Below are 55,191 nucleotides of genomic sequence, written 5' to 3'. Positions count from 1 at the left end.
CGGCCATCGGCACCGGTGAGGGAAGTGGTGCAGAGGGTGTCACTGGGGCGCTCCTCCTTCGGCACTTCGTGGGGTTCCGGTTGAGGCCGGGGCTGGCTGGCCAGATCAGCCAACAGTTCCTCTGCGGCCGGATCGCCTAGCGCAGCACAGTGCCGTAGCAGCCGCTCGGCAAGGGCGACGTCACCTCGTTCGAGTGCGTCGATCGCCTCGTCATACAAGGCATCTTCGGCGTCCAAGAGGTCACCGAGATCGGCGATGCGCCGCTGCTCGGTTGTGTCCTGCAGTTCTTCGCGCAGCACGGCGACACGAGCCTCGGCGTTGCGGCGCTCGTCCTCGGTTGGCTTGGCGAGATCGCGCAGCGCCGAGGTGAGCATGTTCTCGATGGTCATTTGGTCAACCCCCAACCGGTCTCGTGGAGTGCTCCGCTGGCGAGCACAATGCCCTTGAACGCATGGACTGCCGCGGCCAACCGGGTCTTCACCGTCCCTGGAGGGATACGCAGAATGGTGGCGGTCTCCTTGGTATCAAACTCCTCTGCGTGGCGCAGCCACAGCACCTGTCGTTTAGGTATGTCGAGAAACTTCAGAGTTCGGTGGACCACGTCGTGTGCGGCCTGCCGGTCGGCGAATACCTCGCTCAGGTCAAGTGAGGCAACCACGCTGCCGCTCGCGGCCTCCGCTGCGGGATCGTACGGGTCGACCAACCCGGATGCCCAGACGGTTTCGCGCGGGCCCCGCCGATGCCATAGGCGGGTTGCAGTCTTGAAGAGGTACGCACGGGGTGGGCCGGGCTGTGTGATGTCGTCGCCGCGCAGCCGATCCCACCGTTCCAACACGATCTTACTCGTGTCATTGGCGATCTCATCGGCCATCTCCCACGAGCAACCAGACTTTGCCAAGTAGCGACGGACCCGCGGATACTGGAGGGCCACGAATTGGTCTGCGTCCAAACCTTCCGCTTCGGCAGGCGACGAGCTGGGCGACGACGTTCTCATCGGGGCAGCTCCCCCGGCTGGCACTTGCGCCCCTCACATGGCAGGTGGATGTGCACAACCACCATGATGCTGGCCCCGTTGCCCTCGATAGGACCTTTTGGGAGCGAAGCGGGGGCAGGAGTCCGGGAACGGCCGAGGAGTATCTGTCTGCCCAGCATGGCCACGCTCCCGATCACTGTCAGGACCGGGCCGAGCGCCTGCACGGCATCGCCGAACCCCATGGGCATCTCCTCATCTGTCGGTGAACAACGAGCTGTCAGAACGACATAGGCATCAGCAGTCCCACACGGTTCATGATCGTCCAAGGGTTTGGTGTTCGCACCGCCGCTCAAGGCAGACCGTGCTGCCGACGCTGGAGGTCTCCAGGTTGATCGCTCTCAGTTACGCACGGTCGCCAGCAGTGGCGCGGCTGCTGCGACAGCGTTGCCCGCCTTCCCCATGACGATCCAGGCGCGTATGCTCACGCCGCACCATATGCCGGAGAAAGGAGCAGCTCGGGCCGTGAGCTCGTCAACCGTATGTAAGGTAAGGACGGTCAAGGAATGCCATCCGCCGCACGATTGCTCGCTGGATGCTCGTCGGCACCTGATACGGCATAGCACCGGGCGGCATTCCCGGACATTTTGAGCGCGGGCAACCAATGACATCGCGATACAAGAGGGCACGATTCGATAGTGGGCGGCATTGAGAACTGCGACTTTTAATCCGTAGGTTCCGGGTTCGAGCCCCGGGCGCCCTACCACTCTCCACCTCGGATCCCGCTTCGCGACCTCCCGTTGACCGTCGATGCACTTGGCGTAGACGCGCAGGAGGACATCCACGCCGTGCCCTGCGCGCTCGCCCGCCTCAGGGGCGTGAACACCGGCGTTGAGCCACAGCGACACGGCCGCGTGACGCAGGTCGTGGGGACGGGCCGCCAGCGGCGAGGCGACTTGGTCGGGCGTGAGCGCGTAGGCACGAGCCTCGCGCCAGACCTTCGAGACCGTCGAGCCGGGGAACGGCCTGCCCGTGTTAGTCCGGAACAGCCGGCCGTCCTGTACTTCTGACCGCATCCCCACGCCCGTAACCTGTCATCGGCCGGGAACACGATCATCCCCCTCATCGACAGGAGTGCCCGCATGAGCGCCATGTGTGACTATTACCGCGCTCCCGATCGCGCCACAGCCACCTTGCGGGCCGACCACTGTACGGGACCGCAGCAACCCCTTCGCGGCGCTCCGGTGTTCGATGTTGTGGGAAATCACCTGGGTTGACCCCAGCGGCTCTCTGGGCAGCCTCGTGGCCGCCATCAAGGACGTTCCTTCTCAGATGACCTCGTCGAGGCGGTCACCTTGGACCCTCCGCCCGAAGGGGAACCGCAAACCGAAGAAGAATGGCTGGCCCTTCCAGAGAACTCGCATTACCTCGATGGACCACAAATCGATGGATTATCAGCGAGTGCACGTGATGCGCTCGCCGAGGTCGATGACTCCAGCCTGCACGAAGTGGCCCGGCGTTGGACGATGGACCCGCCCTGCCCCTTCCGCGACAGTGACGACGTGGTGGACCTGGTCCAAAAGCTTGTCGCCCTTGCGCGGCGGGCCAAGGAGAGCGATGAACTGCTCTACTGCTGGTAGATCCCGGGTTAGCCATCCACTACTGTTCCACGGCCTCCTCATCAAGAGGCGGAAGGACGCCGCAGGCGTCGTCGATTTCTCCAGTCGCGATCATGTCCTGCACTGCGGCGATCATCGAGTCGAAGCCGGGTTCACGGATGATGACCAGATCGGAGCACCAGAAGTACCGGCCGCTGAGGCACTCGCCTGTGTCCCGCCAACGATCCATGATCTTGCTGACGACGCCGAGCGTCATGAACGTCGCGGACCGGCGAGTGCCGTCGGACAGTGTGATGGTCGCGTCGGCTTGGTCGGCGGTTTCGGGAGCGTCCCCTTCCCAGCGCGGAATCAGCATCTCGAAGCCGGGCTTGCCGATGCGATAGAAAGCGCCGTCGATCTCGATCACGAGCCCCAGCCTGTCGAGCATCACGGGACATCGCAACGGGAGTGCATCGACTCGCTCTGTCCGGGCAGGTCACGCGTTGGCCGGTCGGGCCATTAGCGGGCCATTAAGAGGGGTGACGAGCGGTCAATCACGGTCACTCACGACCCGGTTTTTTCGCAGTTCAGCGCCTCATGAGCCCGTAATCGATGCAGTTCCGAACCTGACAGCGTGGGTTCGGCTGCCAGCGCACAGGGGACTGGCCGGCACCGTTGGCTCATGGCAGGTTGACTGCGCTGAGGACTTCGCCGATAGCCACTCGGCGCCGGCCCTCAAAGAACTCCAAGTGCTCACCGACTTGTAGCACGGCGGGGGGAAGACTGAGCAGGAACATCAGGGCTTTGCCTATCTCTCCCGGCTTGATGCCTCGATCGCTGCGAGGGTAGAGCCGACTGTCCCAATGGATCATGTCACCGGAAGCTAGACGTTGCCCGATCCACAGTTGGGGACGGTAGCCGTGCACGATTCGTCCCTGGCGTCCTCCCTCCTCTGTCTTCACGAGGGTCAACCGCACTTCGAAGTGCGGTTCGCCGCTTGCGAGCATCTCCCGCAGGAGACGTTTCTGATCACCCTGGAAGTCATCCATCTTGCTCATATCGTGGATGTAGGCACTCGGGACACTGTGCAATATGCGTGCAATGATCATGCTACTGGGAGCGGCGCAACAGGTGAGCAATGCAGGTCAGACGCTATGCGGACCTGGAAGCGGTCACGAGCTGCAAAACCGCTGACTGTTGGTACCTGCTGAAGCGCTCCCGGAAGCGAGTTCTGCCGGCTGGCTCCCATCCTTGGCCACAGGACTCCCGATTGATCATCATGCTCTTGCGTCGCACGTCCGGATGTGTCCATGACTGATCCGATAGACGACCTGACGGTCGAGGTTATTGAGCGCTATGTGGTCGCCGCGCCGGAGCATGGAACCGCCCGTTACCTTGATCTTCTTCATGGCAACTTCGTCAACCTGGCCGACTGGGAACGAATCAAATTTCTCCGCTCGTTAGGTCAGGACGCTCAACAGGTCACCGACGCCGACCTTGAACGCATGCTTCAACGGGGAGAGTTCACCGGCTGGCGGGAAAGGCTCGCTGCGGCGTGGCTCATCGGCCTTGACGGCGTACTCAGTTCCGCGAAGTTCTGACCGACCTCCTCCTGGAAAGCGACCTCGTCTACGCCGGTCAGGGATACAGCTTCGCCATCACCCGATTCGGGCAGCCTGAAGACGCCGGCATTCTCACCGCCTACCTGGAGCGGTACCTGCCGCAGCGCGACTGCCATTACGACCAGGACTGGGTCCTCGGCAGACTCCTCCACCTCGACGAGATGCTGGGTACGGACCACGCCCTTGAATTCCTTACTCCCGACGGTCTCTGGAGGGGCTCCTCGTTCTCACGCCAAGATCCGGCCGACTGCCACCTCCGGATCGCCGGACTTCTCCGTTTCGCCGACCAGGCGATGGAAGCCGGCGCCTGAGGCCGCCCTTACGATCGCCTGGCGATGGCTGATCTTGGTGCGTGGTTGGGGGCGATCGACGGGTTGGGGCTTCGTACAGCCTCGGCCCACCGGATAATGTGGCTGGTCACGGTTCATCCTGGTATGCGCGGAATGGCCGGTCCCGGAAGGGACTCGGCAGCCCACGAAGCGCCAGGTCGGAGCGTCGCGAAGGATAAGAAGCGCCCTCCGCTTTTAATCCGTAGTTCCGGGTTCGAGCCCCGGGCGCCCTACCACTTTGCACTCCATCTGACCGGTTACGTGGGCTTTCCGCGTACGGTGCGTGGTGAGTTGCCGTGCCAGCGCTGCGTGGCGCGGCGCAGGGCGCGGGCGTCGCTGTAGCCGACCCGGCCGGCCACGGCGTCGACGGTGAGGTCGGTGTCCCGCAGCAGCCGCACCGCCCTGTCCTGCCGTACGGTCTCCAACTCGGCCCGCCAGGTGGTGCCCTGCTCGGCCAGGCAGCGCTGCAACGTGCGGGAGCTGAGGGCCAGGCGGGCGGCGACCGTCCGCAACGAGCAGTCGCCGTCGCGCAGTGCGTCGGCCACGGCCGCGCGGAACCTGTCGTGCCAGGTCGACGCCGGTCGTACGGCGCTCAGCAGGAGGTCGGCATGCTGCCGCAGTACCTGGGCCAGGCCGGGCCTGGCGTACGGCAGCGGCGTCGTGAGGTCGGCGGTGAGGAACGTCAGGCTGTCGGATTCGGCGCCGAAGGTGACGTTCCGGCTGCCGAACAGCTCGGCGACGCCGTCGTGACGCCGGGGCGCGGCATGGCTGAACCTCACGCGCACGGGCGTGACCGTCCTGCCGCCGGCGCGGCGCAACTGTTCGAGCACCACCCCGAGACCGAACTCGATCCGGGCGGCGGCCACCGCCGGGGCCAGGCGGGTGGTTGAGCTGTGGCGCACCGTGGTCAGCTCGCCGTCGTCGAGCACCTCGATCGACTCGGTCGCCGGATCGGCGAGGATCGGGAGGTATCTGGCGGCGTCGCGCAGGCCGTCCAGCAGGTTCTCGCCCCCGCCGAACATGTGGCTCCACAGCCCGACGCCCTGGTCGGGCAGGGCGCGTACGAGCTGCGAGGCTGTGACACCGGCCAGCTCCTCCCAGAGCGCGTCGGTGACCGACGCCGGCACCCGTACCAGGTCGTGGTGGAGCTCGTCGCCGAAGGCCGCCAGCGCGGCGTTCGGCCCCGCGGCGCCGGCCAGTAGCCGGGCCAGCTGGGTCGACACGGTCCCCTCGATCACATCCGCGAGCCTACGCGAATGGCACCTTTCGTCCGCTTTATGGCACGCTTCGGCCGCATCCTCCTAACAGGTGCTGAATAGCGTAGGTTGCGAAAGATTCGCGGCGAAGGAGATCGAGCGTGCGTGAGGTGAAGGCGGCCGACGGCCGCACCCTGGCCGTCGAGGAGTGGGGCGAGCCCGGCGGCAGCCCCGTCGTGTACACCCACGGCACACCCATGAGCCGCCTCGCCCGCTACCCGCACTCCGAGCTCTTCACCGAGCTGGGCATCCGGCTGATCACCTACGACCGGCCGGGGTATGGGAGATCCACGCCGCACGGCGGCCGCCGGGTCGTGGACGCCGCCGAGGATATCCGTACGATCGCCGACGCCCTCGGTCTCGACCGCTTCCCCGTGTTCGGCGTGTCAGGAGGCGGACCGCACGCGCTCGCCTTCGCCGCCCGCCACCCCGGCCGCGTCACGCGCGCCGCGGCGCTGGCGAGCCTGGCGCCGTGCGACGCGCCCGGGCTGGACTGGACGGCCGGCATGATGGAGAGCAACCGCCGCTCCTCCGAGGCGGCGCTGATCAGCAGGGACGCCCTGGTCAAGCTGTTCGCCGAGGACGAGGAGAGCGCGAGCCCCGCCACGCTGCTGCCGCCCGCCGAGCAGGCCGTCCTGGCCCAGCCCGAGGTCCAGGCCATGCTCCGGCCGGCCTTCGCGGAAGCCGTACGGCCCGGCAAGGACGGGTGGATCGACGACGAGTTCGCCCTGTACGGGCTGCCGTGGGGGTTCGACCCGGCGACGATCGACGTACCGGTGCGGATCTGGCACGGGTCCCTGGACACGGTCGTCCCGGTGACGCACGGGCGCTGGCTGGCCGCCCGCATCCCGTCCGCCACGCTCATCGAGGCGGACGACGCAGGTCACGCCGGTCATTTCGCCGTCACGCCCGCCATGCTGCGCTGGCTTCTGGGCAGCGGCGACGCCTGAGGCGTCAGGCGGTGGCCGGTCGCCGGGCGAGCCCCTCCTGCCCAGGCGATCGCTTCCGGTGAGGGGGCTTCGTCATCGGGAGTGGTGTTCGGGCGATCCGTAGGACTCGCGGAACACGTTGCGTTCCCGTGCCCGGCGGCCGGGGTGGCGACGCTCCTCCGCCGGATAGCCGAGGGACATCAGCAGGGCGATGGCCAGGTCGTCGCGGTCTTCGATGCCGATCGCCTTCTTCACCTTGGCCTCGTCCCAGCCGTTCATCGGCGAAGTGGCGAGCCCCATCTCCGTGGCGGCGAGCATCACGTAACTGGCCGCGATCATGGCATCCTTGACCGCGTACTCCCGCAGCAGGCCGCGCTCCTCGAGATCCGCCTGGAAGGCTTGCGACGCCGCGGAGAACATCGTGACGAACTCGTCGTTCCATGCTCCATTGCGACGAGCCTGCTCGTAGACGTCGCTGTGGTCCTCGCGCCAGGACAGCGGCTCGGCGACGAAGACCAGCATGAGCGGCGCCTCCTGCGGCTGGGGCTGACCACCGGTGGCCCAGGCCAGATCCGCACGACCTTCGTCACTGGTGACGGCGACGATGGACCGGTCCTGGAGGTTCCAGCTGGTGGGCGCCTCGATGGCGAGGGCGAGGAGTGCGTCGAGCATGTCCGCGGGGACCGCATCGGGGCGGTAGTGACGGACGGTGCGGCGGGTGCGAATGGCTTCGGCGGCAGACATGGTGTGAGGCGTCATGCCACTCACTATCGGAGAGCGGCTCTCCATACGGAAGAAGGCACTAATTAGTGCGTTACTCTCCCATCATGGAGACCATTGTGGAGTCCTCCGGGTTGCCGGCCGACGCCTTCTCGGCGAAGTGCCCGACCCGTCAGGTGCTGGATCACATCGCAGGCAAATGGACGATCCTCGTCGTGGATGCCCTCCTTGACGGCACCATGCGCTACACCGACCTGAGCCGCCGCATCGAGGGCGTATCGCAGAAGATGCTCACCCAGACCCTGCGCAGCCTCGAAGGCGACGGGTTCGTCACGCGCACCGTCCACCCCACCATCCCGCCCCGGGTGGACTATGAGCTCACCGCGCTCGGGCGCAGTCTTGCCGAGCCCATCACGGCGCTCCGCCGGTGGACGGAGGACAACATCAACGAGATCGAACGGGCCCGGAAGCGAGCACGTGACTGACTGACTGGGCATGGGAAAACCGCGGCGATAAGCATCACTGATAGTCCCAGCGGAAATCATCGTTGGTGGTGAAGCTGATCGGCGGATCATAATGCCCACATGTCCGATTCCACCGGCCCTCAGGCCGACACCGCCATTCATGCCCGCGAACATCTGACCGTGACGCCTTCTCCAGAAGCTTTCCGCAAGGCCAGGGCCGACGGGAATGAGCGTCTGCGCAGCAGCGGGTCGCTGTTTGAATCGTTCTTCGCCTTGGACGGCGCGGCGTACGCGCCCGGCACCCTGCCCGCCTCGGTCAAAGAACTGCTCGGCCTGGTGGTGTCCGTGATGAAGGACTGCGAGGAGTGCGTCTATTACCATCTCGAACGGTGTGATGAGGAGCGGGTCTCTCGTGAACAGGTGCTTGAGGCACTGCAGATCGCCCTTGTGGGAGGCGGGTCGGTCACCATTCCGCTCCTTCGCCGAGCGGTCTCGTTCATGGAGCAGCTTCCGACACTCGGTGAGTGAAGTGCAGGCGCAGATTTCCATAGTGGTGCACCGCCCGATCGTCCACGCCCCTTCAGGCGGTTGAATGTAGTCATGAGACTGTTACGCTGCCGTCCTTGGCCCGCCGTCTTGGCTCTGCTGATACCCCTTGCGGCCTGCGCCTCGGTGGACGGTGGCGTAGCGGTTACAGCGCCTCCTGCCAGCCAACCATCCGATGCCGTAAGAAACGGTATCGACCACGTACATGCGGTCGGTCACGACCCGAAGATCGTCGTACGCAGCTCAACTCTCAACTTCCTGGTCGCCGCAGAAGGTGAGCTGACCTACAACTCCGCGAACCGATGCTTGGAGCTGGTGACCGCCGGCTCATCGCCTATGGGGCTTGTCTGGCCGAAAGGCACGACCCCGACACAGATGAACGGGAAACGCGGCGTTACCGTCCCCGACGTCGGCGACATCCTGCAAGGATCTTCGGTAGCTCTGGTGGGCGGGTTCGAGAAATGGGGCAAGAGCAAGCCCTTTGGGTATAAGGCTTATGGGGACGTCGACTGTCTCACTCATGCTCCGAATGGCGACGTCTTTGTTATTGGGACTGTGGAATAGGTCGGCGTCTAGTTTTCCGGGCACAGGGTCCACCAGCGCGAGCACCCTCTTCCCCATGGGCCATTCTGGACTACGTTGGGCTCATGGGGGGAACAAGCCGACGTTCCTGGGTGACCAAGGCAGTGCACGTCCTCGGGCTGACGGTTGCATTGACCAGTTGCTCGCACGCCGTCGCCTGCAAACCGTGCCCCGGATACTACTTCTACGCTGACGTTCCTCTCACGCTCGCCAGCCGCGCTCACACGCTGGACGTTTGCTCGGAAGGACATCCGTGCGCCGTGGTCCCTTTGGACAACCCCGCCTACTCCACGCCGCAGTACGAGGGCGGGCTGGCCATGCTGGGGATCAATGCTGCCGTCTACGAGGGCGCAGTGGATCTGGCCCTCAAGGACGCATCAGGCGATGTCATAGGACGAGGCACGGGGATATACCGGAATCAACCGCGCTACTCATGTGTATGCCCGAGTATCCACATCAGGGTCGAGTAGCTGCTTCACTCCCTTCCGGCCGGGGGATCTTGGTCGGCCGAGCTTGATCCGTAGGTTCCGGGTTCGAGCCCTGGGATCCACCCCATCTGACCTGGGCCGACGCCGGTTGGGCAGCCCGCCCGGTTCCCTGCCCTCGGTGGAAGTGGCAGGCTGCCGTGAGTACGTCGCCACCCTGGGAGTCCATCGCGTGAGCCGATCCGGCAAGCTCCTCCACGTCATCGTCTGCGCCGCCGGGCCCGCCCCCGACGTCGGCCGGCTCGTCACCCTGGCCCAACAGGCCGGCTGGACCGTCCAGGTCGTGGCCACACCGCCCGCCCTGGACTTCATCGACGTCGCCGAGCTGGAGAAGCAGACCGGCCGGCCCGTACGCAGCCAGTACCGCAAGCCCGCAGAGCCCAAGTCCCCACGCGCGGACGCCATCATCGTCGCTCCCGCCACGTACAACACCATCAACAAGTTCGCCCAAGGCATCGCCGACACCTACGCCCTCGGCCTGCTCTCCGAAGCTCCCGGACTCGGCATCCCCGTCGTCGTCCTGCCCTTCGTCAACACCGCCCTCGCCTCCCGCGCCCCCTTCCGGCGCAGCGTGGAAGGGCTTCGCGCCGAAGGCATCCGCGTCCTGCTCGGCCCGGGACTGTTCGAGCCGCACCCGCCCAGCACCGGACCCGACCGCATCGACGACTATCCCTGGGCGCTCGCCTTGGCGAACCTGCCGGATTGAGCCCTCCCATGCCTGCAGGCAAGTCGTTCCTCGTTCTGGCGGGTACCGCATTGACCCTGGCCGGGTGTGCCCTGGGAAGAGCCTGTGTTCAAGAACCTGGTCGGCTACGCGCACCCGGTCAGCTTCACCCTGAAGCGGCCTCTCGGTGGACGGACCGTCATCGACAGCACCGACGGCCGGCGGGTGCGGATTTATCGGGAGGAGAAACGCGGCTACGACCTGGGTCGTACGGGGTGGTCGGGAAGATAGGACCTGGGGTGGGTGCGGTGGCCGGCGGTCGTCGGTAGCGTCGCTGGCGTGGTCGGACGACTCGTTGCCCGCGCCCGGGAGCACGGGTGGGTGCTGGACGCCGCCCTGGCCGGGGTGGTGGTGCTGGCCAACGTTCCTGGGTTGGACGGGGTGGCCGGGTGGGGCTGGCTGGGCGTGGTCTGTCTTCCGCTGGTGTGGCGGCGGGCGGCTCCGGTTCTGGTGCTGTATGTGACGGTCGGGCTCGGCCTGGCGTCCTATGTGGCGGGGGTGCAGGAGGTCTATCCGGTGGCCGTGGTGGGGGTGGCGGCGTACATGGTGGCCCGGCACCGCCCGTGGCCGCGGGTGCTTCCGCCGGTGGCGGCGCTCGGCGCGGCCTTTCTCTACGGCGTGCTGGTGGCGGGGCTGCGGTGGGGTGACGTGGTGGTGCTCGCCTCGGGCGTGGCGATGGCCGTACTGCTCGGGGTGACGCTCCAGACACGGGAGGCCCATCTCGCGGGGCTGCGGGAGCGGGCCGAGCGGCTGGAACGGGAGCGTGACCAGCAGGCTCGTCTCGCGGTGGCGGCCGAGCGGAGCCGGATCGCCCGGGAGGTGCACGACATCGTGACCCACAACCTGGCGGTGATGGTGGCGCTGTCCGACGGGGCGGCGTTCACCGCGACGACGGCTCCGGAGCGGGCCGCCGACACGATGGGGAAGGTGTCGGCGGTGGGCAGGGAGGCGCTCGCGGACATGCGCCGGCTGCTGGGGCTGCTCCGCGACGGCGGGCCCGACAGCGCCACCGGGCCGGGCAGTGGCACCGGGCCCGACAGCGCCACCGGGCCCGACAGTGCCACCCGGCCCGACAGCGGCACCCGGCCGGGCAGCGTCGGTGAGATGGGCAGTCTGGCCCCGCCTCCCGGCGTGAACGATCTCGATCTGCTCTTCGACCAGGTGCGGGAGGCAGGCGTACAGGTGACCCTGACCCGTGAAGGCGTGCCGGGCGGCTGGGGGCCGGGCCCGGGGCTGGCGATCTACCGGATCGTCCAGGAGGCGCTGACCAACACGATCAAGCATGCCGGCCCGGAGGCCGCCGCGAAGATCCGGCTGAGTTACACGGTCTCCGGGGCCGAGCTGGAGATCGTCGACGACGGGCGTGGCGCGTCCGCCCTGGCCGTGGCGGGGGCGCAGGCCGCCGGTCACGGGCTGGCCGGCATGGCGGAGCGGGCGGCGGCGTACGGCGGCCGGGTCGAGGCGGGGCCGTTGCCCGATGGCGGCTGGCGGGTGCGCACCCGCCTCAGGTTCGGTGACGGAAGCGCGTGAAGATCCGGCTGCTGCTGGTGGACGACCAGCCCATGTTGCGTCTCGGCTTCCGCATGGTGTTCGAGACCCAGCCCGATCTGGAGGTCGTCGGGGAGGCCGGCGACGGCGCGCGGGGCGTGGCGATGACCCGCGCCACGCGAGCGGACGTGGTGCTGATGGACGTCCGGATGCCGGTGATGGACGGCATCGAGGCCACCCGGCGGATCGTCGAGTCCGGATCTGCGGCGCGCGTCCTGCTGCTGACCACGTTCAACCTCGACGAGTACGTGTTCGCCGGGTTGCGTGCCGGCGCGAGCGGGTTCCTGCTCAAGGAGGTGCCGCCGGCCGATCTGCTCACCGGCATCCGGGCCGTGGCCTCCGGCGACGCCGTGGTCGCGCCGCAGGTGACCCGCCGGTTGATCGACGCCTTCGCCCAGCACCTGCCCGACCCGGCGACGGGCCGCTCCCCTGCCGACGGGCGGCTGGACCAGCTCACCGAGCGCGAACGCGAGGTGCTGGCGGAGGTGGTCCGCGGTCACTCCAACGGCGAGATCGCCGAGACGCTGACCGTCTCGGAGGCGACGGTGAAGACCCATGTCGGCCGGATCCTCACCAAGCTGCACCTGCGTGACCGGGTGCAGCTCGTCGTGTACGCGTACGAGACGGGCATCGTACGGCCAGGTCAGAAGGAGTGAGCGGCTGGGACGGCCCGCCGCCGGGCGACGAGGGCCGTGACGGTGAGGTAGACGGCGACGAAGACGGCTCCGGACAGGGCCCTGAAGGCGTCGCCGACCAGCAGGCCGATCAGCAGGACGACGACGGCCGCCTGTGTCGTTCCCGCGCCGAGGACGAACAGCGCGGCGGCGGCCCTGGTCGTCGCCCGTACCCGGGCCGTCGCCCACAGTCCCGCCGCCACCGCCGCCGAGGTGTAGAGCGCCACGACCGGCCACGGGGCCTTGACCACGGAGACCAGCAGCTCGGTTCCGACGAACCAGCTCGCGTACAGCCCCGCCCTCGCCGCGAACGGCAGCCACCGCGCCCCCGGCCGGTCCACGTCCGCCACCACCCGCGGCCCCCGCGGCAGCCGCGACGCGACCAGGCAGGCGACCAGGCAGGCGATCAGCGCGGCACCGAGCACGACCGCCAGGTGCAGAACGAAGGTCCCGCCGTCCTGCACCCCGCGGTTCTCGCCCCAGAACACGAACCGGGCGATCGCCAGCCCGCCGGTGACGATCCCCAGCACCCAGGTGGCCCACTTCGGCAGCCACGGCCGGTCCGCCTGCTCGGGGAACAGCAGGTGCGTCAGCAGCACCGGGGTGAGCAGGGAGAACAGGCCGTGCCAGGGCAGGATGTACAGCGCCCAGGGGATCCGCAGCCCGGCCACCACCCCCAACGTCCCGTACGCGTCGTTCGCCGGGTCGAGCGGGTGGAAGAGCGTCTCCGAGATCAGACCCTCGTTGTACAGGCCGTAGATCATGCCCAGGCACCACAGGCCGAGCAGTCCCGTCCTCGTCCGCGTGGCCACCTCACGCAGCACCAGGATCGGCAGGCCGTAGACGAAGACGGTGAAGGGGAGGAACATGCCCGGCTGGAAGAAGTCGGTGGCGGGCATGGAGCCGCTGAACACCTCGGCCAGCAGCGGCGAGAGCACCATGAGCACCGGGATCGGCCACCGGCTCCGACGTAACGCGTTCATCGTGAGGGTTTCCTTTCGTCGGGATCCGACGCTAGGGAAGCCGCTTCTCACGCACGACAGCCCGAAGTCTGACTCGGGCAGACCGGAAACCTCCACCTCAGGTCGCATCCCGTCCTCCGACGGTCGCACCCGCTTGCCGGATCGAGCGTTCAGGTAGCGAACGGCGACATAATCCAACCGTGATCGATCACTACCGAAATCTCTTCGACCGGCACCAGTGGTTGGAGGACACGCTCAACTGGACCGTTGTGCAGCCCCTGGACGAAGGGACCACGGTGGACGACCTCCTGTGGCGGCTGAACGGAGGCCGCGAGCCACAACAACGCACCATGGAGTACGCCACGGAAGAGGCCTATTTGGAGGATCAGCCGGTTTTCTTCGCCTTCAAGGGCGCAGGAACCTACGGCTTTCTGGAGTTCAGTTGTGGTTACGCCACGCCCGATCACATCCTCGTCGAACTCAGCAAGACGTCACGGGTGTGGATGGCGACCTGGCACATGAACGGTGGGTACACGCTCCTGTACGCAGCCGACGGCGAGATCAAGGCGCGAATGGGCTACTTCATTTTCGCCGAGCACCTCATCCAGTTGGGTGACCCGAGCATCCTGGCCGATTTCCTGCCCATGCTCGACAGCCTCGACCCGGAGGATTATCGAGGCAAGCGCAGCGCGGCATTCGCCTTCATTGAGGCGTCCACCGGCATGCGCCTTGAAAGCGAGTGGCTGGATGTGGAAGAAGCGCCCGTCATCATCTTCGACAACTGGAACCAGGAGTGAATCCAGCGGGCCGGACACGGCGGTGACGACCCTCAAGAAGGTGTCGCTGGGTGGTAGTCGCGGACCGGGAAGGAGTCGGACAGGCGAATTCCCTGGGAGTTGAGGGTGGCCAGCCAGCGGGTGAGGGCGCTGGGCGGAAGGTGCGGCTGCGCTGGACGAAGTCTTCAAGTTCGGCCTGGTAGACGGGGAACGCCCGGGTGTGGTCGCCGCCGGCTGCCGCCTGTTGGCCGGCGAGCACGTACGCGGAGATCATCGCGGGGCTGGTGCTGGCGCCGATCGCGGGGCCGGGGGACAGTCCGGCGTCGCCCGGCCGCGTGACCAGGTGTCCAGTCGGATCTGGGTGATGGAGTCGAAGTAGAAGGCCGGGGTGCGGTCGAGTTCGGCGAGCCAGCGCGGAACGTGGCCGTCGAGACCGGCGAAGTGTTCGCGGAGCAGGGTCTTCTGCCGGGCGACGTCGCGGTGGCTTCACCGGAGCCTGGGCTGGGCTGGGCGATGACCCGGAGAAACCTCCGGCTGTGCGCCCTCCTGCTGAAGATCCTCGGCCGGCTCGTCCGCCGCGCACAGGCCGACGGCAAGGCGCGCGACCTCTCCGACCTGAGGTAGACCGCGGGGTCGCCGGCGCTGGGCCGCGTCATGCGCCTGGGCTGACCGCTCTCTGATGTTTTCGCATGTCGCGGGGCCTCTGAGGGTAGATGGCGGCTGAGGGGGACCCGGTGATGGGAGCGACGGTCGACTACCAGGCGGCATTCGAGGCGCTGCCGTGTCCCTGCATGCTGCTCACCCGCGAGCTGGTCGTGCTCGCCGTGAACGACGCGTGCCTGCGGATGACCGGCCAGGAGCGGGACGAGGTCGTCGGCCGGTCCCTGCCGGTGGCCCCGAGGGGGCTGAGCGCGGCGGGGGCGGCGAAGGTGCGCGCGTCGCTGGAGCGCGTGGCCGATGCGGGCGTCGGCGAGGTCGTCCCGCTGCTGCGGCACGACTGGGCGCCGCCCGACCCGCGCCACTGGCGGATGACGAGCGCGCCGGTGCTCGATCCGTCGGGCGCCGCCAAGGGGATCATCGTCGTGTTCGGGCAGGCGGAGGCCGCCGGCGCCGCCGAGGAGCCGGACGCCGGGGCCGACGGGCTGCTCCACCAGGCGTACCGGCAGGAGCAGCAGAAGGTGTCGATGCTGCACGAGACGATCGAGCATCAGCAGCGGTTCGTGTTCGACGCCGCGCACGACCTGCGCAACCCGATCACGGGCCTGCTGACCGAGCTGGAGGACGCGCTGTCCGACCCGGGCGCGGACCTGCGCCGGACGCTGCGGAGCCTGCACCGCGACGCCGAACGGCTCAACGAGATCGTCGGCGACCTGCTCGCCCTGGCCCGCCTCTACACGGCCCCGCCGCCCGGCGTCGAGCTCGTCGACCTGGCCCGCCTGGTCGTGGAGGAGCTCGGCGCCCACCCGCCGAGCGCGGCCGTGGTCACCCGGCTGGAGGAGGGCGTGGTCGTACGGGCCTCGCGGGTGCGGCTGGCCCGGCTGCTGTCCAACCTGGTGGCCAACGCCGAACGCCACACCACCACCACCATCGAGTTCGTGGTCACCGCCACGCCGCCGTACGCCGTCCTGGAGATCATCGACGACGGGCCCGGCATCCCGCCCGAAGACCGGGAGCGCATCTTCCACCGGCTCTACCGGCACGACCAGGCGCGCACGCTCGACACCGGCGGCTCCGGGTTCGGCCTGCCGATCGCCCGCGAGATCGCCCACGCGTACGGGGGCGATCTGTTCGTGGCCGATCATCCGGACGGCGCCCGGTTCGTGCTGCGGCTGCCGCTGGCGGTGCGGCCGGAGCCCGGCGGCGAGGAGGCTCCGGACCGGCCGTTATCGAGGAGCGGGAGCTTCTAGCGGCTTCTAGCGCGGGAAGAAGGGGAGGTCCAGGTAGACGTCGTCGGCGGCGGCGAGGATCTTCGCGGCGTCGTCGACGGGCGGGTGGATCGCCTGGTTGATCTGCCGCTTGATCTCCTTGCCGTGGGCGCCCGTGGCCATCACCTTCCGGTCCCAGCCGCGGGTGAAGATCCCGCCGGCGCCGCCCAGGTCGAGGCAGGTGACGTACGGGCCGGGGGTGAAGTCGCGCGGAGGGACGCCGAGCAGGTCGGCCGCCGCGTTGTACCCGGCGACCTTGCCGAGCGGAACGGCGTGCTGGCAGGACTGCGTGACCGTGTGCCCGGCGTCGTAGGGCGCCGCGGCCGTGTCGCCGGCGGCGAACACCTCGGGCAGGGCGCGCAGGTGCCGGTCCACCGGTATCCGGCCGAGGTGGTCGAGTGAGCCGGTGATGTGCCGGGTGAGCCGGTTCGCCCGCATGCCCACCGACCAGACGACCGCGTCCGCCTCGACCTTGGTGCCGTCGGACAGGGCTGCGTAGCCGTCGCCGACCTCGGTCACGGTGGTGGCGAGGCGGCGTTCGACGCCGAGCTCGTCCAGGGCCGACTCGATCGCCTCGCGCGGCTCCGGGCCGAGCTGTTCGCCGACCACCGCCGCCTGGTCCACCAGCAGCACCCGGCCCCGGGCGGCCAGCTCGGTCGCCGCCTCCAGACCGGTGAACCCGGCGCCGACGACCACGACGGAACTGTCCGCCCGGCCGCGCAGCCGGTCGGCGAGCCGCTGGGCCCCGGCCAGGGTGTCGATGTCGAAGAGCCGTTCGGCGCCGGGCAGATCCCGTGGCCGGACGAGCTCGCTGCCCGCCGCCAGCACCAGGCGGTCGTACGGGATCTCCTGGCCGTCGGCCACCACCACGCGGCGGGCGGTGTCGATCTCGCTGACCGTGGCGCGCAGGTGCTCGACACCGATCGGGTCGAGGATCCTGCGCAGCTCCACCGTGGCCAGGCCCGGGTCGGGCTCGTACAGCCTCGGACGCAGGACCATCCGCTCGCCGGGCGCGATGAGCGTGATGCGCAGGTCCCGCTCCCCGCGCGCCAGCGCCGCGCCCGCCGCGCTCCACACGCCCGCGAAACCACCACCGATGATCACAACCTGTGCCACCGTCTCGTCCTCTCTCAGCCTGTCCCTCCACGGACGGGGAGGGTTCGGCAGGGAGACAAGACAGCCGGCTCAGATGTGACCGATGCGCGGAAGCTTGTCGGGATTGACGAGCCTCCTGAACTCCGTGATCCGCCCGCCGCTGACCTCCACGGTGTCGAGCCAGACCAGCGCGCCGCCGGAGTAGGTCGCCATGGCGGGCTCCCCGTTGACCTCGACGACGCGTACGGCGTCCGGACGCCTGAGCTCGACCTGCCTGATCGCCAGCCGGGCGATGATCGCGGCGCCCCGGACCGGCCTGCGCGCCGCCGTCGCCTTGCCGCCGCCGTCGGCGACGTAGACGGCCTCGGGGTCCAGCAGCGCGACGAGCCCGGCCAGGTCACCGGCCTCGGCCGCCGCCCTGAACGCCTCCAGCACCCGCCTGGTCTCGGCCTTGGAGGCGCGGGGCCGTTCCGTGACGGCGGCGACCCGCGTACGGGCCCGCGAGGCGAGCTTGCGGCTGGCCGCGGGCGTGGCGCCCAGCACCTCGGCGATGCGCGCGAACGGAAGGTCGAACACGTCGTGCAGCACCAGCGCCACGCGCTCGGCGGGGGTGAGCGTCCGTATGACCACCAGCATCGCGGTGCTCACCGACTCGTCCACGAGCACCCGGGTCGCGGCGTCGGGCCCGGTCAGCAGCGGTTCGGGCAGCCACGGCCCGACGTACGACTCGCGCCGCACGCGCGCCGACATCAGCACGTTGTAAGCCGTACGGGCGGACACGGTCACCAGCCAGGCACGCACGTCGCGCACCTCGGACAGGTCGGCGGCGGCGGCCCGCAACCACACCTCCTGCGCCACGTCCTCCGCCTCGGCCACGCTGCCGAGAATCCGGTACGCGGCCCCGAACACCGCCGGCCGGTGGGCCGCCCAGTCGGCCTCCGTCAGCGCCGTGCCCGTCGGTTCCACCTCGCACCCCGATCCCCTGCGACCGCTCTCCTCCGATGCCGAGGCTACGTGCGCCCCGACGCCACGAGCGCGCGGGGTCCGCCGGTTCCGGCCGCTGCCGGGCGCGCTCGGCCGTACTGGCCGTGGCCGGTGGAGTCGGCACGTTCGTACAAGTGCTGGGGGTGGGGGGCGGAGCATGCTGGGGGCGGACGAGGCGTTCCGACGAGAGGGGCCCCGATGCTCAACCTGTCGATCATTCTGGAAGACAGCGCCCGCGCGGTCCCGGACCGCACCGCCCTGGTGTACGGGGATCTGCGGCTGCCGTACGCCATGGTGGACTCCGTCGCGAACCAGGTGGCCAATCTGCTGGTGGAGCGCGGGATCGGCAGGGGCGACAAGGTGGCGCTGCTCTGCCCGAACGTGCCGTACTTCCCCTTCGTGTACTTCGGCATCCTGAAGGCCGGGGCGACCGTGGTGCCGCTCAACGTGCTGTTGCAGCCGAGGGAGATCGCGTACCACCTGGACGACAGCGGCGCGAAGGCGCTGTTCTGCTTCGAGGGCACGCCCGAGCTGCCGACGGGGGCGCGCGGGCGGGAGGCGGCGGACGCGACGGAGGGGTGTGAGCACTTCTTCGTCCTGCCCGCGACGCCGCTGGCGACCGAGTCGGAGCACGGGGAGTCGTTCTGGGCGGCGTTGGACGGCAAATCGGGCGAGTTCGAGACGGTGGGCACCGGGGCGGAGGACGTCGCGGCCATCCTCTACACGTCGGGCACCACGGGGCGGCCCAAGGGCGCGGAGCTCACGCACGCGAATCTGCTGCTCAACACGATGGTCAGCGATGAGATGTTCCCCCGCGATCCCGAGGGTGACGTGTCGCTGGCGGTGCTGCCGCTGTTCCACTCCTTCGGCCAGACCTCGGTGATGAACGTGAGTTTGCGCCGCCGCGCCACGCTGGTGCTCGTGCCGCGGTTCGAGCCCGGTCAGGCGCTGGAGCTGATGCGCGGGGAGCGGGTGACGATGTTCGCCGGGGTGCCGACCATGTACTGGGCGATGCTGGCGAAGATTCACGCGGGTGAGGCCGAGGTGCCGGCGTCGTTGCGGGTGGCGGTGTCGGGGGCGGCCGCCTGCCCGGTGGAGGTGCTCAAGGACTTCGAGGCCACGTTCGGCATCCCGATCCTGGAGGGGTACGGGCTGTCGGAGACGTCCCCTGCGGCCTGCTTCAACCAGCTCAGCCGGCCGACCAGGCCGGGCACGATCGGCTTCCCGGTGTGGGGGGTGGAGATGCGGCTGGTGGACGACGACTGGAACACGGTCGAGGGCGAGGGGCCCGGGGAGATCGCCGTGCGCGGGCACAACATCATGAAGGGCTATCACGGCAGGCCGGAGGAGACGGTGGAGGTGCTGCGGGACGGCTGGTTCCGCACCGGGGACATCGCCACCCGCGACGAGGACGGCTACTACTCCATCGTCGACCGCACCAAGGACATGATCATCCGGGGCGGGTTCAACATCTACCCGCGCGAGCTGGAGGAGGTGCTGATGACGCATCCGGCGGTCTCGCTGGTGGCGGTGGTCGGCGTGCCGCACGGCTCGCACGGCGAGGAGGTCAAGGCGTACGTGATCCGGTCGCCCGGGTCGGCGGTGACCGAGGCCGAGCTCGTGGAGTGGTGCAGGGAGAACATGGCGGCCTACAAGTATCCGCGGATCGTCGAGTTCTGCGAGAGCCTGCCGATGACCGCGACCGGCAAGATCCTCAAGCGGGAGCTGCGCCGGTCACGGGCCGACGTCGGGTAACCAGTCGATCGCGGCGGCGAGCTCGGAGGGCGTGTTGCCGAAGGTGCGCCGGAAGGCGCGGGTGAAGTGCGGGCCGTCGGTGAACCCGGCGCTGTGCGCGGCCGCCGTCAGCGTCTCCCCGGCGGCCACCCGGTCGATGGCCTGCCGCAGCCGCAGCCACCGCACGTACGGCCGCAGCGGGATGCCGACGTGCGCGCCGAACAGGTGCGCGAGCCGGCTCGGCGACAGATGGACGGCGTCGGCCACCGCGCGCAGCCGTACCGGTCCTGCCGGCAGGAGCGCGGGGATGACGGCGATCGCCGCGTCCACGGCCGGGTGGAGGGCGGCGTCGGCGGCGCCGCTGTGGCCGCTGCACGCCTCGACCGTGCGCAGCGCGCCCGCCGCCTCGGCCGAGCGCGGGTGCCCGGCCGTCGGCTCGGCGAACATGAGCGGCCTGGCTCCCTCGCGCCCGTCCTGAGCGCCGGAACCGGCGAGGACGGCGGGCGGCGACCAGGTCGAGGCCCGCGCCCCCGCGCCGGAGCGGGCGAGCAGGGCGCGGCCGGGCGCGCTGCGCGGGTCCAGGTGGGCGAGCAGCGCGTCATGGGCTCCGCTGACCAGCGTGTGGCCGGTGTCGGGCGGGACGACGGCGATCCGCGTGGTCAGCCGCTCCCCGTGGGCGTCGGCCAGCGTGAAGGGCTCGGCGGCGACGATGAGCTGGACCGCGTGGTGCGCGTGCGGCTCGTTGGTGCCGACGGTGCCGCCGTACAGCAGGAGGCCGGGCCGCAGGAGGCACCAGCCGCGCCAGGGGTGCGACATCACCGCACTTTATGCCTGTTTCGCCCCTGGGCGGACTATCGCCACCGGACAGGTCGCCTGTTGCAGCACCGTCCGGCTCACGGACCCGAGCACGGCGGAGGCGAAACCGCCCAGGCCGCGCGTGCCCACGACCACCAGATCGGCCGTCTCCCCGGCCTTGATCAGCGCCTCCGCCGGATGCCCGGCGATCTGCTCGCCGACGATCTCGATGTCCCGGTGCTTCTCCCGCCACACCCTCAGCCGTTCGGCCGCCGTACGGAGCTCCGCCTCGCAGGAGCGCTCCAGCAGCGCGCTGTAGCCCACCGCGAGCGACGGCGTGACGGGCACCTGCCAGGCGTACGTGACCAGCAGCGGCACGTCCCTGGCCCGGGCCTGCTCGGCGGCGTAGGCCAGGGCGGTCTCGGCGCACCGGGAGCCGTCGTCGCCGACGACGACGCGGCCGTGCGCAGGCTCGGCGGAGCCGCGTACGATCACCACCGGGCAGGCGGCGTGACCGGCGACGCCCACGCTCACCGAGCCGATCAGGAGCCCCTTGAACCCGCCGAGCCCCCGGCTGCCGAGCACCACGCTGTCGGCGGTGGCCGACTCGCCGACCATCGCGTCCACGACGTGCCCGGCCAGCAGTTCGGTGGTCACCTCGACGCCGCCGGCCGACCGGCTCACCCGGTCGCGGGCGGCCTCCAGGGTCCCGGCGCAGTAGTCCGTCGCCTCCCGGCCGAACCGGGAGTGCTCGCACACGTGGACGAGCCGCAGGCCCAGCCCCCGCCGCCGCGCGTCGGCGGCGGCCCATTCCAGCGCCGTGTCCGACGGCGCGGAGCCGTCCACGCCGACCACCACAGATTTGACCATCACGCACCTTCCCCCCGGATTCTTCCCTCCCATACCCGGCTGACCGTGGCCGGCATCACGCCTGCCGGCCCGATCGGAGTAACGCGGCGACCGTTAGACATTCGCCAAAGAATTTATTAATTCCCGGCCGCTGACCTGCGGAGAAGCGGCGTTATCCGCTCCTTCGCCGGGGGTACTCGGTGATGCAGTCCATTCCGACGAAAGAGTTCGGCGATGCTCGACACCGACCCGCCCTTCCGCCCGGTCCTCCGCGCGGACGGCTACCTGCCGCTGGAGGACCTGGGCCTGATCGGCGACGGCGACACGGCGGCGCTGGTCGGCCTGGACGGTTCGATCCCGTGGCTGTGCCTTCCCCGCTTCGACAGCGAACCGCTGGTGTGCGGGCTGCTGGACCGGGCCCGTGGCGGGCATTTCACGCTCACCGCGGACGGCCTGCTGGAGGCGCGCCAGTTCTACGAGCCCGACACCGCCGTGCTGGTGACCGAGCTGCGCGCGCCGTCCGGGCTGGTACGGATCACGGACGCGCTGGCCCTGCGCGCCGGGGCCGATCTCAGCGACGACGCGGGGGCGGGCCGGGCCGAGCTGGTCCGTTCGGCCGTGGTCGTGAGCGGGAGCGTGCGCCTGCGGGCGGAGCTGGAGCCGCGCGGCGGCGGGCAGGCCCGGGCGCTCGGCAGCGGCCTGGAGGTGCGGGCGCTGCGGCGGCCCGATCTGCGCCTGCACCTGCGGTCCAACCGGCCGCTGACCGGGCTGCGCACCGAGCACGACCTGGAGCAGGGCGACCGGCTCGACCTGGTGCTGTCGTGGGGGCGCATCCACCGGCACCACCGGTTCGCCCCCGAGACGATGCTGCGCGACACCGCCGGAGCGTGGCGCCGCTGGATGGCCAAGTGCGGTTACGACGGCCCGCAGGCGGCGCTGGTCCGGCGATCGGTGATCACGCTGAAGCTGTGCGACGACTGGATGAACGGGTCGCTGGTCGCGGCCCCGACCTCGTCGCTGCCCGCCCCGATCGGCGGGGTGCGCAACTGGGACTACCGCTACACCTGGATCCGGGATGCCGCCTATGCCGTGTTCGCGCTGCGCCGGGTGGGCTTCGGCGAGGAGGCCGACGCCTTTCTCGGCTGGGTGCTGGACGCCTTCGAGCAGAGCCGCAGTCCGCGGATCATGTACACGCTGCTCGGCGCCGCCGTGCCCGAGGAGGTCCAGGACGCCGAGCTCGAAGGCTACCGGCGCTCGGCCCCGGTGCGCTGGGGCAACGGCGCGGCCGACCAGCGCCAGCACGACGTGTACGGCGAGGTGCTGGACTGCGCCGACCAGTGGCTGCGCCCCGGCCGCGAGCTCCAGCCCGCGCTCTGGTCCGGCCTGGCGGAGCTGGCCGAGGCCGCCGCGAGCACGTGGCGGCAGCCGGACCAGGGCATCTGGGAGGTGCGCAGCGAAGGCCGGGTGTTCACGTACTCGGCCGGGATGTGCCAGGTCGCCCTCGACCGGGCCGCGGCGATCGGCGAGCGCCTCGGCATGCCCGGCCAGATCGCGGCCTGGCGCCGGGAGGCCGAGACGCTGCGCCGGATCATCCTGGAGGAGTCCTGGGACGAGAGGGCCCAGTGTCTGAGCGAGCATCTCGACGGCGGCGGCAGCCTCGACGCCAGCCTGCTCGCGCTTCCGCTGCGCAAGGTCGTCCCGGCCGGTCACCCGCGCATGGCGGCCACGACGGCGGCGATCGCGGCACGCCTGTCGGCCGGTGACGGCCTGCTCTACCGCTACCTGCACGAGAGCTCCCCCGACGGCCTGCCCGGCGACGAGGGCGGGTTCCTGCTGTGCAGCTTCTGGCTGGTCGACAACCTGATCCTGCTGGGCGAGCGGGACCGGGCCGGGGAGCTCTACGCGTCGCTGTGCGCCCGGGCCAGCCCGCTGGGGCTGCTGCCGGAGCAGATCGACCCGTCGACGGGCGCGTTCATGGGCAACTTCCCCCAGGCGTTCAGCCACATCGGCGTCATCGCCAGCGGCGTCAACCTCGCCCGATCGGAGGGATCCTGATGGCGGCCACAGGCGGCCTGCGCAGCCAGGCGTGGTGGGACAACGCGGGCAACCCGGAGATGACGGCTCTCTACCTCGAACGCTTCCTCAACTTCGGGCTGACCCCGGGCGAGCTCCAGTCCGGCCGGCCGATCATCGGCATCGCCCAGACGGGCAGCGACCTCGTCCCCTGCAACCGCCACCACCTGGCCCTGGCCGACCGGGTCAGGGACGGCATCCGCGACAACGGCGGCATACCGCTGGAGTTCCCCGTCCATCCCCTCCAGGAGACCGGCAAGCGTCCGACCGCCGCGCTGGACCGCAACCTCGCCTACCTGGGGCTGGTCGAGGTTCTGTACGGGTATCCGCTCGACGGGGTCGTGCTGACGACGGGCTGCGACAAGACCACGCCCGCGTGCCTGGCCGCGGCGGCGACGGTGAACATCCCGGCGATCGTCCTGTCCGGCGGGCCGATGCTCAACGGCTATCACCAGGGTCAGCGGGTGGCCGCGTCGGGCTCGGGGCTGGTGATCTGGCAGTCGAAGCGGCTGCTGGCCACCGGGGAGATCGACTACGCCGAGTTCTCGGCGCGCGTGGCGGCCTCCGCGCCCAGCATCGGGCACTGCAACACGATGGGCACCGCGCTGTCGATGAACTGCCTGGCCGAGGCCCTGGGCATGTCGCTGCCGTGCTGCGCGGCGATCCCGGCCCCGTACCGGCGACGGGCGCAGATGGCGTACGACACGGGCCGCCGGGCGGTGGATCTCGTCCGCGAGGACCTGACCCCGCGCAAGATCATGACCATGCCGGCCTTCGAGAACGCGATCGTGGTCGCCTCGGCCATCGCCGCATCCACCAACGTGCCCATCCACGTCAACGCCATCGCCCGGCACGTCGGGGTGCCGCTGACCATCCAGGACTGGCAGCGCGTCGGCGGCGACGTCCCGGTGCTGGCGAACGTCGCCCCCGCCGGGGAGTTCCTCGGCGAGGACTTCTACCGCGCCGGCGGCCTGCCCGCCCTCATGAGGTCGCTGCTGGCGGCCGGGCGCCTGCACGGCGACGCCGTGACCGTCACCGGCCGGACCGTGGCCGAGAACCTGGCCGACGCCCCGCCCGCCGACCCGGAGGTCATCCGCCCCTACGACCAGCCGCTCGCCCCGCGCGGCGGGCTGCTCATCATGACGGGCAACCTGTTCGGCTCCGCGGTCATGAAGACCTCCGTCCTGGCCGGCGACCTCCGCCCGGTGGCGGACTACCGCGCCGTCGTCTTCGACGGGCCGGAGGATTACCACGCCCGCATCGACGACCCCGCCCTGGAGCTGGACGAGAACTGCATCCTCGTCATCCGCTACACCGGCCCGATCGGCTATCCGGGCTCGGCCGAGGTGGTGAACATGGAGGTTCCGGCCACGCTGATCCGGCGGGGGATCACGACGCTGCCGACGCTGGGCGACGGCCGCCAGAGCGGCACCTCCGACGCGCCGTCCATCCTCAACGCCAGCCCCGAGGCCGCGGCGGGCGGCAACCTCGCCATCCTGCGCACCGGCGACCGCATCCGCGTCGACCTGGACAACGCCCGCGTCGACGTCCTGCTGACCGACGAGGAGATCGCCGGACGGTGGGCCGATCACACACCGCCGCCCCTCGACAACCAGACGCCGTGGCAGGAGATCTACCGCGCCACGGTCGGGCAGCTCGACGGCGGCGGCTGCCTGGAGCTCGCCCTGGACTACCAGGACATCGTCCACACCAAGGGGATTCCCCGTGACTCGCACTGACGCCAGAGGCACCATCATGATCGCCGACTCCGACTTCGGCGACGTGGACATCGAGCGCGCGATCGTGGAGGGCGCCGGGTTCGAGCTGGTCGCCGCCCAGTGCAAGAGCGAGGAGGAGGTGATCGAGAAGGGCCGGGACGCCGACGGCGTGCTGACCCAGTACGCCCGGATCGGGGCCCGCGCGATCGAGGCGTTCACCCGCTGCCGGGTGATCGCCCGCTACGGCACGGGCGTGGACATCGTCGACGTCGACGCCGCGACCCGGCACGGCATCCAGGTCACGAACGCGCCGAACGACTGGTGCGCCGAGGAGGTCGCCGACCACGCCGTCGCGCTCTGGCTCGCCGCCGCCCGCAAGATCTGCGCGTACGACCGGGCGACCCGGGAGGGCGTGTGGCGCTGGCAGAGCGGGGAGCCGGTCTGGCGGCTGCGGGGACGGGTGTTCGGGCTGCTGTCCTTCGGCTTCATCGCCCAGCTCATCGCCGAACGCGCCAAGGCGTTCGGCGTGGAGGTGTGGGCGCACGACCCGTTCGTCGACGAGGCCGAGATCCGGGCCCGCGGCGTGCGGCCGGTGTCGTTCGACGAGCTTGTGGAAGGCGCCGACTACCTGGTGATCCAGGCGCCGCTCACGCCAGGCACCCACCACGCCTTCGACCGTACGACGCTCCGCAGGATGAAGCCGACGGCCCTGCTCGTCAACACCGCCCGCGGCCCGATCGTCGAGGACGCGGCGCTCCACCAGGCGCTCACCGAGGGCTGGATCGCCGGCGCGGCCCTGGACGACCTGGAGGAGGAGCCCGCGAAGCAGCGCGGCTGGGAGCCCCGCAACCCCCTGTTCGCGCTGCCCGGCGTGATCGTCACGCCGCACGCCGCTTACTACTCCGAGCAGGCCGTCGCCACCGTGCGGCGCTTCGCCGCGGAGGAGGCCGTACGGGTCCTGACCGGGCAGGGCGCCCGCAGCCCGGTCAACGACCTGACGGCTTGAGGAATCACGCCATTGGAATATCATCGCCGTATGGCGATTGATAGTGAGGCCGGGCGCTGCGTGAGCGCGGACATCGCCGCGGGCGTCTCCCCGGCGGCGGCACTGTTCCACTCCCTGTCCGACGAGAACCGGCTGCGCATCGTGGCCCGCCTCGCGCGCGGCGAGGCGCGGGTGGTCGACCTGGTGGGCGAGCTGGGCCTGGCCCAGTCCACCGTCTCCAAGCACCTGGCCTGCCTGCGCGACTGCGACCTGGTCGACTACCGGGCCGAAGGACGCCAGTCCTTCTACTCCCTCACCCGGCCCGAGCTGATGGACCTGCTCGCCTCGGCCGAGCACCTGCTGGCCGCCACCGGCCACGCCGTGGCCCTGCGCCCCGCCCAGGCGTCATGACCACGCTGAACCCGCCCGCCCCGGACCGGCGGGCGGTCCTGCGGCGCCGCGTCCGGCTCCTGGTCGCGGCCACCATCGCGTACAACGTCGTCGAGGCGGCGGTGGCCATCACCGCCGGCACGGCCGCCTCCTCCGCCGCCCTGATCGGCTTCGGCCTGGACTCGGTCGTGGAGGTCGCCTCGGCCGCCGCCGTGGCCTGGCAGTTCACCGCCGCCGACCACGAGAAGCGGGAGCGGACGGCGCTGCGGGTCATCGCGATCTCGTTCTTCGCGCTCGCCGCCTACGTCGGCTTCGACGCCGTACGCGCCCTGCTGGGCGCCGGTGAGGCCGAGCACTCCACCCCCGGCCTGATCATCGCCGCGCTGTCGCTGGTCGTCATGCCGTTCCTGTCGTACGCGCAGCGGCGCGCCGGCCGCGAGCTCGGCTCCGCCTCCGCGGTGGCCGACTCGAAGCAGACCCTGCTGTGCACCTACCTGTCCGGCGTGCTGCTGGCCGGGCTGGCGCTCAACAGCCTGTTCGGCTGGTCCTGGGCCGACCCGATCGCCGCCCTGGTCATCGCCGCCGTCGCGGTCAAGGAGGGCCGCGAGGCGTGGCGCGGCGACGCCTGCTGCTGACGCGCGGACGATCAGAGCCGAACCGGGCGCGTCGCGCCGTGCCCTGTCGGTGACTCTCCGTTACTTTGCGTGGGGTGAAGGAGAGGATCCGCAGTGAATGATTCGCGTGGGGCCGTGTCCCGCAGGCTGTTCGTCAGCGGCGTGTTCGCCGCCCTGGGCGCCGCCCCCGTGGTCGGCCCGATGGTCACCCCCGCGGTGGCCGCCCCGGCTCCCCGGGGCAGCGTGCTGCGGGCCCGGCCCGGCACCGTCGTCCTCGACGGGCGCACCCTGTCCACCTGGATGTACGACGACCGGCTGCCCGGCCCGCTGATCCGGGGCACCGCCGGCCGGACCGTACGGGTCAGGCTCGTCAACGAGCTGCCCGCGCCGACCACCGTGCACTGGCACGGCATCCGCATCACCCCGAAGATGGACGGCGCCCCCGGCCTCTCGCAGCGGCCGACCCCGCCCGGCGGCACGTTCGACTACGTGTTCACCGTCCCGGACCCCGGCACGTACTTCTACCACTCGCACGTCGGCATGCAGAGCGACCGCGGCCTGTACGGCGCGCTCGTCGTGGCCGACCCGCGCGAGCCGCTCGGCTACGACCAGGAGTTCACGGTCGTGCTCGACGACTGGCAGGACGGCGTCAAGGGCACCCCCGAGGACGCCGAGCGGCGGATGAGCGCCACCTCGCACGACAAGGGCCTCAGCAGCCCTCTCCTCGGCGGCGTCGCGGGGCACATGCGTTACCCGTACTACCTGGTCAACGGGCACACCGCGAACGAGCCCAGGACGTTCCACAGCCGTCCTGGCGCCCGGGTCAGGTTCCGGGTGATCAACGCGGCGGCCGACACCGCGTTCCGGGTCGCGCTCGGCGGGCACCGCATGACCGTCACCCACACCGACGGGTTCCCGTGCAAACACGTGACCGTGGACGCGTTCGTGCTGGGCATGGGCGAGCGCTACGACTTCGTCACGACGCTGGGCGAGGGGGCGTTCCCGCTGATGGCGATGGCGGAGGGCAAGAGCGGGCGGGCGTTCGCGGTGGTGCGGACCTCGCGGGGGGCGCGCAGGCCGTCGCCGGACGGCACGGTGCCGGAGCTCAACCGCCGGATGCTGAAATATGAGGACCTGGAGGCTCGGCGGGCCGACCAGCTCCCCCAGCCCTCCCGGACCGTCAACGTCACGTTCGGCCTGCGTAAGCGCCCCGGCGGCGACGAGTGGACCCTCAACGGCCACGGCGCCGACGACCCGCTGCGCCTGCGCGTCGAGCGCGGCGAGACGATCAGGATCGTCATGCACAACGACACCCACATGTGGCACCCCATGCACCTGCACGGCCACACCTTCCAGGTCCGGACCACCGACCGGGGCGGCCCGAGGAAGGACACCGTCAACATCAAGCCGCGCGAACGCATGAAGATCGACGTGCACGCCGACAACCCGGGCGAGTGGATGTTCCACTGCCACAACCTCTTCCACCAGGAGCAGGGCATGATGGGCACGCTCGGCTACGGCAGGCCCCCGCGCCGCAAGCACGACATGGGGCACTGACGCTCACCGCCGGAGTCAGGCAGGGAACGGCGCGTCGCGGAGGAGCAGGGCGGCCTGCACGCGGTTGGCGCAGTTGAGCTTGGCGAGGATGCGGCTGACGTAGGTCTTGACGCTGGCCTCGGTCATGTGGGCGCGCCTGGCCACCTGGGCGTTGGACAGACCCTGCGCCACCAGGGCGAGGATGTCGGCCTCGCGCGCGGTGAGCGTGGCCAGCCTGCGGGCGGCGTCGCGTCCGCGCTCGTCGTCGCCGGGCGCGGCCATGTCGAGCACCTGGCGGGCCACGGCCGGCGACAGGTACGCGTGCCCGGCGTGCGCGGCGCGGACCGCGCGGATGAGCTCGTCCGGGGTGCACGTCTTCAGCACGAACCCGGACACGCCCTGCCGTACCGCTCGCCGTACGTTGTCCTGGTCGCCGAAGGCGGTGAGGAGCACCACCCGCGTGCCGGTCAGCTCGGCGGCGGCGGCCAGGCCGTCCATGACGGGCATCGCGAGGTCGAGGAGCGCGACGTCGACGCTGTGGCTTCGGGCGGCCCGCACGGCTTCGCGGCCGTCGCTGGCGGTGGCCACCACCTCGATGTCGCCCGCCGACTCCAGGACGGTACGGATGCCGGTGGTGATGAGGGGTTCGTCGTCGGCCACCAGGGTCCTGATCATGAGGCTGCCTCCGCGAGGACCGGCACCAGCGGGAGCATCGCGACGAGCCGGAACTCGCGCGGCCCGGGGTGGACGCGCAGCAGGCCGCCGGCCGAGGCGACGCGCTCGGTGAGCCCGCGCAGGCCGCTGCCGCCGCCGGTGGAGGCCGCGGGAGCGCGGGGCGCCGGGTTGGCCACCGAGATCAGCAGGGCGTCGGGCTGCCAGTCGAGCGACACGGTGATCGGCGTGCCGGGCGCGTGCTTGACCGCGTTGGTCAGCCCTTCCTGGACGACCCGGTAGGCGGCGTGGGAGGCCCTCGGGTCGGCGAGCGGGACGGCCTCGCCGGACGTGTCGACCGTCACCGTGGCCCCGGCGGCGCGGGAGCGGGCGACGAGGTCGCCGACGTCGTCCAGGCCGGGCACGTCGTGCTCGCGCAGCGCGTTGACCACCTCGTGCAGCTCGGCGGCGGCGGCTCGGGCGGTGTCGGCCAGGCCGCCCACGGCCTGCCGCTGGTCCGGCGGCAGCGGGCCGACCTGGAGCGCGGCGGCCTGCACGGAGACCAGGCTGAGCAGGTGGCCGAGCGAGTCGTGCATGTCCTGGGCGATGCGCAGCCGCTCGCGCAGGCGTTCCTGCTCGGCGATCAGGGCCCGCTCGCGGCGCATGTGCTCGCGCTGCTGGGCCACGTACCGGCCGGCGAGCAGCGGCAGGGCGGTCAGGATGACGACGCGGGCCAGGCTGATCCACGGCTCGTCGGAGCCCGGGGACCGCTGCACGGCCAGCAGCAGGACGCACACGTACGCGCTGAGGGCACAGGCCGTCACCACCACGTCCCTGCGCGCGGAGATGCGGTGCCCGGCCTGGAAGCCGGTGCAGGCCAGCAGCGCGAGTGAAGCGCCGGTGAGCACGGCCAGCGCCAGCGCCGCGAAGAAGGCGGCGAACGGCAGCCGGTTCGCCGCTGTCACGGTGAGCGCCACGGCCACCGCGTAGGCGGCGAGCATCCAGCCCTGGGTCCCGTCCAGCCACAACAGCGCCGTGTCCGCGACCACGACGGCGGCGACGACCGCATACCTGGACATGGGATTCACCCTACTCAGGGCGTATCGGGGTGCTCATAGTCCACTTTGGTGAACAATGTCCGCTGACCTTCGGGGGCAGACCCGGGTCGGGGGTGACTTCTAGCGTTTCGTCGCATGTTCAAGACACTTCTCGGGGTGGCCATCCTCACCGCCCCGGTCAGCGCTCCGGCGCCGCAGCCGGGGCTGTCGTGGAGCGCCTGCCCCGTCGCGGACGCGCCCGAGCTCCAGTGCGCGGACCTGCCCGTCGCCCTGTCCCCCGGCAGCGGCCGTAAGCTCGTCCTGAAGGTGGCCCGGCTGCCCGCCACCGGCGCCAGGGAGGGGTCCGTGCTGGTCAACTTCGGCGGCCCGCAGGGCTTCCAGATCGCCTCGCTCGGCTCGCGTACCCGGATCTTCGACCAGATCCGGCGGTCGATGGACGTGGTGACGTGGGACCCGCGCGGCTATCCCGGGCTCAGCGGCGCGGTGCTGAAGTGCGACTGGGGGTTCGTGCGCACCCCGGCGTTCCCCGCCGACCAGGCCGGCTTCGACCGGGTGGCCGCGGCCAACAGGGCCCGGGGCGAGGCGTGCCGTGACACCGATCCCGAGCTCTTCGACCACATGTCGGCCGCGGACGACGCCCGCGACGCCGACGCCGTCCGCCGGGCGCTCGGCGACGACAGGATGAACTTCCTGGGGCTCTCCTACGGCGGGACGATCGCCCAGTCCTACGCCCGCCTGTTCCCCGACCGCGTGCGCACGCTGTACGTCGACGGCACCCGCAACCACAGCGTCCGCGACTGGCAGCGCGAGCTCGACGCCGAGGCCCGTGAGACCGAGCGGTTCCTGGACCGCTTCTTCGCCTGGGCCCCCGCCGGGACGGAGAAGCGCTGGCGGGCCCTGACCGCGAAGGCCGACCGGGAGCCGATCCCCGCCCCTCGGGTCGACGCCCGCTACGACGGCACGCAGCTCCGGGCGCTGGCGTTCCTCAAGCTCCGGCCCGGCCCGGCGAGCTGGGGCGATGTCGTGGCGGCGATCACGGCCGCCGAGAAGGGCGACGCGTCGGGCTTCGCGCTGTCTCCCCGCCAGCCCTACCCCGGCGCCCCCGGCGGCGGCTACAAGGAGTGCCTGGACCTGCCCCGCCCGGCGGACCAGCGTGACCTCGCGCGGACGACCAGGCGGCTGCGCGCCCTCGCCCCCAGCGCCGGCGCCTCGTTCGCCCTCGCCTGGCACCTGCCGCTCACCTGCGCCGGCTGGCCGGCCCCGGTGACGAACCCGCCCGCCCCGATGCCCAAGACGCTGCCGCCCATGCTGGGCGCGGGCACCTGGCAGGACTACGACTCCACCCGCCGGGTCGTCAGCCGGATCCCCGGCAGCCGCACGATCAGGCACGACGGCCCCGGCCACAACCTGTTCGGCGCGATGGCGAACCCGTGCGTCGTCGAGCACGTCAGCAGGTACGTCACCGAGCGCCGGCTGCCGCCCCGGGGCGCCACGTGTCCGTGACCAGGAGGCTCCGGATCGCGGGCGGGGTGATCGCGCTCCTGCTGGCCGCCGCGGTGGCGGTGACGGCGATCGCCTTCCCGTCCGTCGCGGCCACCACGTGCCCCGGCTGCTACGGCCTGGAGCGCCTGCAGCCCGGCGTGTACGCCGAGCCCGGCCTGCCGCCGGACCGGCGCAGGCACGTGGCCGAGGTCGTCGCACAGGCCGACCAGCGGGTACGTGACTTCTTCGGCGGCCGGGAGAGCGCCCCGGACATCCTCGTGTGCCTGTCCGACGACTGCTACCGCAGGATCGGCGGCGGTCGCGAGCGCGGCATCGCCGTGCTCAACCGGTCGGTGATGCTGTCGCCGCGCGGCGTCGACCCGGTGATCGCCTCGCACGAGCTGGCCCACGTGGAGCTGCACGCCCGGCTCGGCGGGGAGGAGGTGCCGCAGTGGTTCGACGAGGGGCTGGCGGTCCTGGTGAGCGGCGACCCCCGTTACCTGGCGCCGGCCGGTGACCGCTGCCTGGCCGAGCCCCGCGCGTCCCTGCCGGTCACTTTGGACGAGTGGCTGCGCGCGGCCTCGAAAGACCCCCGCGTGTACGCCGAGGCCGCCTGTCAGGTCAGCCGGTCCGGCCGGGACGACTGGCCCGGCCTGCGCTGATCAGGCCTGGTTCACCGCCAGGCGGACGAGCTGGGACAGGTGGGTGGCGGCGCGGCGCAGTGGCAGGTCGTCCTGGCGGACGCGGCTGAGCAGCTCGGCGCCCTCCAGCGTGCTGATGACGGTGCTGGCCAGCTCGTCGGCCGTGTCGGCGGGGACGCCCGCCTTCTGGATCGCGGTGCTGACGAGCCGCTGCCAGTGCGCGAGGGCTTCGTCGGCCGCCTGCTGGATGCCGGGCACGCGGCCCACGGTCTCCAGCGCCGTGACGGCGACCGGGCAGCCGTCGACCCAGGCGGAGGTCTTCAGCGCGGACACCATCAGCCGGGCGCAGGCGGCGACGCCCTCCGCCGGGTCGGGGCTGGAGGCCAGGCCCTCGCGGAGCAGGTCGGCGTACTCGGCGGCGCCGTGGCGCACGGCCTCGACCGCGAGCTCCTGCTTGCCGCCGGGGAAGAAGTGGTACACGGAGCTGACCGAGGCGCCGGCGGCCAGGGCGATGGGCTTGACGGAGGCGCCCTCGTAGCCCTGCCGCTGCAGCAGCTCGGCGGCGGCCCGTACGATCCGGGCGCGCGTGTCCTGGGAGTCCATGACTTCAGCCTACCTGGTTGGAACGTTCGATCCAGTCAGGCTATGCTCTGGATCGAACGTTCCAACCAGAAGGGGTTGTCATGAGTGACCGAACAGGCCACGTCGGGTTCGACCGCATGTTCGCCAACGGCCGGCTGACGGTCGGGCTGTTCCTGCCGCTGTGGCCCTACACCGGCGACATGGCGGCGCTGCGCGGGCAGAGCGCGCTCGTCCAGGAGGCCGAGCGGGCCGGGTTCGCCGCCGCGTGGGTCAGGGACATCCCGCTGGCGGACGCGAGCTTCGGCGACGTCGGCCAGGTGTACGACCCCTGGTCGGCGCTGACCTGGCTGGCCGCGCACACCTCGACGATCACGCTGGCCTCGGGCAGCGTGATCTTCAGCTTGCGGCACCCCATCGACCTGGCCAAGCAGGCGGCCTCGATCGACCACCTCTCCGGCGGCCGGCTGGTGCTCGGCATCGCCTCCGGTGACCGGCCCAGCGAGTTCCCCGCCTACGGCGTCGACTTCGAGAGCCGGGGCCGGCGCTTCCGGGAGGCGGTGCACGCCTTCCGCGACCTTCTGCGGCCCTCCGCCTCCGGCGTCGACCTGCTGCCCAAGCCGGTGCACGGGCACATCCCGCTGCTGGTCACGGGCTCCTCCCAGCAGGCCCCCGACTGGATCGCCGAGCACGCCGACGGCTGGCTCGTCTACCCCGGCTCCACCACGACCGCCGAGGGCCCGATCGCGCTGGGCAAGAAGGCGGCGACCTGGCGCGGCCGGATCCCCGGGGCCGCGTTCAAGCCCGTGGCCACCAACGAGTGGATCGACCTGATGGAGGACCCGCTGCACCCGCCCACCCCGCTGCGCGGCGGCTTCGTCCTGCGCACCGGGACCCAGGGCCTGCTGGAGCTGCTCGGCCGCTGGCAGGACGTCGGCATCAACCACTGCGCGCTCGGCGTCCAGCACGGCAGCCGGCCCGCCGGCGAAGTCCTCGCCCAGCTCGGCGAGGAGGTGGTGCCCCACTTCCCGGCCCTGGAGACCGCCGCGCCCCGGGCCTCCGCGTGGTGACCGAGCCGATGCGGGCCGTCATGCGGCAGTGGCCCACCGGGGTCGCCGTCGTCACCACGCGATCCGCCACCGGGCCGCACGGCGTCACGATCAACAGCCTGCTGTCCGTGTCGCTGGAGCCGCCGACGATCCTGGTGTCGCTCAGCCGCAGCAGCCGTACGCACGGCCTCATCATGAGCAGCCGGAGCTTCACCGCGAACCTGCTCGCCACCGGGCAGAGCGCGCTCGCCGCCCACTTCGCCGGGGAGCGTCCGGTCGGCGAGAGCGAGTTCGCGGACGTGGACTGGTCGCCGTCCCCCTGCTCGGGCAACGCGATCCTGCCGGGCGCGCTGGCCGCGATGGACTGCGCGATCACGACGACCGTGCCGGCCGGTGACCACACGCTGTTTCTCGGAAGGGTGGAGGCGGTCCATCAGCTCGGCGCCGAGGAGCCTCTGGTCTACGCGAGACGGGCCTACCACCGGCTCGCCACTTTCAGGTTATAGCAGATCGGCGTCCCTCATGAGGCGCCGGAAAGTGCTCCATACTGCCCGTTGCGAACCGGCCCGACGAACGACGGAGCGACGGAATTGCGTTACGTGATCGGCTTCCAGCACATCGACTCGACGAAGATCGCGACAGTGGGCGGCAAGGGGGCGCACCTGGGCGAGCTCTCGCGCGTCGAGGGCGTCCGCGTGCCGGACGGGTTCTGCGTCACGACGGACGCCTTCGGGCACGCGGTGGCGCCGTCGATCGACGCGCTGCTCGACCGGCTGTCGCGGGTCGGACCGGAGGACCACGAGGCGATCCGCACGCTGAGCGCCGAGATCCGCGGCGTCGTGGAAGGCGTCGAGCCGCCCGGCGAGCTGGTCGAGGCGGTCGGCGAGCAGCTCGCCCGGCTCGGCGAGCACGGCGCCTACGCGGTGCGGTCCAGCGCGACGGCCGAGGACCTGCCGACCGCGTCCTTCGCCGGCCAGCAGGACTCCTACCTCAACGTCGTGGGCCGGGCGGAGGTCCTCCGCCACATCCGCAGGTGCTGGGCGTCGCTGTTCACCGAGCGGGCGGTGACCTACCGGTGCCGCAACGGGTTCGACCACCGGCAGGTGCGGATGGCGGTGGTCGTGCAGCGGATGGTGTTCCCGGAGGCGTCCGGGATGCTGTTCACCGCCGACCCGGTGACCTCGAACCGGAAGGTCGCCACCGTGGAGGCCGGGTGGGGGCTCGGCGAGGCGCTCGTGGCCGGGCTGGTCTCCGGTGACGTCTACACGGTGCGCGACGACCGGGTGGTCTCCGCGACGGTCGCCGACAAGCCCCGGTACGTGCTCGCCACGCCGGGAGGCGGCACGCGGGACGCGCCCGTGGAGCCGGACCTGCGCTCGCGCCCGGCGCTGACGGACGCGCAGGTCGTGCGCCTGGTGCGGCTGGGCCGGCGCGTCGAGGCGCACTTCGGCCGGCCGCAGGACATCGAGTGGTGCCTGACCGGCGACGACTTCCACATCGTGCAGAGCCGGCCGATCACCACCCTGTTCCCCGTCCCGGTCACCGGCGACGAGGAGAACCACGTCTACGTCTCCGTCGGCCACCAGCAGATGATGACCGACGCGATGAAGCCGCTGGGCCTGTCCCTGTGGCAGCTGACGACCCCGCGCCCCATGCAGGAGGCGGGCGGGCGGCTGTTCGTCGACGTGGGCCCGCTGCTGGCGACGCCCACGGGCCGCGCGGGCCTCCTGGGCACCCTCGGGAAGTCCGACCCGCTCATGCTCGACGCGCTGAAGACCGTCCTCGACCGCGGCGACTTCATCGACCCGCTGCCCGACGGCGACCTGGAGTCCCTGCCGGCCGCGCTCAGGCCGCCCGGCGACACCCCGCCGATCGAGACCGACCCGGCCGTCGTCACCGAGCTGATCCGGCTCAACGAGGAGTCGGTCGCCGAGCTGCGGCGCGCCATCGAGGGGCTGTCCGGGACGGAGCTGCTCGACTTCGTCACGGCCGACCTCGCGGAGCTGAAGCGCCTGCTGTTCGAGCCGCGCGGCTACGAGGTGATCATGGCCGGGATGGACGCCTCCTACTGGCTCAACGAGCACCTGGAGGAATGGCTGGGCGAGAAGAACGCGGCCGACACGCTCACCCAGTCGGTGCCCCACAACGTCACGGCGGAGATGGGGCTGGCGCTCCTCGACGTCGCCGACGCCGTCAGGCCGCACCCGGAGGTCGTGGCGTTCCTGCAGCGGGTCGCGGACGAGGGCCGGGAGGGCGACGGCTTCCTGGACGAACTGGCCGCGCTGCCCGGCGGGCGGGAGGCGCGTGACGCCCTCCTGGGCTTCCTCGGCACGTACGGCATGCGCTGCGCGGGCGAGATCGACGTGACCAGGACCCGCTGGAGCGAGCAGCCCGCCATGCTCCTGCCCGCCCTGCTCGGCAACGTCAGGAACTTCGCGCCCGGCGCCGGGAAGCGGCACTTCGAGCAGGGCCTCCAGGAGGCGCGGCGCAAGGAGCGTGAGGTGCTGACGCGGCTGCGCGCCCTGCCGGGCGGGGAGGAGAAGGCCGAGGAGACCAAGCGGATGATCGACCGGGTCCGCACCTTCGCCGGCTACCGCGAATACCCCAAGTACGGCATGATCAGCCGCTACTTCGTCTACAAGCAGGCGCTGCTGCGGGAGGCCGACCGGCTGGTCAGGGCGGGCGCGCTGGGCGCGCGGGACGACGTCTTCTTCCTCCGGTTCGAGGAGCTGCGGGAGGTCGTGCGCACCGGCGAGGCGGACGCCGGGCTGATCCGCGACAGGCGGGAGGCGTTCCGCACGTACGAGACGCTGACGCCGCCCCGGGTGCTCACCTCCGACGGCGAGGCGCTCAACGGCCGGTACCGGCGCGCGGACGCCCCGCCCGGCGCGCTGCCCGGCCTCGCGGTCTCGGCTGGGACCGTGGAGGGCCGGGCCCGGGTCGTCACCGACATGGCGCGGGCCGACCTCGAAGCGGGCGACATCCTGGTCACCGCCTACACCGACCCGAGCTGGACCCCGCTGTTCGTCACCGTGGCGGGGCTGGTGACGGAGGTGGGCGGCATCATGACGCACGGCGCGGTGATCGCCCGCGAGTACGGGCTGCCGGCCGTCGTGGGCGTGGAGCGGGCCACCCAGCTGATCCGCGACGGGCAGCGCATCCGCGTCAACGGCACCGACGGGCGCGTGGAGATCCTCACCTGACGCGGGCCCGCAGCCTGCGCAGCATCCGGGGGTCGGCGAAGCCCACCTCGCGGGCGGCGACCTCGGCGGTGGCGCCCCGGCCGAGCAGGGACTCGGCCCGCTCCAGCCGCAGCGCGGTCTGGTAGGCCAGCGGGGTCAGGCCGGTCGCCCGGGTGAACAGCCTGGTCACCGTCCGCTCGCTGACTCCCCCGGCCTCGGCCAGCAGGCTGAGCGGCAGCCGCTCGGTGAACCGGGTCTCGATCAGGTCCTGGACCCGGTGCACGGTCTCGTCCACGTGCGAGCGCCACCGCAGCAGCGGGCTGACCTGCTCCGCCGTGCCGTCGCGGTGGCTGTGGACGAGCATGCCCCGGGCCACCCGTCCCGCCGCGTACGGCCCGTGCCGGGTGGTCACCAGGTGCAGCGCCACGTCGATGCCGCCGGCCACGCCCGCCGAGGTGACGACCCGGTCGTCCTCGACGTACAGCGCGTCCCTGACCACGTCGGCCCGGGGGTAGAGGCGGGCGAGCTCGTCCTGGACGGCGTGGTGGGTGGTGCAGCGGCGGCCGTCGAGCAGCCCGGCGCGGCCCAGCGCGTCGGCGCCCGCGCACACCCCGGCGACCGTGCCGCCGGCGGCGTGGTGCTCGCGCAGGCGGCGCAGGGTCTCCCGGCCCGGCGGGCGGGTGGGTCCGCGCCAGCCGGGCACCACGATCAGGTCGTCGGGCGTCAGCGGCGGCCACTCGGTCGCGGCGTGCAGGGTCAGCCCCTGCACGGTGTCGACCTCGGGGTCCTCGGCGACGTACGTGAGCGCGTACGGGTGGCCGAGGTCGTCGGCGGTGGAGAACACCTGGGCGGGACCGGCCACGTCGAGGAGGTGCGCCCGCGGGATCAGCAGGAAGACGACTCTGGACATGACCGGCTCACTCCTCAGCTTCCGGTGAGCTCGGCCACGGTCCTGATGGCGGCGAACCGGCCCGACAGAGCGTACGCGGTGCGCGTGATGATCTCGTCCACGCCGAGCGTGCGCGGGTCCTGGACGAGCTCGGCGAACGGCACGCCGGCGGGGGCGTCGCGGTGCGGGATCGGCGTGGTCGCGGTGGCGTCGATGGCGAAGTCGACGTCGAAGCCCAGGTCGGAGGCGAGGCGGGCGGTGGTCTCGCAGCACTGCTCGGTACGGATGCCGCAGATGGTCAGTTTCCTGACGCCGCGCCGGGTGAGGAGCTGGTGCAGGTTGGTGGTGGTGAAGGCGTTGTGCGCGGTCTTGGTGAGGACCGGCTCGCCGGGGAGCGGCCGGATGCCGTCCATCAGGCGGACGAGGCCCCGGGCCGGGTCGAAGACGGAGCCCGATCCGGGGCGCGAGCCGAGCACCCACACGACCGCTTCGCCCGCGTGCCTGGCGGCCTCGGCGAGGCGGTTGACCTGGGGGACGATGTCCGGCCGTGAGGTGTGCCGCCAGTCGGGGAGCTCAAGGAACGAGTTCTGCACGTCGATCACGACGAGGGCGCTGGTCATGCCTCCAGCCTGGCGAGAGGCGGGCGCGGGCTGAAGGCATCACCTGGTCGGGCGGCGGGCCGATCCGGTCAGCCGGTGAGGCGGTCCCAGACCTCGCGGTCGCGCTCGGGGGTCCAGATGCCGGGTCCCCGGCCGTCGAGCTCCTCCCAGGCGCGCCAGGTGTCGAAGACCATGGCGTGCTCGAACACCGGCATGCCGCCGTAGACGGGCAGCAGCGCCTCGCGGGCCGCCACGTACGCCTGCTCGACCGTGCCGCCGCCGCGCTTGACGGTGTCCACGGCGGTCATCAGCGTGCTGAGGAAGTCGCGGGTCAGCTCGATCGCGCGCTGGGAGGCGGCGCGGTCGCGGGCGATCTCGCCGCGCCCGCCGACGAGGATCTCCACGTCGAGCGCCTTGACCCGGTCGAGCGTGCTGGTCATCCAGTCCCGGTGGTAGGCGTCGCCGGTGTAGACGGCCGAGCCGTTCTCCACCAGGTCGCCGGCGAACAGGACCTTGGACTTGGGCACGTACGCGTAGATGTCGCCGGAGGTGTGGCCGTTGCCCGCCCAGGCCAGCTCGACGGTGCCGCGGTCGCCGCCCAGCTCGATCGACAGGTGGTCGTCGAAGGTGAGCGTGGGCCAGGTGAGGCCGGGGATGGTCTCGTGGCCGGCGAACAGGCGGGGCATCCGGCCGAACTCGACGGCCCAGTCCTCCTTGCCCCGCTCGACGATGAGCCGCCGGGTCTCGGTGTGCGTGATGATCTCCTGCGCGTCGAAGGCGGCGGCGCCGAGGACGCGGACGGCGTGGTAGTGCGACAGGACCAGGTAGCGGACCGGCTTGTCGGTGTGCTGCCGGAGCTGGGCGAGCCAGCGCTCGGCCATGACGGGGGTGGCGCGGGCCTCGAAGCAGACCAGGAAGTCCTCGCCCTCGATGGCGCCCACGTTGGGGTCGCCTCCGGTGGTGAGGGCGTACACGCCGTCGGCGAGGACTTCGAGGATCTCGGGCTTCTCTTCGGTGTCTGCGGTGGAGGCGAAGGGCTTGGACACGGTGTGCTCCTGTTCGGGTCGTTCGTCAGGCGTGCCGGAGGCGGTCGAGCGCGGCGGTGTCCCACAGCATCCCGTGACCGGGGCGGTCGGGCGGGGTGGCCACGCCGCCGCTGATCGGCAGCGTCTCGGCCAGCACCTCGTCGATCAGCGGGAAGTGCTCGACGTAGGTGCAGTTGGGGACGGCCGCCGCCAGGTTGACGTGCAGCTCCGGCAGGAAGTGGGGGGTGAGCACGGCGCCGTGGACCTCGGCGACGGCGCTGATGCGCAGCCATTCGGTGACGCCGCCGCACAGCGGCACGTCGGGCTGCAGCACGGAGGCGGCGTTCTCGCGCAGGTAGCCGGCGAAGTCGTGGCGGCCGTGCAGGTGCTCGCCGACGGCGAGGGGGACGCCCTGGCGGGCGGCGAGGTGGGCGTGCCCGGCGAGGTCGTCGGCGGGCAGCGGCTCCTCCATCCAGTAGACGCCGAGGTCGTCGAGGCGGCGGCCGAGCCACACGGCGGTGGGCAGGTCGAGCCGTTCGTTGCAGTCGACCATGATGCGCAGGCCGTCGCCGAGCGCCTCGCGGACGGCTCGTACGCGGGCCACGTCCTCCTCGGCGCGGCGGGCGCCGACGCGCAGTTTGACCGCGTCGTAGCCTTCGGCGACGTACTGGCGGGAGCCCTCGACGAGCTCGTCCACCGACATGGCGTGGGTGGATCTGCCGCTGCCGTAGACCGGGACGGTGTCGGTGTGCGCGCCGATGAACCGGTAGAGCGGCAGGCCGGCGCGGCGGGCGCGCAGGTCCCACACGGCGATGTCGGCGGCCGACAGCGCGGGCAGCGCGATGCCCTTGCCGAGCCGGCGGGTGGCGGCGGCGATCTCGTGCCAGCGGCGGGGCCAGGAGTCGAGCGGGGTGCCTTCGGCCTTCTCCTTGACCAGGCCGGTGAGCAGCGCGTACAGGGCTTCTGCGCCGCCGGTGAGCGCGTAGGTGAAGCCGGTGCCGGTGGCGCCCTCGTCGTCGGTGAGGGTGACTTGCAGCAGGTCGACCTGGGTGGCGCCGGAGCCGCCGCGTCCCGCGCCGAGCGGGATGCGGACCCAGGCCGTACTCAGGTCGGCGATCGTCGGACGGTTCACAGGACCTTTCCTATCCAGCCGATGAGGGCGTCGGCCATGACGGCGGTGAGCTCGGGCTGGCCGTTGAGGTAGTGACGGCCGCCCTGGACGGCGGTGAGCGCCTTGGTGTCGTGCGGCACCGCCTCGTAGAGCTGGCGGGCGTGGGAGGGGAAGCACGCCTGGTCGGCGGTGCCGTAGATGACGTGCACCGGGACGTCGACGCCGGCCAGCCGGGCCGGGCCGTCGCCGTGGGAGGTGCGGATCGACCACTGCGACAGCCACGAGCGCAGGCTCGTCAGGTGGCCGAGCGTGGTGGGCCGCAGGTTGGCCTCGTACGGCTCGCCCCACAGGGTGCCGGGGGCGCGGTCGGACGGGTCGATCGACAGGTCGACGTTGCGCGGGTCGGCGCAGGTGGCGTGGATCCTGATGGGCAGGTCGGTGACGCGTCCGCCGCTGCGTTCGTCGAGCTCGGCGAGCCGGGCGATCACCGCGTCGGTGATCCGCTCGTTGCGCTCCCGCTGGGCGGCGCGGTAGCGGGCCAGCCATTCCGCCCCGTACGGGGGGCCGTTGCGGGCGGCGAACATGTCGAGCTCGGGGTCGCGGTCGAAGGGGTCGTCCTCGTCGCGCACGGCGGGGTCGAGCCATTCGACGAGCAGGTTGGCCCGGCCGGGGTGGGCCATGAGCATGACCAGCGCGTCGGCGGGCGGCAGGTGGGCCCCGGTGAGGTCGGGGCCGCCGCCGTACGGCGAGGAGGTGATGGTGGGGTTGCGGGCCTGCTCCTGGTAGAGGGCGACGAGGCCGCCGCCGCCCGAGTTGCCGACGAGCACGACCTTCTCGTATCCCTCGGCGCGCAGGTGGCCGACGACGGAGGCGATGTCGAGCACGCAGTTCTCCAGCAGGAGGACGGAGTCGTTGCCCAGGTAGCGGGTGGTCATCGCCACGGCGTCGACGCCGCGTTCGGCCCAGGCGTCGAGGGCGTAGTGCCCGAGGAAGTTGGAGGAGGGGTGGACCACCACCACGGCGGTGTCGGCGCGCTGTCCGGGGCGGGCGCGCACCCGGGAGCACCACAGCACTCCGGCCATCCGGGCCACCCCGGAGTAGACCTCCGAGGCGCCGGCCGCCGTCCCGATGGGGACGGTGAGCAACTCCCGCTCAGCCATGTCCTTACCACCTCACGCATGTTCGATTAACGGTTGCGCTCACCATATATCGGTATCGCTCACCCTAACAGCACCCCCCACGTCTTGACAGCGACACGTTCCGCTTCCCAGGATGCGCCTAACGCGCAAATTGCGAACACAACAACCGAATAACGGTTATGGAGGTGGGTGTCCGGTGCAATCGCTCAACGAGATCCTGGCGGCCAAGGCGGCGTCGGTGCAGCGGCCCGAGGAGGCCAAGCAGGCCATCAACGACGCGTTCGCCGAGATCGAGGCCGCCGGTCTCGTGCCAGGGCTGGAGATCGGGGAGAAGGCGCCCGACTTCGCCCTGCCGGGTGCGACCGGCGCCACGGTACGGCTGTCCGAGCGGCTCGCCGAGGGACCGGTCGTGCTGATCTTCTACCGAGGGTCCTGGTGCCCGTACTGCAACCTCGAACTGGCCGCGTACCAGGCGGCCCTGCCCGAGTTCCGCGAGGCGGGGGCCCGGCTGGTGGCGATCAGCGCGCAGTTGCCCGACGACGCGCTGTCGATGCAGGAGAAGCACGAGCTGGCCTACGACGTGCTCTCCGACGCCGAGCAGGAGGTGATGACCGCCTACCGGGTGCGGTTCGAGCTGCCCGACAAGATCAAGCCGCACCTGCTGGACGTCACGGCGGCCGCGCTGGCCCGCCAGCAGCCCGACGGCCGCTGGAGCCTGCCGGTGCCCGCGACGTTCGTGCTGGACTCCGCCGGGATCGTGCGGGCCAGGCACGTGACGATGAACTACCGCACCCGCATGGAGCCCGCCGACGCCCTGCGCGCCGTCCGCGAGATCCAGGCGGCCGGCGCCTGACCTGCTCTCCCCGGGGCGGTGAAGCGGCTGTTTCACCGCCCCACATCATTCCTGTTGCCGTTTGGCCACCCTCTTGACACGCCAGATCGGGCCACAGCACGATAGTCGAACGGTATAACCGAATATCGGTTGCATGCCGCTCTCTCCCCACCGACCACCGAGTGATCTCTACTGCCCGCGGCCACGCGTTCCCCGACGAACGCGAACCCGTATCGGCACGAAAGGGGACGCATGCCATCCCGCAAGCTCCGCATGGCCGCCGCGCTCGGCGCGGCGACCCTCGCGATCACCACCATGTCCGCCTGCTCCACCAAGGCGGAGACCAGCGCCGGCGACTCCGGGGGCATGCCCGTGGGGCCCGGCGTGGACGGCTCCGCGATCAACCTGGGCCTGCTCACCGACATCACCGGGCCGTTCGCCGCCATCGACAAGCAGCAGAACCTCGGCGTCAAGCTCTACTGGGACGCCAAGAACGCCGCGGGCGGCGTCTGCGACGGCCGCAAGGTCAACCTGATGACCCGCGACCACGGCTACGACCCGCAGAAGGCGGTGTCCCTCTACTCCGACCTGTCCCAGCAGGTCCTCGCCCTGCAGATCACGGTCGGCTCGCCCACCACGCTCGCCGTGCTGCCCAAGCTGGAGCAGGACGGCGTGCTCGCCGTGTCGATGGGCTGGTCGCCCAGCGTCAAGGACAGCTCGTCGATCATCATTCCCGGCACCACCTACGACATCGAGATGGTCAACGCCGTCGACTACCTGATCGAGCAGAAGAAGCTGGCCGAAGGCGACAAGATCGGTTACATCTACCTCAAGGGCGACTACGGCGAGCCCGGCCTGGCGGGGGCCACCTTCGCCGCCGAGGCCAACGGCATGACCGTGGTCGGCCAGCAGATCGACCCGACCGTCAGCGACCTGTCCGGCCAGGTCAAGCAGATGGCCGCGGCGGGCGTCAAGGCGCTGTTCCTGAGCGCGTCCGGCCGGCAGGTCTCCTCCGCGGTGGCCGTGGCCGACGTGGAGGGCCTGGACGTGCCGATCGTCGCCGCCTCCCCCGGCTTCTCCCCCGAGTCGCTGACCACCGGCGCGGGATCGGCCATGGAGAAGAACATGCTCGTCGTCAGCTCCGCCGCGCCGTTCGCCGGCGAGGGCCCCGGGCCCGAGCAGGTCAGGAAGCTGTACGCGGAGTCCGGCGACAAGTCGATCACGCCCAGCCTGTGGGTGACCCTCGGTTACGCGGCGGCCAGCGTGATGGACCAGGCCATCACCCAGGCGTGCGACAACAAGGACCTCAGCCGTGAGGGCCTGGCCACCGCGTTCCGGCAGAAGGGCGCCTACGACACCCAGCAGACCACCGTGCCGCTGGACTTCTCCAAGAAGGGCGTCTCCCCGTCCACCCAGACCTTCATCATGAAGCCGTCCAAGGACGCGGAAGGCGGCCTCGAGCTGGTCCAGGCCGGCTACACCGGCCCCGACACCGCGAAGTTCCAGGCCCGATGACCGAACGGGAAAGCGACCCGCTGCTCTCCGTGCGCAACCTCGGGGTGCGCTACGGGGACGCGGTGACCGCCCTGCGGGACGTCAGCGTCGACGTCCCGCAGGGCGGCATCGTGGCCGTCCTCGGCAGCAACGGCGCGGGCAAGTCCACGCTGCTGCGCGCGATCTCCGGCGTGCTGACCGGCCAGGCCGGGCGGATGACCGGCGGCGAGATCAGGTTCGCCGGCGCCCGCATCGACGGCCTGGGCGCCGAGCGCCGGGTCAAGTCCGGCATCGTGCAGGTGCCCGAGGGCCGCCGCGTCTTCGCCCACCTGACCGTCGAGGAGAACCTGCGCGCGGGCCGCTACGGCAACGCCAAGGGCAAGCGCCCCGGCGACCTGGAGCGGGTCTACGAGCTGTTCCCGGTGCTCGGCGAGCGCCGGAAGCAGACCGCCGGCCTGCTGTCGGGCGGCGAGCAGCAGATGCTGGCCATCGGCCGGGCGCTCATGGCCGAGCCCCGGCTGCTGCTGCTCGACGAGCCGTCGCTGGGCCTCGCCCCGAAGATCATCGACCGGATCGTGGACCTGCTGCGCGAGATCCACCGGCAGGGCACCGCCATGCTCGTCGTCGAGCAGAACGCGGCGGTCGCCCTGGAGCTGGCCGGCCACGCGTACGTGCTGGCCGTGGGCGAGGTGGCGATCGAGGGCCCGGCCGAGCGCCTGCGCGGCGACGACCGCGTACGCCGCCTCTATCTCGGCGGCGAGCCCGACGAGGAGAGCGCCGCCACGCTGCCCGGCGACGCGCGGGGAGGGACGCCATGACGGCACACGGCACCACGGCCCCCGGGGCCCGGCTGGAGGTCAGCGACGTCACCGTCCGGTTCGCCGGGGTGACGGCGCTCGACAGCGTCACCTTCACCGCCGAGCCCGGCACCATCCACGCGGTGATCGGCCCCAACGGCGCGGGCAAGTCGTCCCTGTTCAACGTGCTGTCCGGGATCTACAAGCCGGCCGGGGGCAGCGTGCGCGTGGACGGCGCCGAGCTCATCGGGCTCGCGCCGCACCGGGTCACGGGCCTCGGCGTCGGCCGGGCGTTCCAGAACGCGTCCATGTTCGCCGGGCTGACCGTCGAGGAGAACCTGCTGCTCGGGCGGCACCGGCTGGGCAGGGGCGGGGTGTTCGGCGCCGGGCTGCGGCTGCCGCACGTGCGCCGCTCCGAGCGGGAGGCCAGGGCCAAGGTCCGCGAGGTCGCCGAGTTCCTCGGCGTGGACCACCTGCTGCCGCTGCCCGCCGCCGAGCTGCCCTACGGCGAGGCCAAGCGGGTCGACCTCGCCCGCGCCCTGGCCACCGAGCCGAGGCTGCTGCTGCTCGACGAGCCCGCGGCCGGCATGCACACGCACGAGAAGCTCGCCGTCCGCGACACCATCCGCAGGATCGCCACCGAGCAGCGGATCACGGTCCTGCTGGTCGAGCACGACATGGGGCTGGTGATGGGCATCTCGGAACAGGTCACGGTGCTCGACTTCGGCCAGGTCGTGCTCACCGGGCCGCCTGACCAGGTGATCGCGGACGACGCGGTGATCGCCGCCTACCTGGGCAGGGCCGGCGCCGCAGAAAAGGAACGTTCCGAGTCCGAGCCGCCATCCTAGGAGCCGGTTTCATGGCACAACTTCTCTCGATGCTGGTGGAGGGCGCGTCGCTCGGTGCCGTCTACGCGCTCGTCGCCCTGGGCATCGTCGTCATCTACAAGTCGTCCAGCGTGGTCAACTTCGCGCAGCCGAGCCTGCTGATGTTCGGCACGTACGTGGTGGCCAGCGCGACCAGCCTGCACGGGCTGTCGTTCTGGGTGGCGCTCCCGCTGGGCGTGGCCGCCGCCGCGATCCTGGCCGTGCTGATCGACCGCCTGCTGGTCAGCAGGTTCCGCAAGACGAACGCCGTGGTCGCGGCGAGCATCATGACCATCGGGCTGGACGTGGTGCTGCTGACCGAGACCGACCGGCGGATCGGCTCGCAGATCCTCACCACGGACGACCCGTGGGGCAACGACGTGGTGCGCTTCCTGGGCATCGGCGTCGCGGAGGCGCGGATCGCCGCGCTGGTCGTCGGCGCGCTGCTGCTGGTGCTCTTCCAGCTCTGGCTGCACCGCAGCGACTTCGGCGTGGCCATGCGGGCCACGGCCGAGGACCCGGAGACGGCGTCGCTGATGGGCATCCGGCTCGGCCGGGTGTCGGCGACGGCGTGGGCGGTGGCCGGCGCCCTGGCCGTGTGCGCGGGCCTGTTCATCGTCGCCTACCCGAGTCCTGGCCTGGACACGTCGGTCGAGGCGGTGGCGCTGCGCGCGCTGCCGGCGGCGATCATCGGCGGGCTCGACTCGACGACCGGCGCCATCGCCGGCGGGCTGATGGTGGGCCTGAGCGAGGTCCTGGTCCGCGGCTACGGCGAGCACCTGGCGTTCCTCGGGCAGGGTTTCGAGGAGGCCGCGCCGTACGTGCTGATGCTGGTCGTGCTGCTGGTCAGGCCCGCCGGGCTGTTCGGGATACGGGAGGCCGTCCGTGTTTGACAAGATTTCCGGGCGGATCCGGTGGCGGGCGCCGGTGGCGGTGGTGGCGGGCGTGGTCCTGCTGGCCATCCCTCTGTACGCCGACCGGTTCTGGCTCAACCTGGGCTCGTTCGCCTTCGCCGCGGCCATCGGCGCGGTGGGGCTGATGATCCTGGTCGGCCGGGTCGGGCAGCTCTCCCTGGCGCACTCGTTCTTCCTGGCCGTGGGCGCCTACGGCTACATCTGGCTCAGCTCGCCGGGCACGGAGGACTCCTGGGGGCTCGGGCTGCCCAGCCTGCTCGCCGCGGTGATCGCGGTGACGCTGGCGGGGCTGGCGGGGCTGGCGTTCAGCCCGCTGGCGGGCCGGCTGAAGGGCATCTACCTGGGCGTGGCGTCGCTGGCGCTGGTGTTCATCGGCCAGCACGTGCTGTTCGCCGCCGAGCCGCTCACCGGCGGCTACAACGGGCGCAACGTGCCGGAGCTGACGATCGGCTCGTTCCGGGTGCTGGGCGTCGAGCCCGAGCTGTCGCTGTTCGGGGTGCCGCTGCGCCAGGCCGAGCGCGGCTGGTACGTGACGCTGCTCGCGCTGGTGCTGACCACGGCGTTCGCGGTGCTGGTGCTGCGCAGCCGGGTCGGCCGGGCGTTCGCCGCGATCCGCGACGGCGAGGTGCACGCGGCGGCGCTGGGCGTGCCGGTGGCGCGCTACCGGTCGGTCGCCTTCACGCTGTCGAGCGTGTACGCGGGCCTGGCCGGCGTGCTGCTGGCCCTGCTGTTCCAGCGGGTGGTGCCCGAGTATTGGGACCTGTTCCTGTCGCTGGAGTACCTGGCGATGGTGGTGATCGGCGGGCAGGCGTCGGTGGCCGGGGCGATCGCGGGCGCGGCGTTCGTGTCGTCGCTGCCGCTGCTCCTGCAGCGCTACAGCGACGCCGTGCCGGGCATGGGCGGCGCGGTGTCCGACTTCGGGCCCGCCTACGTGGCGCAGATCCTCTACGGCGGACTGATCGTGGTCATCCTGTTCTACGAGCCGAAGGGGCTGGCGGCGCTGGCCACGCGGGCGCGGAAGGCGCTGACGCCGCGCCGCGCCGTCCCGGCCGAGCACACACCGGCCTCCTGACGGCGAAGGGCCCTGCGACCGTGAGTCGCAGGGCCCTTCGCCGTGGTGGTTCACCCGCCGACGTCGACACCGGCGCCGCGCGCCCACGACCAGGCGTAGCCGGCGTCCTCCGCCTCGCTCAGGTCGGGCCCGAGGTCGAGCGGCCGGAACGTGTCCACCATGACCGCGTACTCCTCGGTCCTGGTCACCGTCAGGCTCTTCTCCGCGCTGCCCGGCTGCGGGCCGTGGATGTAGCCCGCCGGGTGCAGGGAGACCGAGCCCATGCCGATGCCCGTGCCGGCCCGGCTCATGAAGTCGCCGCCGCAGTAGAACAGCACCTCGTCGGAGTCGACGTTGGCGTGGTTGTAGGGGACCTTCACCGCGTCCGGGTGGTAGTCGTACATGCGCGGCACGAACGAGCAGATGACGAAGCCCGGCCCCTCGAACGTGATGTAGGTGGGCGGCGGCAGGTGCAGCGCGCCCGTCGAGGGGGTGAAGTCGCGGATGGACAGCGCGTAGGGGTAGTTGTAGCCGTCCCAGCCCACCACGTCGAACGGGTGGTAGGCGTAGGTGTAGCGGGTCAGGCCGCGCCGGTGCTTGACGTAGACGTCGGCGGGGCCGTCGGCGGACGTCAGCTCCTCGGGGCCGCGGATGTCGCGCTCGTTGTACGGCGAGCCGTCCAGGAACTGCCCGAACGGCGACATGAAGCGCTTGGGCGGCCTGATGTGCCCGCCGCCCGACGCCGTCACCACGAACAGCCTCAGCTCGCCGCCGAGCAGCCGCCACCGGTGGGTGGTGGAGGTGGGGATGACGACGTAGTCGCCGTCGCCGACCTCCATCCGGCCGAAGGGCGACTCCAGCACGGCCGAGCCGGACTCGACGTAGACGAGCTCGTCGCCGACGGCGTTGCGGTAGAGCGGGCTGTCGGCGTCGGCGGCGACGTACGAGATCGTCACGTCGGAGTTGCCCATGAGGACCCGCCGGTCGAGGATCGGGTCACCGCCCGGCTCGAACGCGTGGGTGCGCAGGTGCCGTGGCAGCAGCGGGTCGTTCGGCCGGAGCCCGCCGCCGGTGTCGGGCCGGCTCTCCGCCGCGGTGATGGCGGTCGGGATCCGGCGGTGGTACAGGAACGACTGGGTCCAGCTGAACCCCTCCTCGCCCTGCATCTCCTCGTGGTAGAGGACGCCGTCGCCGCCGCGGAACTGGGAGTGCCGCTTGCGCGGCACTTCGCCCAGGCGCCTGTAGTAGACCATGGCCACCCCATTCGAGATCGTGCCCCTGCATGTATGGGCGTTCTATTATCGGTTACAGGTACCGCATATCGGCGATCCTCGCGCAGGGGGTGAAGGGTTGTCAATCGTGCGGACATGCGAAAGGCCCCGGTGCCCGCTCGGGGCTCCGGGGCCTCGCGCGCCCGCGCTCGGCGCGGGCGGAGGTCACGTCAGGGGTCAGGTGAGGGCGAGCGCGATGCTCCTGGCCAGCGTGATCACCTCGTCGGCCAGCGCCCGCTCGTCGTGCTGGCGCTCCTTGGGAATGACGACGCCGACGCTGGCGTCGCACCAGCCGTTGACCACGATGGGCGCGGCGATGCCGGTGAAGTTGGGGACGAGCTCACCCGTCGTGACCACGTACCCCTGCTCCCGCCCCTGGGCGACCTTGTCGCGCTCGCCCGGCTCGGCCGGGCGGCCGGCCAGGATGGCGATGCCGGTGGCGGCGGTGCCCAGCGGGTGGCGCGAGCCGGTGCGCAGGCCGATGTGGAAGCTGGCCCGCTTGGGCTCGACGGAGGCCAGGGTGACGGCGCCGTCGCCGTCGGCCACGTGCATGACGGCGGTGGCGTCGAGGCGCTCGGCGATCTCGGTGAGCAGCGGCCCAGCCACGACCAGGAGGTTCTGCGACACCTGGCGGGCCAGCGTGAACAGGCCCATGCCCAGCAGGTAGCGGCCCTCGCGGTTGCGCCGGACGAACCCGCGCCGCAGCAGGGTCGCCAGCAGGCGGGCGGCGATGGAACGGTGGACGCCCAGCTTGGCGGCGGCCTCGGTCGGGGAGAGCCCGTGGTCCGGGTCCGCCTCGGCGAGGATCTCCAGCAGGTGCAGCCCCCGGTCGAGCGTCTGCGCGATCTCAGCGGGTCTGGCCGGTTCGGTCACGGTCTCACTCCCAGGCGAAGGACGGGGTTACCACCCCTCGAAAATCGGGGCATGTGAGCGATTATCGCGCTTCGCGCACTCACGCGCCAACACGACTTCACCGTACGCCTTGGCCGTACCTCTTGAAGTCCGGCCGCAGACAGGGCACGCTATGACCAATAGACGGTCGTAGCGACCGAATATCGGTCACGCCGGAGGTGGCGATGGTTCTGCCGGACAGCTCAAGTTCTTCTCCCCGTGTGGTGATCGTGGGCGCGGGGCCCGTGGGCCTGGCCACCGCGCTCCTCCTCGCCCGGCAGAACGTGCGCTCGGTGGTGCTGGAGCGGCGTGACCAGCCGAGCTGCCGCCAGTCGAGAGCCGTCACCGTGCAGCGTGACATCCTCGCGCTGTATGACCGGCTCGGCCTCGCCGACGAGATCGTCAACGACGGCGTGAGCTGGTCACTGGGCCGCACCTACTACGGCGACCAGGAGATTCTCCAGCTCAGGTTCCCGCCGAAGGGCGAGGAGATCTACCCGCCTTTCGTCAATTTCCCGCAGTTCCGCATCGAGGAGCTGCTCCACGAGGCGGCGCTGGCGACCGGCCTGGCCGACATCCGGCTCGGCCGCACCGTCGACGCCTTCGAGCAGGACGACTCCGGCGTACGGGTCACCGCCACCGGCCCCGACGGCGAGGAGACCCACACCGGCGCCTACCTGGTCGCCGCCGACGGCATCGGCAGCCGGATCCGCCGCCACCTGGGCATCACCTTCGACGGCTGGCAGACCCAGGGCCGCTTCCTCGTCGCCGACTTCGAGGCCGAGCTGCCGTTCGAGCGGGAGCGGCGGCTCTGGTTCAACCCGCCCTTCCACCCCGAGGGCATCGTGCTCATGCACGGCGTGACCCGGCGGCTGTGGCGGCTCGACTGGCAGATCCCGCTGGACGCCGACGCCGACGTCCTCACCGACCCCGAGCGCGTCCGCGCCCGGATCGCCACCGCGATCGGCGACCACCCGGTGCGCGTGGTCCGCAGCAACACCTACACCTTCCAGCAGTGCCGGGCCTCGGCCTTCCGCAGCGGCCGGGTGTTCCTGGTGGGCGACGCCGCGCACGTCGTGTCGCCGTTCGGCGCCCGCGGCATGAACAGCGGCATGGAGGACGCCGAGAACCTGGCCTGGAAGCTCGGCTTCGTGCTCAACGGCCAGGCCGGACCCGCGCTCCTGGACAGCTACGAGGCCGAGCGGGCCGCCGCCGCCGACCACAACCTGGCGGTCACCGGGGCGTCCATGAAGTTCATGACCCCCGACGACGAGGCCGGCCGCCGGGCCCGCGACGCCGCGCTGGCCGCCGCCGCGGACGCCCCCGACCAGGCGAACCGGGTCGACAGCGGCAAGCTGTACGAGCCGTTCCCCTACACCGGCTCCGTCCTGACCGCGCCGACCGCGCTGGCCTCCCCCCGGGTGCGGCCGGGCGAGCCGCTGCCCGACCTGCGCTGCGCCCAGGGCGGCCGGACGACCACGCTGCGCGCCGCCGTCGCGGGCGCGCTCACCCTGCTGGCCGTGCCCGGCCGGGGCGGCCTGACCTCCGGGCTGCGGACCGCGCTCGACGCCGTCCCCGCCCCCGCGTGGGTGCGCCGCGCCGTCCTGGCCCCCACCCCCGCCGGTTCCGGGGTGCTCACCGTGCTGTCCGACGAGATGTGGGACGTGTACGCCGGCGAGCAGGACGTCGTGTACGTGGTGCGCCCCGACTGCTACGTGGCCGCCGTCGTCCCCCTGGACGGCGGCCGCGTCGACTTCGGCGCACTGACCGCCGCGGCGTCCAACGCCACCCGCTGACCGCCCCGCCACGACAAGGAGCAGTAACCATGATCGACAGCAGCACCGTCGCCGAGATCGCCCGGGTGAGCGTCGAGGCCGCGCCCGGCCGCACGAAGCTGGTCACCGTGCCGCTGGACGGGCAGGTGCCGATGGGCATGCACGGCGGGGTGGCCGAGCACTACAACGTGCCGCTCGACACCATCGAGCCGCACGCCACCACCCTGGACTACCTGGTGGGCGCGACCGCCGGATGCCTGACCGGCACCCTGTCCGGCCTGCTCGGGCGGCTCGGCCAGCCGACGACCGACGGCGCGCTGACGTCGGAGGCCGAGGGGATCATCGTTAAGGACGGCGGGGTGCTGCGCATCGCCTCCGTGCACGTGCGCTACCTGGTGCGCCTGGCCGAGGGCGTGGACCCGGACGAGGTGGCCCGGGCGCACGACCGGCACACCCGCCACTGCCCGATCGCACGGACCATCGGCGACAGCGTGGAGATCACCACCACGCTGGAGACCGTCTGATGATCCGGTCGGGCTGGCCAGGCTGGTCGGGCTGGTCAGACGGTGGGCGCGTAGGTCAGGTGCAGCACGCCGCTGGCGAAGGTCTGCGAGCCGGTCAGGCGGAGCGGCGCCTGTGCGCCGTCGCCGAAGAGCCGCTTGCCCGAGCCGACGACGATCGGGTGGAGCAGCAGGTGCAGCTCGTCCAGCAGCCCCTCGCGCACGAGTGAGCTGACGAGCGTGCCGCTGCCGGACATGCTGATCTTCCCGCCCGGCTGCTCCTTGAGCCGGGCGATCTCCTTGACGAGGTCGCCGGTGACGAGCGTGGAGTTCTGCCACTCGGTGACGGAGGTCAGCGTGCTGGACACCACGTACTTCGGGGTGTCGTTCATGTATCCGGCCAGGTCGTCGGTCGAGGTGGGCCAGTAGGAGGCGAACTCCTCGTAGGTGCGGCGGCCCAGGAGCATCGCTTCGGTGCCGTCCATCATGGCCTGGACGGCGTTGCCCATCTCGTCGTCGAAGTAGGGGAAGTGCCACTGGTCGGGCGCCTCGACCACGCCGTCGAGCGAGATGAAGAGGCCACTCACGATCTTGCGCATCCGCGTTCTCCCTCTGCTATAGCAGTACCGTACGGTACAGTTCTGCGTGATCGGAACCGTACGGTACTGTACGCTTGGTGTCAACAGGCCTGTTCACCGCACGCGCAGGAGGAACCGAAGTGACGCAAGTCGAAGCCCCGCACGCGACGGCCAAGGAACGGCCCGGCGCCCAGGTCAGGCGGCGGATCATGGACGCGGCCATGGAGGTCTTCCTGCGCGACGGGTACGTGGGCGCCAAGACCGACGAGATCGCGGCCGCCGCCGGGGCCTCGAAGCAGACGATCTACAAGCACTTCGGCCGCAAGGAGCAGCTTTTCGAGGAGATCGTGCTCGACCGGCTCGTCGGCATCGACCAGATCTTCAAGGCCGCGATGACCGAGCTGGCCACCGCCGACGACGTCGAGACCACACTGCGGGCCGTCGCGCACAAGTTCGTGCGCGCTCTCACCCAGCCGTCGCAACTGCGCGTGCGCCGCCTGGTCATCGCCGAGGCCGGCCGCTTCCCCAAGCTCGGCCGGGCCTACTTCGAGGCGGGGCCCGAGCGCGTGCACGCCTCGCTGGCGGCGTGCTTCGAGGAGCTCGCGCGCCGGGGCCTGCTGCGGATCGACGACTCGCTGATCGCGGCCAACCACTTCACCTGGCTCACCACCTCGATCCCGGTCAACAAGGTCATGTTCTGCGGTGACGACGTCGCGTTCACGGAGGCGGAGCTCGACCACTACGCCGACTCCGCCGTGCGGGTCTTCCTGGCGGCCTACCGGCCGGGCTGAGCGCCGTCCGGGCGGGCATGCTAGTTTGGTCGCATGACCAACTTGGTCGAGCGACCAAATTCACCGCGCGGCGACCGGCGGCGCGAGCAACTGGTGGAGGCCGGCCTCGCGCTCCTGAGCGAGCACGGGTGGCCCGGCGTCACCGCGCGGGCCGTGGCCGAGCGCGCCGGCACCAACCCCGGCCTGATCCACTACCACTTCGGCGGCCTGCCCGGCCTGCACGCGGCGATCTTCCGGCGCGGCACCGACCTCCTCGTCAACCCGCTCGTCGACGAGCTGCTCGCCGCCGAGGACGAGCGGACCGCGCTGGCCGCCATCCGCGCCCTGCTGCCGCGCACCGGCGGCGCCGAGCCCGCGCCCCGGCTGGCCGCCGAGCTGATCATCGGCGCGACCCGCGACCCCGCGCTCGGCGCCATGCTGCGCGACGAGCTCCGCCAGGCCCGGCAGCGGCTCGCCGACCGGCTGCGCGCTCTCCACCCCGGCCGGCCCGCCGCCCGGGCGATCGGGATCGCCACGCTGGCCGTCGCCGCGATCGACGGGCTGATGCTGCACCAGATGATCGACGGCGAGCTGCCCACGGACGAGGCGCTGGCCGTGGCGGAGAGCCTGCTCCCCGGCGAGGACCCGGCCACGACACCCGGAAGGGGCTGACACCAGTGGAGATCGTCAAGAGGCCCGCGCCGCCGACCGGGCTGAGCCGCAGGCTGTGGCGGCTGCCCATCCTCCTCTACCGCCTGGGCCTCGGCCCGCTGCTGGGCCGCCGCGTCATGCTGCTCAACCACACCGGCCGGGTCTCCGGGCTGCGCCGTCAGGCCGTCATCGAGGTCGTCGCGCACGGCGGGCACGGCTACCTGGCCGCCTCCGGGTTCGGCGTCAAGGCCGACTGGTACCGCAACGTCATGGCCGCCCCGGAGGTGACCATCCAGGTCGGCGGGCGCGTCCTCCAGGTGACGGCCACCCCTGTCCCCGCCGAGGAGGGGCCTGACATCATGGCCCGATACGCGTCCCGGCACCCCGCCGCCGCCCGCCGCCTGTGCAAGCTCATGGGCTACGCCGTCGACGGGAGCCAGGAGGATTACCGCGAGGTGGGCATGCACATTCCGTTCGTCCGGTTCGAACCGAGACAGGACCGGCGATGACCGG

58 protein-coding genes and 1 pseudogene (2 of these 59 only partly in view) are annotated in these 55,191 nt (G+C 71.4%); 37 read left to right on the top strand and 22 right to left on the bottom strand.

Annotated features, from left to right (window positions below; translation table 11 throughout):
* Window positions 1-389, bottom strand: the beginning of a protein-coding gene (locus ACWDXC_RS30285; protein ID WP_449987302.1) for a CBS domain-containing protein. It extends 868 nt beyond the left edge of the window; the window shows 389 of its 1,257 coding nt (coding positions 1-389); its start codon is at window positions 387-389; its stop codon lies beyond the left edge, outside the window.
* A complete protein-coding gene (locus ACWDXC_RS30280; protein ID WP_449987300.1) occupies window positions 386-871 on the bottom strand; it encodes an RNA polymerase sigma factor in 486 nt (161 codons plus the stop codon). Before ACWDXC_RS30280 ends, ACWDXC_RS30285 begins: the two co-directional genes overlap by 4 nt.
* 1,454 nt (window positions 872-2,325) lie before the next feature.
* On the opposite strand from ACWDXC_RS30280, the gene ACWDXC_RS30275 reads away from it, so the two are divergent.
* Window positions 2,326-2,610, top strand: a complete 285-nt coding sequence (locus tag ACWDXC_RS30275; RefSeq protein ID WP_449987297.1) for a hypothetical protein — start codon at window positions 2,326-2,328, stop codon at window positions 2,608-2,610.
* A gap of 19 nt (window positions 2,611-2,629) precedes the next feature.
* Here ACWDXC_RS30275 and ACWDXC_RS30270 read toward each other — a convergent pair whose 3' ends face one another.
* Complete coding sequence (locus ACWDXC_RS30270) at window positions 2,630-2,995, bottom strand: hypothetical protein (RefSeq protein ID WP_449987295.1); 366 nt, start codon at window positions 2,993-2,995, stop codon at window positions 2,630-2,632.
* A 253-nt stretch (window positions 2,996-3,248) separates the two neighbouring features.
* Complete coding sequence (locus ACWDXC_RS30265; protein ID WP_449987292.1) at window positions 3,249-3,626, bottom strand: EF-Tu C-terminal domain-related protein; 378 nt, start codon at window positions 3,624-3,626, stop codon at window positions 3,249-3,251.
* 252 nt (window positions 3,627-3,878) lie between these two features.
* Here ACWDXC_RS30265 and ACWDXC_RS30260 point away from each other — a divergent pair.
* A pseudogene (locus tag ACWDXC_RS30260) lies at window positions 3,879-4,501 on the top strand (DUF6000 family protein).
* A gap of 275 nt (window positions 4,502-4,776) precedes the next feature.
* On the opposite strand, the gene ACWDXC_RS30255 reads toward ACWDXC_RS30260, so the two are convergent.
* A complete protein-coding gene (locus ACWDXC_RS30255) occupies window positions 4,777-5,757 on the bottom strand; it encodes a helix-turn-helix domain-containing protein (protein ID WP_449987290.1) in 981 nt (326 codons plus the stop codon).
* Window positions 5,758-5,876: 119 nt separating this feature from the next.
* On the opposite strand from ACWDXC_RS30255, the gene ACWDXC_RS30250 reads away from it, so the two are divergent.
* Complete coding sequence (locus ACWDXC_RS30250) at window positions 5,877-6,725, top strand: alpha/beta fold hydrolase (RefSeq protein ID WP_449987287.1); 849 nt, start codon at window positions 5,877-5,879, stop codon at window positions 6,723-6,725.
* 72 nt (window positions 6,726-6,797) lie between these two features.
* Here ACWDXC_RS30250 and ACWDXC_RS30245 read toward each other — a convergent pair whose 3' ends face one another.
* A complete protein-coding gene (locus tag ACWDXC_RS30245; RefSeq protein ID WP_449987284.1) occupies window positions 6,798-7,463 on the bottom strand; it encodes a nitroreductase family protein in 666 nt (221 codons plus the stop codon).
* Window positions 7,464-7,531: 68 nt separating this feature from the next.
* On the opposite strand from ACWDXC_RS30245, the gene ACWDXC_RS30240 reads away from it, so the two are divergent.
* The 7 genes from ACWDXC_RS30240 (at window position 7,532) to ACWDXC_RS30210 (ending at window position 12,429) form a co-directional block, all read left to right on the top strand.
* Window positions 7,532-7,909 carry a winged helix-turn-helix transcriptional regulator gene (locus tag ACWDXC_RS30240; RefSeq protein ID WP_219517902.1) on the top strand — a complete coding sequence of 126 codons (378 nt, stop codon included), beginning with the start codon at window positions 7,532-7,534 and terminating at the stop codon, window positions 7,907-7,909.
* Window positions 7,910-8,008: 99 nt separating this feature from the next.
* Window positions 8,009-8,416: a carboxymuconolactone decarboxylase family protein gene (locus tag ACWDXC_RS30235; RefSeq protein WP_449987281.1), complete on the top strand. Its 408-nt coding sequence runs from the start codon at window positions 8,009-8,011 to the stop codon at window positions 8,414-8,416.
* A 72-nt stretch (window positions 8,417-8,488) separates the two neighbouring features.
* Entirely contained in the window at window positions 8,489-8,998 is a 510-nt protein-coding gene (locus ACWDXC_RS30230; RefSeq protein WP_449987278.1) for a hypothetical protein, read from the top strand.
* Window positions 8,999-9,673: 675 nt separating this feature from the next.
* Window positions 9,674-10,207 carry a flavoprotein gene (locus ACWDXC_RS30225; RefSeq protein ID WP_449987275.1) on the top strand — a complete coding sequence of 178 codons (534 nt, stop codon included), beginning with the start codon at window positions 9,674-9,676 and terminating at the stop codon, window positions 10,205-10,207.
* Window positions 10,208-10,291: 84 nt separating this feature from the next.
* Window positions 10,292-10,456 (top strand): hypothetical protein, encoded by a 165-nt coding sequence (locus tag ACWDXC_RS30220; protein ID WP_449987273.1) that lies wholly within the window; start codon window positions 10,292-10,294, stop codon window positions 10,454-10,456.
* Window positions 10,457-10,504: 48 nt separating this feature from the next.
* Complete coding sequence (locus ACWDXC_RS30215; protein WP_449987271.1) at window positions 10,505-11,755, top strand: sensor histidine kinase; 1,251 nt, start codon at window positions 10,505-10,507, stop codon at window positions 11,753-11,755.
* Window positions 11,752-12,429: a response regulator gene (locus ACWDXC_RS30210; RefSeq protein WP_449987267.1), complete on the top strand. Its 678-nt coding sequence runs from the start codon at window positions 11,752-11,754 to the stop codon at window positions 12,427-12,429. Before ACWDXC_RS30215 ends, ACWDXC_RS30210 begins: the two co-directional genes overlap by 4 nt.
* Here ACWDXC_RS30210 and ACWDXC_RS30205 read toward each other — a convergent pair.
* Window positions 12,417-13,430, bottom strand: a complete 1,014-nt coding sequence (locus ACWDXC_RS30205; RefSeq protein WP_449987264.1) for a hypothetical protein — start codon at window positions 13,428-13,430, stop codon at window positions 12,417-12,419. The genes ACWDXC_RS30210 and ACWDXC_RS30205 overlap by 13 nt on opposite strands.
* A gap of 179 nt (window positions 13,431-13,609) precedes the next feature.
* On the opposite strand from ACWDXC_RS30205, the gene ACWDXC_RS30200 reads away from it, so the two are divergent.
* The 3 genes from ACWDXC_RS30200 to ACWDXC_RS30190 all read left to right on the top strand — a co-directional run bounded on the left by ACWDXC_RS30200 (window position 13,610) and on the right by ACWDXC_RS30190 (window position 16,092).
* Window positions 13,610-14,206 carry a hypothetical protein gene (locus ACWDXC_RS30200; RefSeq protein WP_449987262.1) on the top strand — a complete coding sequence of 199 codons (597 nt, stop codon included), beginning with the start codon at window positions 13,610-13,612 and terminating at the stop codon, window positions 14,204-14,206.
* 399 nt (window positions 14,207-14,605) lie between these two features.
* Window positions 14,606-14,809, top strand: coding sequence for a hypothetical protein (locus ACWDXC_RS30195; protein ID WP_449987259.1), 204 nt, complete (start codon window positions 14,606-14,608; stop codon window positions 14,807-14,809).
* 113 nt (window positions 14,810-14,922) lie between these two features.
* On the top strand, window positions 14,923-16,092 hold the full coding sequence (locus tag ACWDXC_RS30190) for an ATP-binding protein (RefSeq protein ID WP_449987256.1): 1,170 nt from the start codon (window positions 14,923-14,925) through the stop codon (window positions 16,090-16,092).
* A gap of 6 nt (window positions 16,093-16,098) precedes the next feature.
* On the opposite strand, the gene ACWDXC_RS30185 is transcribed toward ACWDXC_RS30190, so the two are convergent.
* Window positions 16,099-17,226 (bottom strand): NAD(P)/FAD-dependent oxidoreductase, encoded by a 1,128-nt coding sequence (locus ACWDXC_RS30185; protein WP_449987253.1) that lies wholly within the window; start codon window positions 17,224-17,226, stop codon window positions 16,099-16,101.
* A gap of 69 nt (window positions 17,227-17,295) precedes the next feature.
* Window positions 17,296-18,171 (bottom strand): RNA polymerase sigma factor SigJ, encoded by an 876-nt coding sequence (gene sigJ, locus ACWDXC_RS30180; protein ID WP_449987250.1) that lies wholly within the window; start codon window positions 18,169-18,171, stop codon window positions 17,296-17,298.
* Window positions 18,172-18,387: 216 nt separating this feature from the next.
* Between sigJ and ACWDXC_RS30175 the strand changes: the two genes are divergently transcribed.
* Window positions 18,388-19,944 (top strand): long-chain-fatty-acid--CoA ligase, encoded by a 1,557-nt coding sequence (locus ACWDXC_RS30175; protein WP_449987248.1) that lies wholly within the window; start codon window positions 18,388-18,390, stop codon window positions 19,942-19,944.
* Here the strand turns inward: ACWDXC_RS30175 and ACWDXC_RS30170 are convergent.
* Entirely contained in the window at window positions 19,924-20,739 is an 816-nt protein-coding gene (locus ACWDXC_RS30170) for a helix-turn-helix transcriptional regulator (RefSeq protein ID WP_449987245.1), read from the bottom strand. The two genes, ACWDXC_RS30175 and ACWDXC_RS30170, sit on opposite strands and share 21 nt — an antisense overlap.
* Before the next feature lie 9 nt (window positions 20,740-20,748).
* Window positions 20,749-21,588, bottom strand: coding sequence for a universal stress protein (locus ACWDXC_RS30165; RefSeq protein ID WP_449987242.1), 840 nt, complete (start codon window positions 21,586-21,588; stop codon window positions 20,749-20,751).
* 213 nt (window positions 21,589-21,801) lie between these two features.
* On the opposite strand from ACWDXC_RS30165, the gene ACWDXC_RS30160 reads away from it, so the two are divergent.
* The 6 genes from ACWDXC_RS30160 (at window position 21,802) to ACWDXC_RS30135 (ending at window position 28,904) form a co-directional block, all read left to right on the top strand.
* Window positions 21,802-23,622 carry a glycoside hydrolase family 15 protein gene (locus ACWDXC_RS30160; protein WP_449987239.1) on the top strand — a complete coding sequence of 607 codons (1,821 nt, stop codon included), beginning with the start codon at window positions 21,802-21,804 and terminating at the stop codon, window positions 23,620-23,622.
* Window positions 23,622-25,379 (top strand): IlvD/Edd family dehydratase, encoded by a 1,758-nt coding sequence (locus ACWDXC_RS30155; protein WP_449987236.1) that lies wholly within the window; start codon window positions 23,622-23,624, stop codon window positions 25,377-25,379. Before ACWDXC_RS30160 ends, ACWDXC_RS30155 begins: the two co-directional genes overlap by 1 nt.
* Complete coding sequence (locus tag ACWDXC_RS30150) at window positions 25,366-26,364, top strand: C-terminal binding protein (RefSeq protein ID WP_449987232.1); 999 nt, start codon at window positions 25,366-25,368, stop codon at window positions 26,362-26,364. Before ACWDXC_RS30155 ends, ACWDXC_RS30150 begins: the two co-directional genes overlap by 14 nt.
* A gap of 30 nt (window positions 26,365-26,394) precedes the next feature.
* Complete coding sequence (locus ACWDXC_RS30145) at window positions 26,395-26,754, top strand: ArsR/SmtB family transcription factor (protein WP_357583527.1); 360 nt, start codon at window positions 26,395-26,397, stop codon at window positions 26,752-26,754.
* A complete protein-coding gene (locus tag ACWDXC_RS30140) occupies window positions 26,751-27,368 on the top strand; it encodes a cation transporter (protein ID WP_449987229.1) in 618 nt (205 codons plus the stop codon). The genes ACWDXC_RS30145 and ACWDXC_RS30140 overlap by 4 nt, the downstream gene beginning before the upstream one ends.
* A gap of 93 nt (window positions 27,369-27,461) precedes the next feature.
* Entirely contained in the window at window positions 27,462-28,904 is a 1,443-nt protein-coding gene (locus ACWDXC_RS30135; protein WP_449987226.1) for a multicopper oxidase family protein, read from the top strand.
* A 15-nt stretch (window positions 28,905-28,919) separates the two neighbouring features.
* On the opposite strand, the gene ACWDXC_RS30130 is transcribed toward ACWDXC_RS30135, so the two are convergent.
* Both ACWDXC_RS30130 and ACWDXC_RS30125 read right to left on the bottom strand, forming a co-directional pair.
* Complete coding sequence (locus ACWDXC_RS30130; RefSeq protein ID WP_449987223.1) at window positions 28,920-29,558, bottom strand: response regulator; 639 nt, start codon at window positions 29,556-29,558, stop codon at window positions 28,920-28,922.
* Window positions 29,555-30,613 carry a sensor histidine kinase gene (locus ACWDXC_RS30125; protein WP_449987220.1) on the bottom strand — a complete coding sequence of 353 codons (1,059 nt, stop codon included), beginning with the start codon at window positions 30,611-30,613 and terminating at the stop codon, window positions 29,555-29,557. Before ACWDXC_RS30125 ends, ACWDXC_RS30130 begins: the two co-directional genes overlap by 4 nt.
* 114 nt (window positions 30,614-30,727) lie before the next feature.
* On the opposite strand from ACWDXC_RS30125, the gene ACWDXC_RS30120 reads away from it, so the two are divergent.
* Together ACWDXC_RS30120 and ACWDXC_RS30115 are read left to right on the top strand one after the other, a co-directional pair.
* Window positions 30,728-32,095 carry an alpha/beta hydrolase gene (locus tag ACWDXC_RS30120; RefSeq protein WP_449987217.1) on the top strand — a complete coding sequence of 456 codons (1,368 nt, stop codon included), beginning with the start codon at window positions 30,728-30,730 and terminating at the stop codon, window positions 32,093-32,095.
* Window positions 32,092-32,736, top strand: coding sequence for a hypothetical protein (locus tag ACWDXC_RS30115; protein ID WP_449987214.1), 645 nt, complete (start codon window positions 32,092-32,094; stop codon window positions 32,734-32,736). Before ACWDXC_RS30120 ends, ACWDXC_RS30115 begins: the two co-directional genes overlap by 4 nt.
* Here ACWDXC_RS30115 and ACWDXC_RS30110 read toward each other — a convergent pair whose 3' ends face one another.
* Window positions 32,737-33,318 (bottom strand): TetR/AcrR family transcriptional regulator, encoded by a 582-nt coding sequence (locus ACWDXC_RS30110; RefSeq protein ID WP_219515183.1) that lies wholly within the window; start codon window positions 33,316-33,318, stop codon window positions 32,737-32,739.
* An 80-nt stretch (window positions 33,319-33,398) separates the two neighbouring features.
* Here ACWDXC_RS30110 and ACWDXC_RS30105 point away from each other — a divergent pair, with 80 nt between their 5' ends.
* From ACWDXC_RS30105 to rph, 3 genes are all read left to right on the top strand, one after another.
* Window positions 33,399-34,364, top strand: a complete 966-nt coding sequence (locus ACWDXC_RS30105) for an LLM class oxidoreductase (protein ID WP_449987211.1) — start codon at window positions 33,399-33,401, stop codon at window positions 34,362-34,364.
* Complete coding sequence (locus ACWDXC_RS30100) at window positions 34,361-34,849, top strand: flavin reductase family protein (protein WP_449987208.1); 489 nt, start codon at window positions 34,361-34,363, stop codon at window positions 34,847-34,849. The genes ACWDXC_RS30105 and ACWDXC_RS30100 overlap by 4 nt, the downstream gene beginning before the upstream one ends.
* Before the next feature lie 93 nt (window positions 34,850-34,942).
* Entirely contained in the window at window positions 34,943-37,546 is a 2,604-nt protein-coding gene (rph, locus tag ACWDXC_RS30095) for a rifamycin-inactivating phosphotransferase (protein ID WP_449987340.1), read from the top strand.
* On the opposite strand, the gene ACWDXC_RS30090 is transcribed toward rph, so the two are convergent.
* The 5 genes from ACWDXC_RS30090 to ACWDXC_RS30070 form a co-directional block, all read right to left on the bottom strand.
* Window positions 37,539-38,435: a GlxA family transcriptional regulator gene (locus ACWDXC_RS30090; RefSeq protein WP_449987205.1), complete on the bottom strand. Its 897-nt coding sequence runs from the start codon at window positions 38,433-38,435 to the stop codon at window positions 37,539-37,541. The genes rph and ACWDXC_RS30090 overlap by 8 nt on opposite strands.
* A 14-nt stretch (window positions 38,436-38,449) precedes the next feature.
* Window positions 38,450-39,034 (bottom strand): cysteine hydrolase family protein, encoded by a 585-nt coding sequence (locus ACWDXC_RS30085; protein ID WP_449987202.1) that lies wholly within the window; start codon window positions 39,032-39,034, stop codon window positions 38,450-38,452.
* A 68-nt stretch (window positions 39,035-39,102) separates the two neighbouring features.
* Entirely contained in the window at window positions 39,103-40,059 is a 957-nt protein-coding gene (locus tag ACWDXC_RS30080) for an MBL fold metallo-hydrolase (RefSeq protein WP_364171803.1), read from the bottom strand.
* Between the two features lie 25 nt (window positions 40,060-40,084).
* The gene (locus ACWDXC_RS30075) at window positions 40,085-41,170 is read right to left on the bottom strand and encodes a mandelate racemase/muconate lactonizing enzyme family protein (RefSeq protein WP_449987199.1); all 1,086 of its coding nucleotides are present in this window, start codon (window positions 41,168-41,170) and stop codon (window positions 40,085-40,087) included.
* Complete coding sequence (locus ACWDXC_RS30070) at window positions 41,167-42,309, bottom strand: alpha/beta hydrolase (protein ID WP_449987197.1); 1,143 nt, start codon at window positions 42,307-42,309, stop codon at window positions 41,167-41,169. Before ACWDXC_RS30070 ends, ACWDXC_RS30075 begins: the two co-directional genes overlap by 4 nt.
* A gap of 175 nt (window positions 42,310-42,484) precedes the next feature.
* On the opposite strand from ACWDXC_RS30070, the gene ACWDXC_RS30065 reads away from it, so the two are divergent.
* From ACWDXC_RS30065 to ACWDXC_RS30040, 6 genes are all read left to right on the top strand, one after another.
* Window positions 42,485-43,141 (top strand): peroxiredoxin-like family protein, encoded by a 657-nt coding sequence (locus ACWDXC_RS30065; protein WP_219515221.1) that lies wholly within the window; start codon window positions 42,485-42,487, stop codon window positions 43,139-43,141.
* 231 nt (window positions 43,142-43,372) lie between these two features.
* Complete coding sequence (locus ACWDXC_RS30060; RefSeq protein WP_449987194.1) at window positions 43,373-44,635, top strand: ABC transporter substrate-binding protein; 1,263 nt, start codon at window positions 43,373-43,375, stop codon at window positions 44,633-44,635.
* Entirely contained in the window at window positions 44,632-45,432 is an 801-nt protein-coding gene (locus tag ACWDXC_RS30055) for an ABC transporter ATP-binding protein (protein ID WP_219515226.1), read from the top strand. The genes ACWDXC_RS30060 and ACWDXC_RS30055 overlap by 4 nt, the downstream gene beginning before the upstream one ends.
* On the top strand, window positions 45,429-46,259 hold the full coding sequence (locus ACWDXC_RS30050; RefSeq protein WP_364171792.1) for an ABC transporter ATP-binding protein: 831 nt from the start codon (window positions 45,429-45,431) through the stop codon (window positions 46,257-46,259). Before ACWDXC_RS30055 ends, ACWDXC_RS30050 begins: the two co-directional genes overlap by 4 nt.
* Window positions 46,260-46,270: 11 nt before the next feature.
* A complete protein-coding gene (locus ACWDXC_RS30045) occupies window positions 46,271-47,170 on the top strand; it encodes a branched-chain amino acid ABC transporter permease (RefSeq protein WP_219515232.1) in 900 nt (299 codons plus the stop codon).
* Window positions 47,163-48,263 (top strand): branched-chain amino acid ABC transporter permease, encoded by a 1,101-nt coding sequence (locus tag ACWDXC_RS30040; protein WP_449987189.1) that lies wholly within the window; start codon window positions 47,163-47,165, stop codon window positions 48,261-48,263. Before ACWDXC_RS30045 ends, ACWDXC_RS30040 begins: the two co-directional genes overlap by 8 nt.
* 50 nt (window positions 48,264-48,313) lie before the next feature.
* Here the strand turns inward: ACWDXC_RS30040 and ACWDXC_RS30035 are convergent, their stop codons facing one another.
* A complete protein-coding gene (locus tag ACWDXC_RS30035) occupies window positions 48,314-49,495 on the bottom strand; it encodes a homogentisate 1,2-dioxygenase (protein ID WP_364171788.1) in 1,182 nt (393 codons plus the stop codon).
* Window positions 49,496-49,690: 195 nt separating this feature from the next.
* Window positions 49,691-50,386, bottom strand: coding sequence for an IclR family transcriptional regulator (locus ACWDXC_RS30030; protein ID WP_219510363.1), 696 nt, complete (start codon window positions 50,384-50,386; stop codon window positions 49,691-49,693).
* Window positions 50,387-50,589: 203 nt separating this feature from the next.
* Between ACWDXC_RS30030 and ACWDXC_RS30025 the strand changes: the two genes are divergently transcribed.
* Window positions 50,590-52,200: an FAD-dependent oxidoreductase gene (locus ACWDXC_RS30025; protein ID WP_449987184.1), complete on the top strand. Its 1,611-nt coding sequence runs from the start codon at window positions 50,590-50,592 to the stop codon at window positions 52,198-52,200.
* 29 nt (window positions 52,201-52,229) lie between these two features.
* On the top strand, window positions 52,230-52,703 hold the full coding sequence (locus ACWDXC_RS30020; protein ID WP_357583502.1) for an OsmC family protein: 474 nt from the start codon (window positions 52,230-52,232) through the stop codon (window positions 52,701-52,703).
* A 35-nt stretch (window positions 52,704-52,738) separates the two neighbouring features.
* Here the strand turns inward: ACWDXC_RS30020 and ACWDXC_RS30015 are convergent, their stop codons facing one another.
* Complete coding sequence (locus tag ACWDXC_RS30015) at window positions 52,739-53,278, bottom strand: dihydrofolate reductase family protein (RefSeq protein WP_449987181.1); 540 nt, start codon at window positions 53,276-53,278, stop codon at window positions 52,739-52,741.
* Between the two features lie 119 nt (window positions 53,279-53,397).
* Between ACWDXC_RS30015 and ACWDXC_RS30010 the strand changes: the two genes are divergently transcribed.
* The 4 genes in view from ACWDXC_RS30010 to ACWDXC_RS29995 are tightly spaced (at most 33 nt apart) and all read left to right on the top strand, a layout consistent with a single transcriptional unit that may run on beyond the window.
* On the top strand, window positions 53,398-54,048 hold the full coding sequence (locus ACWDXC_RS30010; RefSeq protein ID WP_449987178.1) for a TetR/AcrR family transcriptional regulator: 651 nt from the start codon (window positions 53,398-53,400) through the stop codon (window positions 54,046-54,048).
* Between the two features lie 33 nt (window positions 54,049-54,081).
* Window positions 54,082-54,699 (top strand): TetR/AcrR family transcriptional regulator, encoded by a 618-nt coding sequence (locus ACWDXC_RS30005; protein WP_449987175.1) that lies wholly within the window; start codon window positions 54,082-54,084, stop codon window positions 54,697-54,699.
* Window positions 54,700-54,704: 5 nt separating this feature from the next.
* Window positions 54,705-55,187, top strand: coding sequence for a nitroreductase family deazaflavin-dependent oxidoreductase (locus ACWDXC_RS30000; protein WP_449987172.1), 483 nt, complete (start codon window positions 54,705-54,707; stop codon window positions 55,185-55,187).
* On the top strand, window positions 55,184-55,191 hold the beginning of the coding sequence (locus ACWDXC_RS29995) for a DUF6461 domain-containing protein (protein ID WP_449987169.1). Its footprint extends 541 nt past the window's final position; 8 of the gene's 549 nt are visible here — the first part of the coding sequence; the start codon lies at window positions 55,184-55,186; its stop codon lies off the right edge, out of view. Before ACWDXC_RS30000 ends, ACWDXC_RS29995 begins: the two co-directional genes overlap by 4 nt.

The organism is Nonomuraea sp. NPDC003214 (genome assembly GCF_053590035.1).
Note: the sequence above shows the minus strand (reverse complement) of the source record. Positions and strands in the feature narration are given on the sequence as shown.

What these genes read in the sequence shown, in the direction of transcription:
- ACWDXC_RS30085 (WP_449987202.1), bottom strand. Translation starts at nt 39,034, where the DNA reads ATGACCAGCGCCCTCGTCGTGATCGACGTGCAGAACTCGTTCCTTGAG.
- ACWDXC_RS30090 (WP_449987205.1), bottom strand. Translation starts at nt 38,435, where the DNA reads ATGTCCAGAGTCGTCTTCCTGCTGATCCCGCGGGCGCACCTCCTCGAC.
- ACWDXC_RS30140 (WP_449987229.1), top strand. Translation starts at nt 26,751, where the DNA reads ATGACCACGCTGAACCCGCCCGCCCCGGACCGGCGGGCGGTCCTGCGG.
- ACWDXC_RS30125 (WP_449987220.1), bottom strand. Translation starts at nt 30,613, where the DNA reads ATGTCCAGGTATGCGGTCGTCGCCGCCGTCGTGGTCGCGGACACGGCG.
- ACWDXC_RS30230 (WP_449987278.1), top strand. Translation starts at nt 8,489, where the DNA reads ATGAGACTGTTACGCTGCCGTCCTTGGCCCGCCGTCTTGGCTCTGCTG.
- ACWDXC_RS30055 (WP_219515226.1), top strand. Translation starts at nt 44,632, where the DNA reads ATGACCGAACGGGAAAGCGACCCGCTGCTCTCCGTGCGCAACCTCGGG.
- ACWDXC_RS30240 (WP_219517902.1), top strand. Translation starts at nt 7,532, where the DNA reads ATGGAGACCATTGTGGAGTCCTCCGGGTTGCCGGCCGACGCCTTCTCG.
- ACWDXC_RS30265 (WP_449987292.1), bottom strand. Translation starts at nt 3,626, where the DNA reads ATGAGCAAGATGGATGACTTCCAGGGTGATCAGAAACGTCTCCTGCGG.
- ACWDXC_RS30045 (WP_219515232.1), top strand. Translation starts at nt 46,271, where the DNA reads ATGGCACAACTTCTCTCGATGCTGGTGGAGGGCGCGTCGCTCGGTGCC.
- ACWDXC_RS30205 (WP_449987264.1), bottom strand. Translation starts at nt 13,430, where the DNA reads ATGAACGCGTTACGTCGGAGCCGGTGGCCGATCCCGGTGCTCATGGTG.
- ACWDXC_RS30235 (WP_449987281.1), top strand. Translation starts at nt 8,009, where the DNA reads ATGTCCGATTCCACCGGCCCTCAGGCCGACACCGCCATTCATGCCCGC.
- ACWDXC_RS30070 (WP_449987197.1), bottom strand. Translation starts at nt 42,309, where the DNA reads ATGGCTGAGCGGGAGTTGCTCACCGTCCCCATCGGGACGGCGGCCGGC.
- ACWDXC_RS30105 (WP_449987211.1), top strand. Translation starts at nt 33,399, where the DNA reads ATGAGTGACCGAACAGGCCACGTCGGGTTCGACCGCATGTTCGCCAAC.
- ACWDXC_RS30060 (WP_449987194.1), top strand. Translation starts at nt 43,373, where the DNA reads ATGCCATCCCGCAAGCTCCGCATGGCCGCCGCGCTCGGCGCGGCGACC.
- ACWDXC_RS30190 (WP_449987256.1), top strand. Translation starts at nt 14,923, where the DNA reads ATGGGAGCGACGGTCGACTACCAGGCGGCATTCGAGGCGCTGCCGTGT.
- ACWDXC_RS30170 (WP_449987245.1), bottom strand. Translation starts at nt 20,739, where the DNA reads ATGTCGCACCCCTGGCGCGGCTGGTGCCTCCTGCGGCCCGGCCTCCTG.
- ACWDXC_RS30015 (WP_449987181.1), bottom strand. Translation starts at nt 53,278, where the DNA reads ATGCGCAAGATCGTGAGTGGCCTCTTCATCTCGCTCGACGGCGTGGTC.
- ACWDXC_RS30155 (WP_449987236.1), top strand. Translation starts at nt 23,622, where the DNA reads ATGGCGGCCACAGGCGGCCTGCGCAGCCAGGCGTGGTGGGACAACGCG.
- ACWDXC_RS30245 (WP_449987284.1), bottom strand. Translation starts at nt 7,463, where the DNA reads ATGACGCCTCACACCATGTCTGCCGCCGAAGCCATTCGCACCCGCCGC.
- ACWDXC_RS30005 (WP_449987175.1), top strand. Translation starts at nt 54,082, where the DNA reads ATGACCAACTTGGTCGAGCGACCAAATTCACCGCGCGGCGACCGGCGG.
- ACWDXC_RS30110 (WP_219515183.1), bottom strand. Translation starts at nt 33,318, where the DNA reads ATGGACTCCCAGGACACGCGCGCCCGGATCGTACGGGCCGCCGCCGAG.
- ACWDXC_RS30280 (WP_449987300.1), bottom strand. Translation starts at nt 871, where the DNA reads ATGGCCGATGAGATCGCCAATGACACGAGTAAGATCGTGTTGGAACGG.
- ACWDXC_RS30035 (WP_364171788.1), bottom strand. Translation starts at nt 49,495, where the DNA reads ATGGTCTACTACAGGCGCCTGGGCGAAGTGCCGCGCAAGCGGCACTCC.
- ACWDXC_RS30025 (WP_449987184.1), top strand. Translation starts at nt 50,590, where the DNA reads ATGGTTCTGCCGGACAGCTCAAGTTCTTCTCCCCGTGTGGTGATCGTG.
- ACWDXC_RS30165 (WP_449987242.1), bottom strand. Translation starts at nt 21,588, where the DNA reads ATGGTCAAATCTGTGGTGGTCGGCGTGGACGGCTCCGCGCCGTCGGAC.
- ACWDXC_RS30050 (WP_364171792.1), top strand. Translation starts at nt 45,429, where the DNA reads ATGACGGCACACGGCACCACGGCCCCCGGGGCCCGGCTGGAGGTCAGC.
- ACWDXC_RS30020 (WP_357583502.1), top strand. Translation starts at nt 52,230, where the DNA reads ATGATCGACAGCAGCACCGTCGCCGAGATCGCCCGGGTGAGCGTCGAG.
- ACWDXC_RS30160 (WP_449987239.1), top strand. Translation starts at nt 21,802, where the DNA reads ATGCTCGACACCGACCCGCCCTTCCGCCCGGTCCTCCGCGCGGACGGC.
- ACWDXC_RS30130 (WP_449987223.1), bottom strand. Translation starts at nt 29,558, where the DNA reads ATGATCAGGACCCTGGTGGCCGACGACGAACCCCTCATCACCACCGGC.
- ACWDXC_RS30175 (WP_449987248.1), top strand. Translation starts at nt 18,388, where the DNA reads ATGCTCAACCTGTCGATCATTCTGGAAGACAGCGCCCGCGCGGTCCCG.
- ACWDXC_RS30120 (WP_449987217.1), top strand. Translation starts at nt 30,728, where the DNA reads ATGTTCAAGACACTTCTCGGGGTGGCCATCCTCACCGCCCCGGTCAGC.
- ACWDXC_RS30145 (WP_357583527.1), top strand. Translation starts at nt 26,395, where the DNA reads ATGGCGATTGATAGTGAGGCCGGGCGCTGCGTGAGCGCGGACATCGCC.